General features: G+C 62.8%; 56 protein-coding genes (2 of these 56 running past the window's edge). 18 read left to right on the forward strand and 38 right to left on the reverse strand.

The genetic code is table 11. The annotated features are described in order from the left end of the window. The 5 genes in view from fliF to ACGYLD_RS11545 are tightly spaced (at most 22 nt apart) and all read left to right on the forward strand, a layout consistent with a single transcriptional unit that may run on beyond the window. Nucleotides 1–956, forward strand: the 3' portion of a protein-coding gene (fliF, locus tag ACGYLD_RS11525) for a flagellar basal-body MS-ring/collar protein FliF (RefSeq protein ID WP_271692033.1). The gene continues 748 nt to the left of window position 1, outside the view; the window shows 956 of its 1,704 coding nt (coding positions 749–1,704); the start codon falls outside the window, past its left edge; its stop codon occupies nt 954–956. Next, a complete protein-coding gene (locus tag ACGYLD_RS11530; RefSeq protein WP_276153930.1) occupies nt 953–1,615 on the forward strand; it encodes a FliH/SctL family protein in 663 nt (220 codons plus the stop codon). The genes fliF and ACGYLD_RS11530 overlap by 4 nt, the downstream gene beginning before the upstream one ends. Beyond that, nucleotides 1,602–2,051, forward strand: coding sequence for a FliM/FliN family flagellar motor switch protein (locus tag ACGYLD_RS11535; protein ID WP_271692036.1), 450 nt, complete (start codon nt 1,602–1,604; stop codon nt 2,049–2,051). The genes ACGYLD_RS11530 and ACGYLD_RS11535 overlap by 14 nt, the downstream gene beginning before the upstream one ends. Next, nucleotides 2,038–2,874, forward strand: coding sequence for a flagellar type III secretion system pore protein FliP (gene fliP / locus ACGYLD_RS11540; protein WP_271692038.1), 837 nt, complete (start codon nt 2,038–2,040; stop codon nt 2,872–2,874). The genes ACGYLD_RS11535 and fliP overlap by 14 nt, the downstream gene beginning before the upstream one ends. Nucleotides 2,875–2,896: 22 nt before the next feature. Continuing rightward, a complete protein-coding gene (locus tag ACGYLD_RS11545) occupies nt 2,897–3,946 on the forward strand; it encodes a flagellar motor switch protein FliG (protein WP_394402623.1) in 1,050 nt (349 codons plus the stop codon). 6 nt (nt 3,947–3,952) lie between these two features. On the opposite strand, the gene ACGYLD_RS11550 is transcribed toward ACGYLD_RS11545, so the two are convergent. The 11 genes from ACGYLD_RS11550 to ACGYLD_RS11600 all read right to left on the reverse strand — a co-directional run bounded on the left by ACGYLD_RS11550 (nt 3,953) and on the right by ACGYLD_RS11600 (nt 14,187). Further along, complete coding sequence (locus ACGYLD_RS11550) at nt 3,953–4,786, reverse strand: DUF1217 domain-containing protein (RefSeq protein ID WP_394402625.1); 834 nt, start codon at nt 4,784–4,786, stop codon at nt 3,953–3,955. Next, nucleotides 4,783–5,208, reverse strand: a complete 426-nt coding sequence (locus ACGYLD_RS11555) for a flagellar biosynthesis repressor FlbT (RefSeq protein WP_322329176.1) — start codon at nt 5,206–5,208, stop codon at nt 4,783–4,785. The genes ACGYLD_RS11550 and ACGYLD_RS11555 overlap by 4 nt, the downstream gene beginning before the upstream one ends. 1 nt (nt 5,209) lies before the next feature. Beyond that, a complete protein-coding gene (flaF, locus tag ACGYLD_RS11560) occupies nt 5,210–5,614 on the reverse strand; it encodes a flagellar biosynthesis regulator FlaF (RefSeq protein WP_394402627.1) in 405 nt (134 codons plus the stop codon). 105 nt (nt 5,615–5,719) lie between these two features. Beyond that, a complete protein-coding gene (locus ACGYLD_RS11565) occupies nt 5,720–6,655 on the reverse strand; it encodes a flagellin (RefSeq protein WP_394402629.1) in 936 nt (311 codons plus the stop codon). A 107-nt stretch (nt 6,656–6,762) separates the two neighbouring features. After that, on the reverse strand, nt 6,763–7,140 hold the full coding sequence (locus ACGYLD_RS11570) for a hypothetical protein (protein WP_394402631.1): 378 nt from the start codon (nt 7,138–7,140) through the stop codon (nt 6,763–6,765). After that, nucleotides 7,137–7,439, reverse strand: coding sequence for a rod-binding protein (locus tag ACGYLD_RS11575; protein ID WP_394402633.1), 303 nt, complete (start codon nt 7,437–7,439; stop codon nt 7,137–7,139). Before ACGYLD_RS11575 ends, ACGYLD_RS11570 begins: the two co-directional genes overlap by 4 nt. A 9-nt stretch (nt 7,440–7,448) precedes the next feature. Beyond that, nucleotides 7,449–8,549 (reverse strand): flagellar basal body P-ring protein FlgI, encoded by a 1,101-nt coding sequence (locus ACGYLD_RS11580; RefSeq protein WP_168612836.1) that lies wholly within the window; start codon nt 8,547–8,549, stop codon nt 7,449–7,451. Nucleotides 8,550–8,562: 13 nt separating this feature from the next. Then, nucleotides 8,563–9,624, reverse strand: coding sequence for a flagellin (locus ACGYLD_RS11585; RefSeq protein ID WP_271692048.1), 1,062 nt, complete (start codon nt 9,622–9,624; stop codon nt 8,563–8,565). Between the two features lie 7 nt (nt 9,625–9,631). Next, entirely contained in the window at nt 9,632–11,047 is a 1,416-nt protein-coding gene (flgK, locus tag ACGYLD_RS11590; RefSeq protein ID WP_271692050.1) for a flagellar hook-associated protein FlgK, read from the reverse strand. 12 nt (nt 11,048–11,059) lie between these two features. After that, nucleotides 11,060–12,328, reverse strand: coding sequence for a flagellar hook protein FlgE (locus ACGYLD_RS11595; protein WP_271692052.1), 1,269 nt, complete (start codon nt 12,326–12,328; stop codon nt 11,060–11,062). 98 nt (nt 12,329–12,426) lie between these two features. After that, a complete protein-coding gene (locus ACGYLD_RS11600) occupies nt 12,427–14,187 on the reverse strand; it encodes a hypothetical protein (RefSeq protein WP_271692054.1) in 1,761 nt (586 codons plus the stop codon). Nucleotides 14,188–14,285: 98 nt separating this feature from the next. Between ACGYLD_RS11600 and flgF the strand changes: the two genes are divergently transcribed. The 5 genes from flgF to ACGYLD_RS11625 all read left to right on the forward strand — a co-directional run bounded on the left by flgF (nt 14,286) and on the right by ACGYLD_RS11625 (nt 17,932). Beyond that, nucleotides 14,286–15,029 carry a flagellar basal-body rod protein FlgF gene (gene flgF, locus ACGYLD_RS11605; protein ID WP_394402636.1) on the forward strand — a complete coding sequence of 248 codons (744 nt, stop codon included), beginning with the start codon at nt 14,286–14,288 and terminating at the stop codon, nt 15,027–15,029. Between the two features lie 32 nt (nt 15,030–15,061). Then, a complete protein-coding gene (gene flgG, locus ACGYLD_RS11610) occupies nt 15,062–15,847 on the forward strand; it encodes a flagellar basal-body rod protein FlgG (RefSeq protein ID WP_394402638.1) in 786 nt (261 codons plus the stop codon). After that, entirely contained in the window at nt 15,847–16,506 is a 660-nt protein-coding gene (gene flgA / locus ACGYLD_RS11615) for a flagellar basal body P-ring formation chaperone FlgA (protein ID WP_271692058.1), read from the forward strand. Before flgG ends, flgA begins: the two co-directional genes overlap by 1 nt. Beyond that, nucleotides 16,503–17,273, forward strand: a complete 771-nt coding sequence (locus tag ACGYLD_RS11620; protein WP_120350413.1) for a flagellar basal body L-ring protein FlgH — start codon at nt 16,503–16,505, stop codon at nt 17,271–17,273. Before flgA ends, ACGYLD_RS11620 begins: the two co-directional genes overlap by 4 nt. Before the next feature lie 125 nt (nt 17,274–17,398). Further along, complete coding sequence (locus tag ACGYLD_RS11625) at nt 17,399–17,932, forward strand: hypothetical protein (protein WP_271692059.1); 534 nt, start codon at nt 17,399–17,401, stop codon at nt 17,930–17,932. 19 nt (nt 17,933–17,951) lie between these two features. Here the strand turns inward: ACGYLD_RS11625 and ACGYLD_RS11630 are convergent, their stop codons facing one another. The 6 genes from ACGYLD_RS11630 to ACGYLD_RS11655 all read right to left on the reverse strand — a co-directional run bounded on the left by ACGYLD_RS11630 (nt 17,952) and on the right by ACGYLD_RS11655 (nt 23,662). Next, nucleotides 17,952–18,620, reverse strand: a complete 669-nt coding sequence (locus ACGYLD_RS11630; protein ID WP_271692060.1) for a flagellar hook assembly protein FlgD — start codon at nt 18,618–18,620, stop codon at nt 17,952–17,954. Between the two features lie 11 nt (nt 18,621–18,631). Then, nucleotides 18,632–19,972 (reverse strand): flagellar hook-length control protein FliK, encoded by a 1,341-nt coding sequence (locus tag ACGYLD_RS11635; RefSeq protein ID WP_271692062.1) that lies wholly within the window; start codon nt 19,970–19,972, stop codon nt 18,632–18,634. A 53-nt stretch (nt 19,973–20,025) separates the two neighbouring features. Continuing rightward, nucleotides 20,026–20,655 (reverse strand): hypothetical protein, encoded by a 630-nt coding sequence (locus ACGYLD_RS11640; protein ID WP_394402642.1) that lies wholly within the window; start codon nt 20,653–20,655, stop codon nt 20,026–20,028. A 276-nt stretch (nt 20,656–20,931) separates the two neighbouring features. Next, a complete protein-coding gene (locus ACGYLD_RS11645; protein ID WP_271692063.1) occupies nt 20,932–21,861 on the reverse strand; it encodes a flagellar motor protein MotB in 930 nt (309 codons plus the stop codon). 43 nt (nt 21,862–21,904) lie between these two features. Continuing rightward, entirely contained in the window at nt 21,905–22,375 is a 471-nt protein-coding gene (locus ACGYLD_RS11650) for a MucR family transcriptional regulator (RefSeq protein ID WP_271692064.1), read from the reverse strand. 186 nt (nt 22,376–22,561) lie between these two features. Beyond that, nucleotides 22,562–23,662, reverse strand: a complete 1,101-nt coding sequence (locus tag ACGYLD_RS11655) for a hypothetical protein (RefSeq protein ID WP_271692065.1) — start codon at nt 23,660–23,662, stop codon at nt 22,562–22,564. Nucleotides 23,663–23,755: 93 nt separating this feature from the next. Between ACGYLD_RS11655 and motA the strand changes: the two genes are divergently transcribed. The 4 genes from motA to ACGYLD_RS11675 all read left to right on the forward strand — a co-directional run bounded on the left by motA (nt 23,756) and on the right by ACGYLD_RS11675 (nt 25,821). Further along, on the forward strand, nt 23,756–24,622 hold the full coding sequence (motA, locus tag ACGYLD_RS11660; RefSeq protein WP_271692066.1) for a flagellar motor stator protein MotA: 867 nt from the start codon (nt 23,756–23,758) through the stop codon (nt 24,620–24,622). Then, nucleotides 24,622–24,876 (forward strand): hypothetical protein, encoded by a 255-nt coding sequence (locus ACGYLD_RS11665; protein ID WP_276155511.1) that lies wholly within the window; start codon nt 24,622–24,624, stop codon nt 24,874–24,876. Before motA ends, ACGYLD_RS11665 begins: the two co-directional genes overlap by 1 nt. Next, entirely contained in the window at nt 24,873–25,298 is a 426-nt protein-coding gene (locus ACGYLD_RS11670) for a hypothetical protein (RefSeq protein WP_209217524.1), read from the forward strand. The genes ACGYLD_RS11665 and ACGYLD_RS11670 overlap by 4 nt, the downstream gene beginning before the upstream one ends. A 184-nt stretch (nt 25,299–25,482) precedes the next feature. After that, on the forward strand, nt 25,483–25,821 hold the full coding sequence (locus ACGYLD_RS11675; RefSeq protein WP_067262423.1) for a peptidoglycan-binding protein: 339 nt from the start codon (nt 25,483–25,485) through the stop codon (nt 25,819–25,821). Nucleotides 25,822–25,851: 30 nt separating this feature from the next. Here ACGYLD_RS11675 and ACGYLD_RS11680 read toward each other — a convergent pair whose 3' ends face one another. From ACGYLD_RS11680 to ACGYLD_RS11690, 3 genes are all read right to left on the reverse strand, one after another. Further along, nucleotides 25,852–26,769, reverse strand: coding sequence for an MYG1 family protein (locus ACGYLD_RS11680; RefSeq protein ID WP_394402645.1), 918 nt, complete (start codon nt 26,767–26,769; stop codon nt 25,852–25,854). 90 nt (nt 26,770–26,859) lie between these two features. Further along, nucleotides 26,860–27,942 carry an alpha/beta hydrolase gene (locus ACGYLD_RS11685; protein WP_271692069.1) on the reverse strand — a complete coding sequence of 361 codons (1,083 nt, stop codon included), beginning with the start codon at nt 27,940–27,942 and terminating at the stop codon, nt 26,860–26,862. Between the two features lie 104 nt (nt 27,943–28,046). Next, nucleotides 28,047–28,763: a GntR family transcriptional regulator gene (locus ACGYLD_RS11690; protein WP_271692070.1), complete on the reverse strand. Its 717-nt coding sequence runs from the start codon at nt 28,761–28,763 to the stop codon at nt 28,047–28,049. Nucleotides 28,764–28,887: 124 nt separating this feature from the next. Here ACGYLD_RS11690 and ACGYLD_RS11695 point away from each other — a divergent pair, with 124 nt between their 5' ends. From ACGYLD_RS11695 to ACGYLD_RS11705, 3 genes are all read left to right on the forward strand, one after another. Then, the gene (locus tag ACGYLD_RS11695; RefSeq protein ID WP_067262431.1) at nt 28,888–30,237 is read left to right on the forward strand and encodes a glutamine synthetase family protein; all 1,350 of its coding nucleotides are present in this window, start codon (nt 28,888–28,890) and stop codon (nt 30,235–30,237) included. After that, nucleotides 30,237–31,541, forward strand: coding sequence for an NAD(P)/FAD-dependent oxidoreductase (locus ACGYLD_RS11700; RefSeq protein ID WP_394402647.1), 1,305 nt, complete (start codon nt 30,237–30,239; stop codon nt 31,539–31,541). Before ACGYLD_RS11695 ends, ACGYLD_RS11700 begins: the two co-directional genes overlap by 1 nt. 71 nt (nt 31,542–31,612) lie before the next feature. After that, the gene (locus tag ACGYLD_RS11705; RefSeq protein WP_394402649.1) at nt 31,613–32,308 is read left to right on the forward strand and encodes a haloacid dehalogenase type II; all 696 of its coding nucleotides are present in this window, start codon (nt 31,613–31,615) and stop codon (nt 32,306–32,308) included. A gap of 3 nt (nt 32,309–32,311) precedes the next feature. Here ACGYLD_RS11705 and ACGYLD_RS11710 read toward each other — a convergent pair whose 3' ends face one another. From ACGYLD_RS11710 to ACGYLD_RS11760, 11 genes are all read right to left on the reverse strand, one after another. Next, nucleotides 32,312–33,046 (reverse strand): ABC transporter permease, encoded by a 735-nt coding sequence (locus ACGYLD_RS11710; RefSeq protein WP_394402651.1) that lies wholly within the window; start codon nt 33,044–33,046, stop codon nt 32,312–32,314. Further along, nucleotides 33,043–33,978, reverse strand: a complete 936-nt coding sequence (locus ACGYLD_RS11715; RefSeq protein ID WP_394402653.1) for an ABC transporter ATP-binding protein — start codon at nt 33,976–33,978, stop codon at nt 33,043–33,045. The genes ACGYLD_RS11710 and ACGYLD_RS11715 overlap by 4 nt, the downstream gene beginning before the upstream one ends. Then, nucleotides 33,975–35,060, reverse strand: coding sequence for an ABC transporter permease (locus ACGYLD_RS11720; protein WP_276154005.1), 1,086 nt, complete (start codon nt 35,058–35,060; stop codon nt 33,975–33,977). Before ACGYLD_RS11720 ends, ACGYLD_RS11715 begins: the two co-directional genes overlap by 4 nt. 98 nt (nt 35,061–35,158) lie before the next feature. Next, a complete protein-coding gene (locus tag ACGYLD_RS11725) occupies nt 35,159–36,073 on the reverse strand; it encodes an ABC transporter substrate-binding protein (protein ID WP_271692077.1) in 915 nt (304 codons plus the stop codon). 186 nt (nt 36,074–36,259) lie between these two features. Further along, the gene (locus ACGYLD_RS11730; protein WP_271692079.1) at nt 36,260–39,310 is read right to left on the reverse strand and encodes an efflux RND transporter permease subunit; all 3,051 of its coding nucleotides are present in this window, start codon (nt 39,308–39,310) and stop codon (nt 36,260–36,262) included. Nucleotides 39,311–39,314: 4 nt separating this feature from the next. Continuing rightward, complete coding sequence (locus ACGYLD_RS11735; RefSeq protein WP_271692080.1) at nt 39,315–40,394, reverse strand: efflux RND transporter periplasmic adaptor subunit; 1,080 nt, start codon at nt 40,392–40,394, stop codon at nt 39,315–39,317. A 2-nt stretch (nt 40,395–40,396) separates the two neighbouring features. Continuing rightward, the gene (locus ACGYLD_RS11740) at nt 40,397–40,987 is read right to left on the reverse strand and encodes a TetR/AcrR family transcriptional regulator (RefSeq protein ID WP_271692081.1); all 591 of its coding nucleotides are present in this window, start codon (nt 40,985–40,987) and stop codon (nt 40,397–40,399) included. Between the two features lie 120 nt (nt 40,988–41,107). Beyond that, nucleotides 41,108–42,019 (reverse strand): AEC family transporter, encoded by a 912-nt coding sequence (locus ACGYLD_RS11745; protein WP_271692082.1) that lies wholly within the window; start codon nt 42,017–42,019, stop codon nt 41,108–41,110. Nucleotides 42,020–42,139: 120 nt separating this feature from the next. Continuing rightward, the gene (locus tag ACGYLD_RS11750; protein ID WP_067268059.1) at nt 42,140–44,383 is read right to left on the reverse strand and encodes a TRAP transporter permease; all 2,244 of its coding nucleotides are present in this window, start codon (nt 44,381–44,383) and stop codon (nt 42,140–42,142) included. A 111-nt stretch (nt 44,384–44,494) separates the two neighbouring features. Continuing rightward, nucleotides 44,495–45,475 (reverse strand): TAXI family TRAP transporter solute-binding subunit, encoded by a 981-nt coding sequence (locus tag ACGYLD_RS11755; RefSeq protein ID WP_271692083.1) that lies wholly within the window; start codon nt 45,473–45,475, stop codon nt 44,495–44,497. Between the two features lie 288 nt (nt 45,476–45,763). Continuing rightward, nucleotides 45,764–46,750: a zinc-dependent alcohol dehydrogenase family protein gene (locus tag ACGYLD_RS11760; protein WP_271692084.1), complete on the reverse strand. Its 987-nt coding sequence runs from the start codon at nt 46,748–46,750 to the stop codon at nt 45,764–45,766. Nucleotides 46,751–46,906: 156 nt separating this feature from the next. Between ACGYLD_RS11760 and ACGYLD_RS11765 the strand changes: the two genes are divergently transcribed. After that, the gene (locus tag ACGYLD_RS11765; protein WP_394402657.1) at nt 46,907–47,812 is read left to right on the forward strand and encodes a LysR family transcriptional regulator; all 906 of its coding nucleotides are present in this window, start codon (nt 46,907–46,909) and stop codon (nt 47,810–47,812) included. 16 nt (nt 47,813–47,828) lie between these two features. On the opposite strand, the gene ACGYLD_RS11770 is transcribed toward ACGYLD_RS11765, so the two are convergent. From ACGYLD_RS11770 to ACGYLD_RS11800, 7 genes are all read right to left on the reverse strand, one after another. After that, nucleotides 47,829–48,524: a hypothetical protein gene (locus tag ACGYLD_RS11770; protein WP_271692086.1), complete on the reverse strand. Its 696-nt coding sequence runs from the start codon at nt 48,522–48,524 to the stop codon at nt 47,829–47,831. 65 nt (nt 48,525–48,589) lie between these two features. Next, a complete protein-coding gene (locus ACGYLD_RS11775; protein ID WP_271692087.1) occupies nt 48,590–48,949 on the reverse strand; it encodes a response regulator in 360 nt (119 codons plus the stop codon). Next, nucleotides 48,946–50,949, reverse strand: a complete 2,004-nt coding sequence (locus ACGYLD_RS11780; RefSeq protein ID WP_271692088.1) for an ATP-binding protein — start codon at nt 50,947–50,949, stop codon at nt 48,946–48,948. Before ACGYLD_RS11780 ends, ACGYLD_RS11775 begins: the two co-directional genes overlap by 4 nt. Then, nucleotides 50,936–51,901 carry a PleD family two-component system response regulator gene (locus ACGYLD_RS11785; protein ID WP_271692089.1) on the reverse strand — a complete coding sequence of 322 codons (966 nt, stop codon included), beginning with the start codon at nt 51,899–51,901 and terminating at the stop codon, nt 50,936–50,938. The genes ACGYLD_RS11780 and ACGYLD_RS11785 overlap by 14 nt, the downstream gene beginning before the upstream one ends. A gap of 4 nt (nt 51,902–51,905) precedes the next feature. Next, nucleotides 51,906–53,321, reverse strand: coding sequence for a hypothetical protein (locus ACGYLD_RS11790; protein WP_271692090.1), 1,416 nt, complete (start codon nt 53,319–53,321; stop codon nt 51,906–51,908). Continuing rightward, nucleotides 53,318–55,210, reverse strand: coding sequence for a glycosyltransferase family 2 protein (locus ACGYLD_RS11795; RefSeq protein WP_271692092.1), 1,893 nt, complete (start codon nt 55,208–55,210; stop codon nt 53,318–53,320). The genes ACGYLD_RS11790 and ACGYLD_RS11795 overlap by 4 nt, the downstream gene beginning before the upstream one ends. A gap of 6 nt (nt 55,211–55,216) precedes the next feature. Then, a protein-coding gene (locus ACGYLD_RS11800; RefSeq protein WP_271692093.1) for a cellulose biosynthesis cyclic di-GMP-binding regulatory protein BcsB crosses the window boundary here: on the reverse strand, nt 55,217–55,570 show its final stretch. The gene runs 1,590 nt beyond the window's last position; 354 of the gene's 1,944 nt are visible here — the last part of the coding sequence; the start codon falls outside the window, past its right edge; it ends in the stop codon at nt 55,217–55,219.

Consider the following 55,570-nt stretch of genomic DNA (forward strand, 5'->3'; position numbering starts at 1 on the left):
CGGGCAATGCCCGCGTGCGGGTCAGCGTCGATCTGACGACCGAGCGCGAAGTGCGTGTTTCGCGCACATTCGACCCCGCCCAGCAGGTCGCCCGGTCGATTGAGACCCGCGTGCGCAACTCGAACGAGACCGACCCGGCGGCGGCCACGGTGGATGTGGCCAACAACATCCCCGATGAGCTGCGCGACGATGCGGGCGGGGCCGCAGGCCAGTCCACCCGCTCGGAAAACGATGAGATCATCAACTACGAGATCGGCTCGGTTCAGAGCGAATTGGTGCGCGAGCCGGGCGATATCGAGCGTATCTCGGTCGCGGTTCTGGTCAACGGCAGCTATGGCACCCTGCCCGATGGCTCCGAAGGCTATATCGAGCGCAGCTCCGAGGAGATGGCGCGTCTGACGCAGCTGGTCAGCACGGCCATCGGCTTTGATCAGGCCCGGGGCGATCAAGTGCAGGTCGACAGTCTGCAATTCCTCGATTTCGATTCCGAGTTCAGCAACCCCGCCAGCCGTGGCTTGGGCGCGGTGCTCGCGGACAACGCCATGACCATCCTGCGCTCGCTCTTTGCCTTGGCGCTGGTGGCGATCATCATGGTGCTGGGCGCGCGCCCCCTGCGCATGGTGCTGGACGCCACCCTGCCCCAGCCCGCACTGGCCGGTGCCGGAGCCGATGCGGCGCTGCTGGACGGCCCTGAGGAAGACAACGCGCCCAAGGCGCTGACCGGCGGCACCCAGAAAGAGACGCCGCAACACCGTCTGCCCACCCCGGCGGGGGCGCAGACCGGTGCGGTGCTTGGCCCAATGGATGAAATGCCCCGCGACATGGTGCATCTCGCCTCGGTCGAGGGGGCGGTTCAGCACAGCCAATTGCGCGCCGTGGCCGAACTGGCCGAGGACAACACCGATGACGCCCTGCGCGTTCTGGGCGAATGGCTGTCGGAAGGGGATGATCTGTGATCACGAGCCTCAAGCTTCAGAACTTCGACGAAGACGGCAAGAGCAAGCCGCAAGACCCGGCGCTGCCCACCCCCGAAGAGATCGAAGCGAAAATCAAGAAGGCCCATAAGCAGGGCCATATCGAAGGCTATCTGGCCGGGGCCGATGCTGGCCGGGCCGAGATGCACCAGACCATGCAGGCCGAACATGCCGCCATGGCCGAGAAGCTGGCGCAGGAACTGGGGCGGCTGGCACAGGCGATGCAGGCCCATCAAGAAGCGCTGATGGCGCAGATCGTGGGCTTTACCCTACAAACCTGCGAGATCGTCCTGCCCGAGGTGATCGAACGGCTCTCGACCGCGCGGGTGAAAAAGACCGTGACCCAATCGCTGAAAATGGCCATCGGGTCGAGCCATATCAAAGTGCGCCTGTCGCCCGCCACGCTGGATCAGATCGGCCCCGAGTTGCGGCAACGGGCGGTCTATTACAAATGCGACAGAATGCTGGACCTGCGGGCCGATCCCGAACTGCCCGATGGCGATGCGCGCATGGAATGGGACCACGGCAGCCTTGATTACGGGTTCAAAAAGATTTGCGACCGCCTGCTTGCCGAATTGCGCGACACCCATGCGCGGGCGCTGAAAGCACAAAAGGAGAAGGACGGAAATGGACAAGCCTGACCTGCAATCCCCCCAAGACGACAACAAGGCCACAGACGGCAAAGCGCCTGACGTCACGCCAGAGCAGCCGCGCGCCGATGCCTTTGGCAACGCCGCCAGCACGGGCGGCGATGATGCGGGCGTCTTCCCGCAGCTCGACACCGAAGACTCGCGCAACGCGCTGGCCCCCCGCCCCGAGGCGGGCGGCGCGGGCATCAACGCGATGCTGAACGTCGGCCTCGACGTGCAGATCGTGCTGGGCCAAGCCCGCATGCCGATCTCGCGCCTGCTGGAACTCACCCGCGGCTCTATCGTGGAGTTGAACCGCAAGATCGGTGCACCGGTGGACCTTATGGTCTCGGACCGTCTGGTGGCGCGCGGTGATCTCGTAAAGGTCGGCGAAGACCGGCTGGGCGTGTCCCTGACCCAGATCGTCAAGGACTATGTCCCTGACTGACCTCCCCTCTCTGCGCGCATATGCGTCAGGCCGCATGGGCCTTGCCCTGCTGGTGCTTCTCGCCAGCGGCGGCATGGCCGTGGCCCAAGATGGCGGATTTCTCAGCACGCTTTCGGATGTGATTGGCGACACCGCGCCGGGCAGTGATGAGAACGCCAACCTTTCAGGGCGGATCGTCCAGTTCATCGCGCTGGTCACCGTGCTCAGCATCGCGCCGGGGCTGTTGGTGGTGATGACCAGCTTCACGCGCTTTGTCATCGTCCTGTCGATGCTGCGCTCGGCCCTTGGCCTGAACCAGACCCCGCCCAATATCGTGCTGACCTCGCTGGCGCTCTTCATGACCTTCTTCGTCATGCAGCCGGTGTTCGAGGACGCCTATGAGGCCGGAGTCGAGCCGCTGTTGGAAAACGCCATCGCCGAGGAACAGGCGCTGGAGCGGATCGCCGCGCCCTTTAAGACCTTCATGTACGTCAACACGCGGCCCGAAGACTACGCCCTGTTCCTGCGCATCGCGCCCGCGGATGAAGAGGCCGAAGAAAGCCCCCTGCCCGCCTCGGCAGAAGAGGCCACCTTCCGCCATCTGGTGCCCGCCTTCATGATCTCGGAACTGCGCCGCGCCTTTACCATCGGTTTTCTGATCTACCTGCCCTTCGTCGCCATCGACCTTATCGTCGCCTCGGTTTTGATGAGCGCGGGGATGATGATGCTGCCCCCGGTACTCATCTCCTTGCCGTTCAAGGTGATCTTCTTTGTGCTGATCGACGGTTGGTACATGCTGGCGGGATCGCTGATTGAAAGCTATGTGCCGCTTGCCGGTGGCTGACCTGCACTGAAAGGATCTCTCCATGTCGACCAATGCCCTTTCCAAATCCCGCAGAAAGCCCATCACGGTGGAGGATCTGAACGGTCCGACCAAAGCCGCCATCACCTTTCTCTGCCTTGGCGAGCAGACTGGATCGGAACTCATGCAAAAGCTCGGCACTGCCGAGATCGAGCGTATCACCAGCGCCATGAGCCACCTTGGCCCGATCCCGGCAGAGGTGGTGGAACATGTGCTCAAAGAGTTCACCCAAAAGGTCGTCAGCGGCACCGGTTCGGTCGTGGGGTCGCTGTCGACGGCGGAATCCATGCTGCGCAAATTCATGCCCGAAGAGCAGGTGAGCAACATCATGGAGGGGCTCAAGAACAGCGAGCGCGAAAGCGCCATGTGGCGCGGCTTTGGGGCGCTGGATGAGACGGTGATCGCCAATTACCTCAAGGGCGAGCATGACCAGACCGCCGCGGCGATCCTCAACAACGTGGACACCGGCGTGGCCGCCAAGGTGCTGCCGCTGCTGGGCCCTGAGCGGATGCAGGACATCGCCGAGCGCATGATCGCGATGGAGGCCGTACCGCTGCATATGATGCAGCAGATCGAAGAGACATTGAAACAAGACATCCTGTCGAATGCGATGCACACCAATTCGGTCGAGACCCATCAGCGCATGGCGGATCTGTTCAACCAGTTGGATGTGCAGGCCTTTGAGGAGCTTTCCGGCGCGCTGGACGCGCGTATTCCGGACGCTTTCCAAGCCATCAAACAGCGCATGTTCGTCTTTGATGACCTGTTCAAACTGCCGATGCAGGACTTGGCGCAGGTCATGCGCGGACTGGATGGGGCGACCCTTCCGATGGCGATGCGCGGCGCCAAGAAAGAGCAGCGCGATCACCTGATGGAATGCTTGCCGCAACGCTCGCGTCAGATGCTGATGGACGAGATGGCCGCCACCGGCCCGGTCCGGGGCCGCGACGTGCGCGCGGCACAGGCCGCCATGGTGGAATATGCTAAGAGCCTTGCCGATCAAGGGGTGATCGAACTGCCCTCGGCCGCCGATGACGACGAATTCATCGAATAGGGTGGATCAGCGGTAGACGCTTGACGCGCTATAGCCGCCGGTGATCGTGGGGATGTCGATGGTCGCGGCCGTAAAGCTGCCGCCCTGCCCGATCGAGACGGCCCCCTGCATCAGCGAAAGCACCGTGCTCGACGACGAAGAGACACCTTCGACCGCATCGTAAATCGCCGAGAACCGCGAGACGAGCTTGTCGACCTCCGCCGGGTCTTGCAGCTTTTCGATGTCGAGCTTCTGCTCGAAAAGTGCGATCTGACGGTCGAGATCGACTTGGATCGCCTCATCCGGCACACCAAGCGCGCGGCGCATGAATTTGCCGAGGTCTTCGTCCTTCAGCACGTCGAGCCAAGAGTCGATCTCAGCGGCTTTGGATTTGAACTCCAAGGCGATGCGCGCGCCTTCGTTGTCCTCTCCGGCCTCGTTCAGCACGAAACGTTCCTTGAAACGGTCGATCATCTCGGCCTGCCAATCGACCTTATCAAGGTTCGCGCTGCTCCCCCCTCCGGGCGTGAAGCCCAAAGTCAGATACATCTCGCGAATCTTGGGGTCGCTGAGGCGGTTCACCAGTGCGGAACTGTCGGTGATATCGCTCTCCAACGTCTTGCGGATCATCGCCTTGCCAAAGATCTGATCTTCAAGGTCGAAGGCCCGCATGACGAAAGTATAGACTTCCGTATCGGCAATCAGTTCCTCCGGGGAAGAGATGCTGCCGATACGCTCTTCAAAGGCTTCGATCTGCCGGGCGTTCAGGGCGTTGCTGGCGGCAAGGTCGAGCTGTTTGTCGCGCGTTGCGTCAAACAGTTTGACCGCCACCTGCGTGCCCATGCCGCCCAGCGAAATCATGCGTGCGCGGCCTCATGGCTAGAGGCGGGCGGCACCGGGCGAAGCTGCATGAGCTCGGTCTCGTATTTGAGCACCGCGCGCAGCTCGCTCATCGCCTTGTAGAAATCGGCCATGGAGACGAAATTCGCCGCTTCCATGATCCGGGCGCGCATGTCTGCGCCAAAGCAACAGGCCAGATCGGCCAAGCCCTGCTGGATCATCGGCAGGATTTGATCGCGTGTATCGGGACGGATCAGCGCAGTCTGCACCAAGAAGTAGACCTTGGAGACGGGCGTGGATTCCGCATCTGGCTTCAACAGATCGGACTCGCGCACGATGTCGGCGCGGTTCTCGACCGTCAGCGCTTGGCGGCGGTCGCCGTTGCGGATGACGCAGCCGTTTACAACAACGCGTTCGCGGGGGCGGAGGGTGAGTTTCAGCATCTTACACCTCCTGCATCTGCGGCGCGGCCTGCCCGGCCAGACCGGCGGCGATATTGCCGTTGATCTCGACGAGACCCGCCAAGCGGCCTTCGCCAGCCATCAGCGCGGTGCTGTGACGGTCTACCCAAAGCGCGATGGAAATGAGCGAGGCTTTCAACCCGTCGGGCATCTTGTTTTCCGGCTCGGACAGGTCAAAGCGCAGGGCCGACCAGAACCGTTGATTTTCGTAGATCGCATCGCGCAGACCGGAGGCGAGGATGTTCAACCGCTCGCTCTTGTCGTCTGTCGTATCGAAGCCTTGGCCCTTTTCGGCAAGGTCATGTGTGACGCGGCTCAGGATGCGGCGCTCGATCTGCCGCGGGGTTTCGCTTTCGCGAATTGTTCGTTTGTATGCTGCCAGCCCCATAGGAATTCTTCCTTGTTTTTATCGTTTGCTGCCTGCCAACCGCAAATTCTGAGGCGGTTGGATCGGGGCCAGAGCACTAGGCCCCGGCCCCGAAAACCCTAATCCTTAACGGAACAGGCTCAGGATGTTCTGCGGTGCCTGGTTGGCGATCGACAGGGACTGCGATGCCAGCTGCTGCTGAACCTGAAGCGCCTGAAGACGGGCGGCTTCTTCTTCCATGTTGGCGTCAACCATCGCGCCAACGCCTGAGTCGAGGTTGTCGGAGAGCTTGGTCAGGAATTCCTGCTGGTTCTCGATAGATTTTTCAGCAACGCCCAGTGTGGTTTCTGCCGAAACAGAACGTTCCAACAAACCCTGAGCAGTCGTAAGGGTATTCTTGAGGTAGGTCTCTTTCGCAGTATCCGTTGTCAAAGCGTTGTAGTTTGTTGTCAGGTTATCTGAGATGATCTTAAACTCGTTGTGGATCTCTTTCAGATCGACGCCATTGACGGTCATATCCGTAGTGGCAAAAGTGTCGTTCAGACGACTGATGCCGGTCACGACAGTCAACGTACGCTCGCCAGTGCTCGTTGCAGCATTTGTCGTAATTAGACCACTCGTACCGTCTACGACTGCGTCGGTGACAGTATCGCCAGCTGCCACGAGGTCATCCCCGTTAAAGGTCGACTGACTGATCGATGTGCCCATTTGCTTAACGATCTCTGCCAACTCCGTCGCAATATCGTCAATTGTAGCATCGCCACTCTGTGCGAATGCCACACGTTCAGAGAATTGGTTGGCCAAATCTTTTACGCTTTCCGCGCCCACTCGGGCCGTGGCAAGCGAATTCTTAGTCAGAGTCAGGCTTTCGTTCACAGCCTTAGTCATTCCGCTGTCACCCTTCATCGTTTCGGAGATAGCGAAATATGCAGCATTATCCTTTGCCGACCCAACCTTCAAACCGGTCGAGATACGGTCCTGCGTTTGGTTCAGGTTCGAGTTGACGTTCCGCAGGGTCGACAGGGCGTTCATTGCGGATGTGTTTGTGTTGATCGAAGACATATTCTTATTCCAGACTATTCTAGTTCGTTATGTCGTCTTTCTGACAACTGCGGGGCGAACCCGCTTGATTACGTTTTTACGCGAAAAACTGGCAACATTGAGGCAATTCAGAAACTTTTGTCCACGGTTGTCATCAGTGTTGCGCGGTTGTCACGTTTCGCACCGCTTCGGCCGTAAATGCCTGCAATGCTGTGCTTTTCCCGGATTTGGGAAACCTGTGAGATCATCTCTGACGTGGCTTGGCGGGCCAATTGCAGGTGGTGATGATCCCGCGCGATCAGATCTTTCAGATCGCGCAATTTATCTGTGCTGACCGCCTCGGGATCTTGGCTGAGTTGCTCTTCCAGCACGGCGGTGAGTCGGGCTTTTTCGCTGGCAAATTCGACCAGTTGGTTGAACGCCCCGCCCTCGACCGCGGCGATTTCGCGGCGCAGCAGATTGCCCAATGCGTCAACGGCGGCGAGTGCTTTGCGCGGATCACTCATCGGTCGGCCCCCGTTTGATAGCGCTGCATGGCGGTTTCAATTGTACGGGCGATTCCGGTGCTGTTCTGCTCGGCGATGCTTTCGCCAATCGCGTTGGACAGAAAGCTGCGCCAAGTCTCTTCGGCATGCCCCCCGCCGAAGCTGCCGATGTCCACGGTCGAGAGCATTTCATCGACCATCTGGCCGAGGAACATGGCCTCGAACTCCTGCGCCTTTTCGGCGGTGACGGCATCGGCCTGCGGGGCTGCCGGTTTGGCCGCCGGGGTCGGCGCGGGGATTGGGAGAGATGCGAATTCCATGACCTGCCCCTAGATGATCTCAAGGTCGGCATGCAGAGCGCCCGCCGCCTTGATGGCTTGAAGGATTGAAATCGTCTCGGTCGCGCCGACGCCGATGGCGTTCAGCCCGTCGACGAGCCGTTGCAGGCTGACCGATCCATCAATGACGGCGAATTTCGCGTCTTTCTCTTCCACGCCGACCGAGGAATTCGGCACCACCACGGTCGTCCCGCCAATCGACAGCGATTCGGGCTGGCTCACGTTGAAATCATCGCGGACGGTGACGGTCAGCCCGCCTTGGCTGACCGCGACTCGGTCGATGCGAACATTGGCCCCGATGACGATGGTGCCGGAGCGTGCGTCGATCACCACTTTGGCGACCTGATCGGGTTGGACTTGCAGCGGCTCGATCAGGGCCATCGTCTCCATCAACGATCCTTTGCCATAGGCCGACACGGTGATGGTGCGCGAATCGATGGCCTTGGCGACCGGGCCCATGGCTTGGTTGATCGCCGCCTCGACCCGCTGTGCGGTGACGAAATCGGCGTTGCGCAGGGCCAGTTTGATGCTGTTCATCTCGCTAAAGTCGAAATCGACCTCACGCTCGACGATGGCGCCATTGTCGATCCGCGCGCCTGTCGGCACCCCTTCGACGATGGAGGCGTTCAGCCCCTGTGCGGCGAAACCGGCGACGGCAATCGGGCCTTGGGCCACGGCGTAGATCTCACCATCGGCCGCGGTCAGCGGGGTGACGATCAGCGTGCCGCCGCGCAGCGATGACGCATCACCCAGCGAAGAGACCACCACGTCGATGGTGCTACCGGCCCGCGCGAAGGGCGGCAGGGAGGCGGTGACCATGACTGCGGCGGTATTGGCCGTGCGCATCTGGTCTTCGGTCAGGTTGCCGATGCCGAGCCGCTCTAGCATGCCTTCGATAGCGCGTTCGGTGAAAGGCGCGTTGCGCAGGCTGTCGCCCGTGCCGTTCAGCCCCACGACCAGCCCGTAGCCGACCAATTGGTTCGACCGCACGCCTTCGACGGTGACGATATCCTTGATCCGCACCTGTGCTGCCGCCGGCGCGGCGAGCGCGAAGGTGAGGCCGATCAGCAAGAGTTTAAACAAGGCGTTCATGGGGCGGTTCCGGTTAGAGGTAGTTCAGGAAGGACAGGCGCGAGAGCCGCGCGGTGATGGCAAAGCTGGAGTCGAGTTGGTTCTGCAATTGGGTCAGACGGGTGGCCGCGTCATATTGGTCGACCCCTTCGAGGTTCATCACCTCCCCATCCAGAAACAGCGCCCGGCTTTCTTGGGCCGCGATCGTATCGGCAAGTTGTGCGCGTTTCAGGCCGGTCTGGGTTTCCAGATCGGTCAGCCCTTCGAGCCCCGCGCCGATGGCGCTGCGCGCCTCGCTCAGCCAAGCATCGCGGGCGGTCTCGTCGGGGATGTCGCTGGGGTTCACCGCGCTCAGCATCGCCAGCCCTCGGACCAGATCGCGGATTGCCGGGTCATTGGCTTGGGCGGTTTGGGTGAGAGTTTGCGTCTCAGACGTACGCGAGGTCAGCGGCGGATTGCCCGACGGCGCGCCGTTGTAAAAGGTGTTCTCGAAATTGTGGTTGAAGAACACCGAACTGTCGCCAAAGCCCGCCTTAAGGTCATCGATGGCGCGCTGCACATCCGCCACATCGGTCAGAGGGCCGCCGATCATGTGATCCACCGCGATGGCCGGGGATTCGCCGGTGCGCGGGTTGATCTCATCCCAAGCTTGCAGCGGGTTGGTGTCGCTGCGGGTGCCCGACATCAGGAAACCGGAACTGTCGCTGACCGCCGCACGCTCCAACACCCGGTCAAGCGCCGTGCGTGCCGCCTGCGACAGGTAGGTCGTCGAAAGCCCGCCCGCGCTGTCGGTGGTGAAGGCTTGCTCAAGCACATCCTGCCCCACGTCGCGCATGGCCCCGAGCGATGTTTCCACAGCGAGAAAACGGCGGTCCAAAAGCGCATTGGAGGTCAGGAAACCATCGTTGCGGGTGATCTGCATCCTGATGGCAATAGCATCGGCAGAGCGGTGGCCCAGATCGTCATAGGGGTTGGCCTTCAGCCCGGTCGTCACCTCTTTCGACACGTCCGAGATCTCGGCGGCGAGGCGGCTGGTCTGTTCGCGCTGGCGCAGGCTTTGCAAGGCGGTGGAGACGGTGCGGGAAATCTCGGTCATCCTATCCTCACACGCTGGCCAGAAGGGTATCGAGCATATCGCTCAGGCTGGTAAGCACCTGCGAATTCGCGCCATAGGCCTGTTCGATTTCCAGAAGCTTTTGCAATTCGGTATCGACGTTCACGCCCTCGATGCTGCTGCGGTTGTCCTCGAAGGTGATGAGCCGCACGCGCGCCGTCTCGGCCTGCCCATCCGCCCCGACCCGCAGCACGTTTTGTTGGCTGACCAGATCGGCGGCGTAATCCCCCAGACGCGCATTGGTGCTGAGGCCCGTGGCCGCGTCAAAGGCCATGCCCGTTTCAAGCACGTCGACAAAGGCGTTCAACTGCGTGGTGTCGCCCGGCTCGCCGGGGAATGTGGCACCGGCACCGTCGCGCAGCCGCCAAAGCGCGCCGCCCTTGTCGGGCTGGACGCTGTCATTGAGTGCAAGCCGCCCGGCCAGCCCATCCAACTGCCCCGGATCGAAAGCGCCGCCCGCATCGGTGAAAAGCCCCGGCTGCCCGGCCCCGACGGAGGCATCTGCGGCCTCGAAACTCTGCACCAGCCCGCGGGCGAGTTCATCCAATTGCAGCTTCATCTGCGGCAGGTCATTGGCGATCAACCCGCTCAGCCCCGCAAGGCGGCCACTGTCGGACCCGCGCGCGGTGGGGCTGTTTGGCGTGATGTCGATGTCCCCTGCCATCAGCCGCCCCGTCTCGGGGTTGGCGTTCAGCCGCACGGCGGTTTCGCCATGGGCCAATTCCGTGCCGCCCGTGGTGTGCAGTGTCAGCGTTCCATCCGCTTCCCAACGGCTTTGGAAATCCATCTGACTGCCCAAAGCATCAAGGCGACGGTTCATCTCATCCATCAGCCCGCTGGTGCCGGTGGGGTCGGTTCCGGCAAGGGCCAGACGTTCGTTCAACGCAGCGATATCCGAGAGCGCCGCGTTCACCTCGGCCACGCTCGCCACAAGACTGTCACCGGCCTGTGCGCGGCTGGCCTCAAGCCCGATGGCGGCCTCGTTGATGCTGTGCACCAAGGTCTCGCTGCGCGACAAAAGGTCGTTCTGCGCGGCGGGGTCGGAGGGGTTGTTGGCCAGAAGGTCGAGCCCTGCCTGAAACTCCGCTAGACGAGCGGCGGGGGAGACTTCATCGCCCGGCTCGCCCAGAGTGATCAGATAGCTGCCGAGTATCTCACTGGTGGCAGAAGCGCGGCCCAATTCAGCCGAAGCATTCCGCGACATGCCTGCAAGGCGTTCATCCACCTGCCGCGCAATGCGCAACTCTACCGTGCCACTTTGACCGTTGGTCGTGACCTGCGCGGCCTCGCGCCGGACGTAGCCTTCGGTTTGCGCATTGGCGATATTGCCCGCAACGAGGTTGGCTCGACCCTCTGTCGTGCTCAGCCCGCTGCGGGCAATGCTAAAGGCAGATGAGATGCTCATTCATGCACCGGGTTAGCGTTTGATGCTTAGCGTTTCACTCAGCATCTCATCGCTGGTGGTGATGATCTTGGCGCTTGAGGAATAGGCCCGCTGTGTCTGGATCAGGTCGGTCAGCTCTTCCGCGATATCCACATTGGAGCCTTCGAGCGCCCCGCTGTTGATGCTGCCGAGACCGTTCAACATCGGGTTGCCGATGCTCACCGCGCCGGAATCGCGGGTCGCCACATAGGCGTTGCCGTCGACCGAGCGCATCTGGTCGGGGTTGGCGACATTGGCAAGCGGCACTTGGAACAGCGCGCGGCGCTGGCCGTTGTCGAAGACGCCGTAGAGGATACCGCTGTCGCTCATCTCGGCCCGCTCAAGGCTGCCGGTCTCAGTGCCGTCATCCGAAAAGGCCGGAGGCGTGTAGTCGCCCGAGAACTGGGTCATCCCCTCAAAGGTGCCGGGCGCGCCGAAGTCGATCTCAAGCGGTTGGGGGGTGCCGCCGTTGTTGATTTGCAGGGTCACCACGCCGGTCGCGGGATCAATCGGCAGGGTGCCGGGCGTGTAGCTCGCCGGGCTGCCTGCATTGACGCCGCTGTCGGTGAAATTCACCGTCGCTTCGCCGTAGCTGCTGCCCGCTTCATCGCTGATGCTGACAGTCCATTCGTTGGCCGTGGCCCCCGGTGTCCAAGACAGGTTCAGCGCATCGCTGCCGCCCAATTGGTTCACATAGCGCAGGGTGGATTCAAAGGCCGTGCCGGTGGTGCCAGCGCCGGTCTCCTGCGCGGGGACATTGCCCGAAACGCCAACGCGGGTGCTAGGCGTGCCTTGGACCTGATAGCTCGCCACATTGACGGTGCTGAGGTCATTGTAGCTGGTGCTGCTGACACTGCCCGTGGCGCCGCTGGCATCCGTCGGAAAGCCCGAGAGGAAATAGCCCGCCGAGTTGCGCAGGTTGCCGTCCTGATCCGGGGTGAAGGAACCGGCGCGGGTCAGGTAGTAGTTGGATTCGACAGGATCGTTGGGGTTGCGCGAGACAACGAAGAAGCCGTCACCCTGCACCGCAAGATCGGTCGAGCGCCCCGTGCCCATGATATTGCCATTGGCCGAGATATCGGCGCGCACATCCGTCAGCACCCCCGCCTGCGTCGACCCGGTGTTCTGTGTCACGAATTCCGAGAAGGTCCGCCGGTAGCCTACGGTATTGGCGTTGGCGATATTGCTAGAGATATTCTGGACGCGGGAGGAGTTGGCCTGCAACCCGCTGACCCCGATTTGAAGGGCGCTTGTAATGCTCATGACTTGATCCTGCTCGTTCTTGTTATTCTTGACTTATACATGAGAAAGCCGATTCTTCATGACTAAAGCAAGAATAAAATTTGTTTTTGATATTTATGTCACTGACTTTCCTTGACGTCCGTGACCTTGGTCACGGCATCTAGGATACGGTCCGCGCTCTCAATGCTCAGCCGCATCACGTCTGACCCCAGCGGCCCCTCTTCGGCAGGGCGCGCGCCCAGCCCGGTGGCGATCTCGGCCCAGCCGGGCAGGTCGGCCAGCGCGGGAAAGGCCGTGGCGGCTCTTGCGACCGTGGCACTGTCGCCCGCCTGATAGGCGGCGAGGGTCAGGCGGGTGGCATCGGCAAAGGCAAACTGCTGGGGGTGCGCCTCCCACATCTCAAGATAGGCGTGCCGCGCAGCGCCCCATTTGCCGGTCTCGTAGAGGGCCACCGCGCGGCTGCGGCGCAGGTCCATGTCCTGGGCGCGCAGGCGCAGGGCGGCGAGTTCATCCGACCGGCCCGCCTGCGCCAAGGCCTCGACCAAAAGCGCTTCGGCCTCGGCGCCCTGATCGTCGGCATAGCCGCTGAGCAGGTCCACTGCCGCATCCGCCTGCCCACCTGCCAAAAGCGCGCGCGCTTCGCCGCGCCGCAAGCGGGCCATAAGGCTGGCATCGGGGGCAGTCGCCCCGCCCCGCTCCAAAGTCTGGGCCATTTCGCGCAGCGCGCGATACTCCCGCGCGGCAAGGGCGGTCATCCCGGTATCCAGCAGGCGTTGCGGCGCGGCCATGGCATGGCCGACAAAGCCCGGATCGAAACGCCAGCGGGCGCTGATACGGGTGTGCCCTTCAAGAAATGGCCCAAGGTCGATCTCCCCCGCCGCCCCAGCGGCATAGAAGGCACCGTAGATCGCCCGCGCCTGTGCGCGTAGCGCCCCGGCCTCCTCTTCAGGGGCGGTGCGCAGCAAGTTATGCAGCGCCCACAAGGCGGTATCGGTGTCGCCCTGCTCTGCGGCGACCTCCGCCAAAAGCTGCGCGCCTTCGCGCCCGAGGGCATCCCCGCTCCACATCCAGCGCGCGGTTTTCAGCAAAGACAGCGCGTCTTGCCCCGGCAGGGTCTCGGTCTCGCGCCCCATCCGGACCAGCGCGAGCCGCGCCCGTTGCGCATAGGCATCGCGGCCCTGTGCGGCTTGGACATAGCCTTCTAAAGCCATCAAAAGATCGCCCGACACCTCTGAGGCGCGGGCCAGAAGGTAGCGATAGGCGGGGCCATCGCGCAGCTCGGCATGGTCGGGGAATTGCGCGGCCAAAGCCTGCGCCACGTCCCAATTCTCGGCCTCCAGCGCCGCTTCAAGCAGATCGGGCAAAATGGCGGCTTGGATGGCGGGTGACAGGTCGGCGAGGCTTTCCAAGGTGCGCGGCATCAAGCGCGCCGCCTCAGCCACCGCGCCAAGCCGGGCAAAGGCCGCCGCGCGCAGAGCTTGCCCCTGCCCCCAGCCGACGGACCATGACACCGCCTGTCCCAGATCGCTTCCCGCGCCCCCATCGAGCAGGGCGAGCGCGAGGCTCAGGGTCCGGTGCCGCCGCGCGGCATGGCCGGAGAGGGTTTCGGCGTCGAGCGCTTCCAGAAAGCCCGCCGCCTCGGGGCGCATCATCCAAGCAAGGTGCAATTCCGCCAGCCCCAGCAACACCTCGGCCCGCGCAGGATCCTCCGGCGCGGAGACCTCTGCCAGCTGCGTCATCAATGCTTCGCGCGTGGCGAGAAAGTCCTGCTCCCCCTGCTCGGCCAAGGATAGAGGCGCAAAGACAGCACCCTCCTCCGCCGTCGCGGGTGAGGCCAAGAGCAAAGACAGGCCAAGAACAATGTTGTGCAGATGCTTCATTATATGAATAGATGCACTTTATTCTTGTAAAGATCCATTCTTTATTTCACACTGATCTTCATAATGTCACGCCATCCTTGCCCAAACTGAGGCCCGTTATGACGGAAACCAGCCATATCAGCATGTCGCTGGCGACTTCCCTCCAGCGCCAGCTCGACATCACCGCCAACAATATCGCCAACGCCAGCACCGCGGGCTACAAGGGCGAACATGTGGTGTTCGAGGCGCTGTTGCAGGACAACACCGCGCTTGGCGACGATCAGGCGGCTTTTGTCAGCGATACCGGCTCCTACATCGACACCCGCCCCGGCGCGCTGTCGCAGACCGGCAACCCGCTGGACGTGGCGCTGCATGGTGAGGGGTGGTTCAGCTATCAAACCGTCGACGGGCAGCAGGCCTTTGGCCGCGATGGCAGCTTTGCGATCGACCCTGAGGGCAATCTGACGCTCCTGTCGGGGGCCAAAGTGCTCGACGCGGGCGGTGCGCCGATCCAACTGCCCCCTGCGGGCATGGGCGATATCAACATATCCGAAGACGGCACCATTTCGGGCAGTGAGACCGGCCCGCTGGGCCGGATCGGCGTTTTTAATATCCCCGAAATCCAAAGCTACAAGCGACTTGGCGGCGGCATGTTGGTCGCCCCCGAGGGCGCTGCCAATCCCGCCGTGGCCGAAGCCGTGCAGGTGCGCCAAGGCACGCTGGAGCTGAGCAACGTCAACCCGGTGCGCGAGATGACGCGGCTGATCGACGTGCAGCGCGCCTATGAGCGCACCAATACCATGATGGGCAATGCGGACGACTTGCGCCGCGACTCGCTTAAACGGATCGGACAGGCGGTCTGACCCGGCATCCGTAAAACGGAAGGAACGAGAAAATGAAGGCACTCAGCATCGCCGCGACCGGCATGATGGCGCAGCAGACCAATGTCGATGTGATCTCGAACAACATCGCCAACGCGAATACCACCGGGTTCAAGGCCAGTCGCGCCGCCTTTCAAGATCTAATCTACCAATCGATGCAGCGCGAAGGCGCCGTCACCTCTGATGCCGGATCGACCCGCCCCGTGGGCATCGACATCGGCATGGGCGTGCAGACCGCCGGCACCGTGCGGCTGAACACCCAAGGCGGCATGGTGGCCACGGAAAACCAGCTTAACGTCGCCATTGACGGGCGGGGCTATTTCTCGGTCACGCTGCCCGATGGCGGCACCGCCTATACGCGCGACGGATCGTTCCAACTCTCCCCCGAGGGTGAGATCGTGACGATGCAGGGCTACCGCGTCGAGCCCGGCATGGTCGTGCCCGAGAACACCACGGCGGTCGAGATCAACGAACAGGGCGTCGTCATGGCCTATGTTGAGAATGATCCCGTCCCGGTGGAACTGGGGCAGTTCAGCCTGACCACGTTTGTTAACGAGCCGGGGATGCGCCCGGTGGGCAACAACTTCCTACTGGCGACCGAAGCCTCGGGCGAAGCGCAGGTGGTGAACCCCGGCGATCCGGGCGCGGGGATGATCCGTCAGGGCTATCTTGAGGCGTCCAACGTGAATGTCATCCAGCAGATCACCGATCTGATCTCGGCACAGCGCGCCTATGAGATGAACTCCAAATCAATCGAGACCGCAGACCAGATGCTCTCGGCTGCGAACCAAATCCGCTAATGCGACGGCTCGCCGCCCTCTTCCTTGGCCTGATGGCGCTGACCGGCCCCGCCCTCTCGGCGCCCATCGGCGTATTGGTCGAGGAACGCGCGCGGCTGGACTACGCCGACAGCCTGCCGCAAGAGGGTGCCTTCGAGATCACGGTCAAGGACGCCCCCGCCGAAGAGGTGCTGACGCTGGCCGAGTTCTGGATGGACCCGCGCAGCGGCAAGTTTCTGGCCAATGCGGTGCTTGAGACGGGCGAGGTGCAGCGCATCGCGGGCTATGCCCTTGTTACCATGCCGGTCCCTGTGCCCATCACCCGCCTGCTGCCCGATGACATCATCATGGAAGACGACCTGACCGTGATGCGCCTGCCCGTGGGCAGGATCGGTGCCTATGTGATGACGGATATGGAAGAGGTCGTTGGCAAACAGGTGCGCCGCGTGCTGACGCCGGGGCGGCCCATTCAGACGCAGTCCATCATCCAGCCGCTGGTCATCAACCGGGGCGAGCGGGTGGAGATCTATTTCAGCGACGGGCTTCTGGCCCTCTCCTCACCCGGGCGCGCGCTTGATGACGCACATGAGGGGCAGGAAATCCGTATCGTGAACCTTGTCAGCAACAAAACGGTCACCGGCATCGCCACCGGCGAAGGGACCGTGGAGATCATTCGATGACCACCGCTTTCGCGCGCCCCTCTGTCTTGATGCTCGGCGCGGCCCTTGCCCTGACCGCCTGCGATACCGCAGATCACTTCGACCGCGATCCGCAGCCCTCGCCGATCGTGGTGGACGGCCAAACCATCCCCGAGGTCGCCCGCGTACAGGTGCCGATGCCCGCCGTCGCGATGGAGCCGCCGCGCCGTGGCAGCGCCAAGGCCTCGCTCTTTTCTGCCCGCAGCGAAGCGTTGTTTGCCGACCAGCGCGCCGATGATATTGGTGATATCGTCACCGTCGTGATCTCCATCGACGACCGCGCGCAACTGCGCAACTCGACCGACCGGGAACGTGAGGGTGCAAGCTCCATCGGTTTCCCGACATTCTTTGGCTATGGCGCGAAAATTGCCGCAATTCTGCCTGGAATCAGCGCGGCAGACCTGCCGAGCGGTGATGTGGTCGAGATCGGCTCAGCCTCCGAAGCGAGCGGCTCTGGCGCTATTTCCCGCAACGAACAGATCGAACTGAAAGTCGCCGCTTTGGTGATCGACAAACTGCCAAACGGCACGCTCGTCGTCGCGGGACGCCAAGAAATCATGGTGAATCAAGAGCTGCGCGAGCTGCGCATGGCCGGGATCGTGCGCCCTGCCGACATCCGCGATGACAACACCATTTCTTACGACAAGATCGCCGAGGCCCGCATCGCCTATGGCGGCAGAGGCACGCTGTCGCGCGCGCAAGAGCGCAGCTACGGCGAAGACGCGATGGATGTGATCCTGCCCTATTAATTCCTGACTTGGTCACAAAGTGAGACCATTGCCGTCGCAATCGACCGTTAAACCTGACGAAAGCTCAGGAAAGGTCGAACATGAAAAAGGCAGCAATCGCATTTATAGCACTCCCCTTGCTTTGCATGGGTGCAGGCTATGGCGCCGGTCTGGCCCTCGCCCCTGCCCCAGCCGAAGCGGCGGGGACAAAGAGTGATGAGAAGACCCCACATGGCGCGGAGGAGGCCGTAAAGGACGCCGCCCATACGCCCGAGAAAGACGCCCATGGTGCCGAGGGCGAAAAACCCGCCAAGGGCGATGAGCACGCGCCGATGGACAGTTATGAACTGGCCAAGGACCGCACGGTGGTGCGCCTTGGGCAGATGACGATCCCGGTGGAGAAGACCAACAGCGTCTCTTATGTGGTCGCGGATTTCGCGCTCAAGATGGGGTCACTGGAATTGGCCGAACGCTACCGCCGGGTCGAAGACGCGACGCGGATGCGCGATTCGCTCTTGCAGGCGATGAACCTAGCCGCCGAAAGCGCCGTGCTGCGCGGCGTGGCGATCGACAGCGAAGCCCTGTCGCGGCTGCTGCGGGATCTGATCAGCAAAGAGCATAAGGGCGTCGATGATGTGATGTTCGTATCGCTCTACAAACAAGATGTGGCGCGGCTCTGACACGCGCCACAGCGCAGGTTTACAGAACCGAACGCACCACGTTCGACAGCACGGATTCCCCGTTATCCAGTTCCAGCTCCGGCCCGTAGGCGGTGAAGTTCACCCGCGTCACCTCGGACCGGGTCAGCGGGGTGACGCCTACATCGTTGCCCTCGGCATCTGTCGCCGTGATCTCAACCCGGAAGGTATCGGGCGGCACCGGCAGCCCCACGGAATCGAGGCGGTTCCACTCCACGTCGATCACCTCTCCTTCGGCGGTGGAGAGGCCGGGCATCTCGCGGATCAGGGTGCCGTCTTCGGAGAAGATCCGAACGGTCACCTCCTCCGCCCCGGCGTTGAGCTGGTAGCTCAGCGGGAATTCATCTTCGGTCATGCGCACTTGGGTCGAGGGCACCAGCACGTCCCGCCCGATCAATTGCAGGTCCGACATCGCGCCCACGGTGGAAAGCATCGTGCTGATCCGCTCAAGGCTCGCGTTGGTCGCGATGCTTTGCTCGACTTGGGTCAACTGTGCCAATTGCGAGACGAACTGCGTCGAATCCACCGGGTTCAGCGGGTCTTGGTTCGAAATCTGCGCCGTCAGCAGGGTGAGAAAGCTGTTGTAGCTTTCCTGAAGCTCAGCGGATGAGGTCGCCGCCGCCGAGGTGTTGGCGGTGCTCAGGGTGCTTGCTGTGGTCGCGTCGATCATGGTCTCGCCTTTCAGGTGAGGATATCTAGCTGCCCGGCGCCGAGGCGCGGGCTGGGGGTCTGGGCCAAGGGCGCAGCGTCACCGCCCTGCGCATCATCGGCCTGTGCTGTGGTCTGGGTGAACGCCGGGCCCTGTTGCTGCCCGCCATTGCGGCCCCTGTCGCCGAAAGTCTGGAAATCGAGATCCGCATTCTCGGCGCTGATGCCGCGCGATTGCAGCGCGTCCAGCAGTTGCTCACGGTCTTGCCGCAGCATGTTCAGGACCGAGGCGCTTTCGGTGGTCATAGCGATCTGCATGCGCCCCGCCTCACTGCGCACAACCTCAATCTCGATCTCGCCCATGCCGTAGGGGGAGAGCGAGAAACGCAGCTTGTTGTCCGCCGTATCAAGGCTGCGGATCTGTTGGCTGACGTGTTGGCGAAGCTGTTCTTCCGGCGCGGCGGCTGGGTTCGGCGCGGGGGCCGGCGTGGGCTGCGGCGGGCTGAGGCGTAGCCCCTCACTCTGCGGTGCCTGCGGCGCGGTCAAAGCGGCGACCTCGCGCAGGACGGCCTCTGCTGCCGGGGCATTTGTGCCGGGCTGGGCTACCTTGGCGGCATCGACAGCGGCGCTGAAACGCTCGGCGGCGGCTGTGAGGCGCGGGTCTGCGGCTTCAATGCTCAAGTCCACCTTGGGGGCGGTCGTGCTGCCCTCGGCCTTCGCGGCGAGGGGCGGTTCTGTCGCCCCCACGGTGGCGGCTCTCGGGGCCGGTCCCTCACTCGGCAAGACCGTTTTAAACCCGCTCTGTTCGGCAGGGCCTTCGGCCTGCAACACTGGCGCGGCCCCTTCGGAGGCAATCACGCGCGCCCCCAGCTGGGCCTGCCCCATGGCCATACGTCCCACAACCGGCAGCGCGGCCGAGGCGATGCTCAATTGGCTCGCCGGGGTGGGCAGGCGCAGGGCACCGGCGATCCTCTCCTCCAACGCGGCCTCAAGGCTGGGGTCATCCAAATTCGCCACCGCCTCCAGCGCGCCGAGGTTTTCAGGCGGCGCTTCGCCCAAGGCTTCGGCAAATGCGACGAGGGCGGCTTTCGGGGTGATTTGCTGGCTGGTCTCCTCCAACCCCGCCAGGGTGTGATCCATCAGGGCCATCAGCCCCTCTGCCGTCTCAAGGTCGATGTCCTCGGGCAGCGTATCGGGTGCGGCTTCCACCTCTGGCGCGGCTTGCAGGTCTTGGCCCTGCGCCTCCGACGCGCCTCCCTGCCCGGCCAACCCCTGCATCAAGGCGGCAAAGCCTTCGGCAGCCCCCTTCCCCGAGGGCTGCCCGAGACCTGCGGCATTCGGCACCGCAGTTGCTGCCTGAAGTTGAGCGATCATCTGACGTCCTCCAACTTGGGATCCACGGCGGGATTCCGAAGGCTCTTGTAGGATCAGGAGATCCGCACGTTCCCGCGCTGATCTTCAAAGGCGCGGCGTGCGCTGCGGGCCTCGACGAGGGCTTTGAGTCGCAGGGTCCACTGGTTAAGGGTCACGGGCGTCTCTGTCCCGGTCAGCGCACGAAGCGAGATCTGCGCGCCCTCTGCGGGGGCTGCAAAGACCGAATGACTGTCGACCGGACGGCCCCAGTACTGCCCCAGAACCGCGCTGAGCCCCATGCGGAAGGCCGCAGGCTCAAGCCCCAGCTTGAGCAGCTCATCCGCCTCGGCGGCGTGATGGTAGGCCTGCCCCAAAGCGTGCAGAACGCTGTCTTCGTCCATCATCGGGAACAGGCCGCGCCCGATGATCCCGATCAGCACTTCGCCCACCAGCGCACCGGCGGCTTGGGAAATATTGGTGAAATTGTCGCTTTTGCGAATAACGACGAGCGAGCCATAAGGCACATCGGCGTCGAGTTCTTCGGCAAGGATATCGCCAAGGCAAATGCCCGGGATCGGTTCGATGCAATCTGGCATTGCCACCGGGTGACCGGCCCAATCCTGCATCTCGAAGACCAAAGCTTGAACCGGAATCAGCGCCCGGATCAGCATGTTGAAATGACGGCCATCGGCCGATGAATCCATGTGGCAGGCACCCTTCCAGATGCCACCTATAAGTGAGTTTACCTGCATTTCCGCCTCGTTCAGGACGTTCTGTCCATGGTTTATCCGGGCGATTTTTAAGAGTTTTTTAGGTGCCCGGTGCTCGATTATTACATAAGGTCTAGATCGCAAGACCTTGACCGTCAACAATTTTACAAGACCGTGCCATTTTTTTGGGAATCAGCGGCAGGGATGTCGCACTTTTGCCAAGGATGGAAATCTCGCACAACCGGGCCGATAGAGCCTTGAAAACAAGGTCTACTTGGCTTGATAGACCAAGCGAATCGAGATGCGCCGGTTTTCCGGCGCCAGGGGATCGACCGTGTTGATCGGTTGCGTGTCGGCCACACCCGACACCCGCATAAAGCGCGCGCCTGCGATGCCCGCGGCCATCAGCGTGCGGCGCGTGGCATTGGCGCGGTCTGCCGAAAGCTCCCAATTCGTGTAGCCATTGTTCGCGCCAAAAGCGGCGGCATCGGTATGGCCCACAATCTCGACCGGCTGGTTCTGTTCGGCAATCACATCGCCGATGGCCAGCAGCAACTCGCGGGTCTTCGGGGTCACCTCGGCACTGCCCCGCGCAAAGAGAGACCGCTCATCCTGATCCAGCACCTGAACCGTCAGCGCCCCGTTCGATTTCTCCAGCCGGACATTGCGCGCCAGATCATTCAGGGTGCTGTCAGAGGTGATCCGCTCGGCGATGTCCTCCGCCATGCGGTCGATCTCGGACTGGCGGCGCTCTGATTCCTCGATCGCGGCGAGAGTGGCGGGATCGGCGGGCGCTGCGGTTTCGGGCGCTTCGGCATATTCCACGACCACGGCGGCGGGTTTATCACGCAGACGGCTGTCGAAGACCATCATCGGATTGTCACGGCCAAAGGTCGGCTTTTGCACATTGCCGGTGTTGTCGACCGCGCCGGTCATCACCCCTGCGGCCATCAACGGGCGCAGGTCCGCCGCCGCATCCGAAGAGGATCCGCCGTCCGACACCGTGGGGGTAAAGTAATTTGCCAGCCCGCGCAGCTTTTCCTCATCCGAGGCGGCGAGGATCCACAGCAGCAGGAAAAACGCCATCATCGCGGTCATGAAGTCCGCATAGGCCACCTTCCAACCGCCGCCGTGGTGGGCGTGGCCGCCCTCCGCGTCGTAGCGCTTGATGATGATCATCGCGTTCTTCTTGTCAGCCATCACGCGGCCTCCCGATTACGCAAGACCGGGCACGGGGGCCAGATCAGGAAAGCTCTGCGTTGTTGTCCGATTTGTCGCGGCTGTATTTGCCCAGACCTGCGCGTTTGGCGTATTCGGCCTTGCGCTTGGAATAGCTCGGCGCGACCAGCGGCGTGTCGGCAGGCAGGTTGAACATCACGCGGTATTCCGCTTCGGTCAGCCCATGTTCGGCCCCGAGGTGACGTTTCAGCATCTTGAACCCCTTGCCGCAACATAGGCAAAAGATCGTGTCTTCGGTCATCGGCTGCTCGCCCGGTGCGGCGGTCATGCCCTGCGCCTTGGGCGCGACGGGGGCCACGGCGGCGGCTGGGATATTGGCCAATGGGGTGGCGGGGGCCTCAGCGGGGGTCGCGCGCAGACGCTCGACCAAGGTCAGGATATCGTCAATGGTCACGTCGCTGCGGCTGGCGAACCCCGAAACGATGGTCGCAATCGCGGTATCGCTCAGATTCTGCTTGGGGGGTACATTAGGCATGAAGCAACTTCCTTGTTAAGTTAATCTTGCCTTCTGCAAGGTTCGCGAAGCATTCAAAGAGCGCTTCGCAAGGGACGCAGCAAAGATAAATAATTCTTCGCCGTTTATTCTTATCACGATTCGAATTGTATTTGGAACCCGCGCAAGTATTGGCAAGCACTTTTTCGCCATATCGTGCGGAATGCATCACGGCTCCATCTGCGCGACGGTTTTGAAGATCGCGCTTTTCGGGGCCGGATCGGGGGCCACGTCATTTCCGGTGGTCTGGGCGATGATTGTGCTGAACAGACCGGTCACCCCCAGCCCTGCCACCGCGATCAGCGGCACATGCAGGGACTTCCACAGGCTCTTGCGGGGCGCGGGCGGCTGCGGTGCCAATGCGGCGGGGTCGAGCAACTCAGGCTCGGGCGCCGGGGGCACCTCGATCGGCGCGCCGAACTCGACAAAGATGCCGCGCGGCATGACGGCCACCTTCACTTCACGGCGCGCGCAGCTGTCGCTGAAGCCTGCGGGGAAGAGCTCAGCCGGGATGTCGATCACCATATCATCCTTGGGCCGCCACTCCGCCGCGAGGGTGTCACGGGGGATATAAACCGATGCGAAATCATCCCGAAACGCGATATCGCGCACCAAGGTCGGCACCATGGGCAGCGGCTGCTCCGGGTTGGAGGCGATTCGCATGCGCCCCCCGGCGAGCCACATCTCAAGCCGGACATAGAAACACTCCCCCGGCTGCACCTCGGCAGAGGGCATATAGCCTTCGGGCGGACCCGAGCGCAGCTTGCGGCGCTTGCGGTTGCCGATGGGAAAGATCTTGTTGGTGCTGACGCGTTGGAACTGGTCCAATTCGGGCCGCTGGCGCATCAACTCGTCGAAATCCAGCCCCTCTTCGCGGGCGAAATTATAGTTGATCAGATAATCCGCCGCCGTTTCCTCAAGCGTTTTGCTGTCTTGAATGGCCTTCAACAGCGCATTTTCCTCAGAAAACAACAGCCTACGGCAGGGGTGGCCCTCAACCTCGGGGCTGACGGCAAAGCTGCCCACGGGACGGTCGAGGATATCCGCTACCCGATCGAAAACTGCATGTTCTTCGTCATTGTGAAAGACCACGAACTCGCAAAGACCGGCGGCATCCATGCACAGCAGCAGCCGCATCTCTTCGGGCCAGCCCGGCACGAGCACCGAAAGCTCGGAGGGATCGACGAAATAGGCGAAGGCATCGGGCTCTTGCAGAGCGTCGACATCACCCTTCAACTCTTCTTTGACCGAAAAACCACTATTCATCATTGAAACCCAAGTTCTTTCCTAGATAATACTTGTATAGACCCATTCACTCAAGGATAAAGTAAGAATAGTTTCTTTTTGGAGGCGTGTGCAGCAATGACACTCTTGCTTGGTCTTGTAATGGTCTTCGGTCTGGTCTTTGGCGGTTTCATGCTGTCGGGGGGCAATATGGACATCGTCCTGCACGCCCTCCCCTACGAGGGCATGATGATCGGCGGTGCCTCTCTGGGGGCCTTCGTGATCGCCAACTCCTTCTCGGTGGTGAAGTCATCGCTGGCCGGGGTGATGCGGGTGATCAAGGGGCCGCGCTGGAAGGCGGCGGATTACAACGATCTGCTGGCGCTGATGTTCGAACTGGCGCGTCTTTATAAGACCAAGGGCATCGTCGCGATGGACGAACATATCGAAAACCCCGAGGCCAGCCCGATCTTTCAGCGCTACCCCAAGCTGATGAAAGACCACTTCCTGACCGACCTCATCGCCGATAGCTTTCGCATGATGTCGATGCAATTCGACGACCGCTTCCAGATGGAAGACGTGTTGAACCGCAAGATCAAAAAACACCACCACGAGGCGCTCGTCTCGGCCCGCGCGATCCAGAGCATGGCTGACGGCCTGCCCGCCATCGGCATCGTCGCGGCGGTTCTGGGGGTGATCAAAACCATGTCGTCGATCGACAAGCCGCCAGAGATCCTTGGCGCGATGATCGGCGGTGCCTTGGTCGGCACTTTCCTTGGGGTTTTCCTTGCCTATTGCATGGTGCAGCCCATCGCAGGCCGGTTGGAGCAGATCGAGGAAGAAGACGGAGCGATCTATACCGTGATCCGTGACGTCATCGTCGCCATCGTGGCGGGCCACCCGCCAAGCATCTGCATCGAACTGGGCCGCGGCAACATTCCCACGACGAAACAGCCGAACTTCTCCGCCGTGGAGGCCTCGCAGCGCGAACTGCCTGCGGTATGATGCGCCCCCTGCCCCTGATCGCGCTGATCGCGCTCCTTGCCGGGCCGGGGCTGGCGGCGGGACCGGCCAAGGAAAAGGATGCAGAAGAGGTCGACAAGACCGCCAAAGCAGAGGCCCGGCTGCCCAATTCCATGCGCCGTCACGGTGTCATCGGCCATGTCCCCCCGATGGAGGGGCTTCCGCTGCTCGACGCCGAGGTGCTGGAACGGATGCGCGAGCGGCTCATCGTTCTGTCACAGGGCGCAGAGCAGTGAAGCCAAAGCGCGGCGACGGGCTGGCTGTTTTGTCGCGGCTGAAACGCTTTGAGATGGAGAATGTCGCGCTGGAGATGGCCGAGGTGAACCGCGCGCTGACCCAGATCGAGAACGAACGCCACAGCCTGATGGAGCAGCTCAACGACCGGGGCGATCCCGATGCGGTGGAATCGACGCGGGTGGTCTCGGCCTTTATCCGCAACGTCTCGGAAACCATCCACCGCAAGGAGGCCGAGGCCGAGCGCCTGCGCGCCGACAGCGCGGGCATCCACGACAGGCTGAACGGGCTTTTCGCCGAGGCCAAGCGCATCGATCTGATCCGCAACCGCCGCGCCGAGGCCCGCAGGCAAGCCCTGCAAGAAGCCGAGACCGCCGCCCAAGCCGAAGGGTTTCTGTCGATCTGGCTGGACGATCAACGATAATTACACGGCCATATCCATTTACGGGAACTATTTACGAAAATTCCCCTAAATAGGGAATACCGGACAAGAAAAAACCGCAATTCGATTCCATCAATGCCCCATTGAAAATGTCGCCCTGGGGAGGGGGGGCGCCGAGGCCAACGCGTTTTTATTCCGGCTTCGGTATAGTTTGAGAGGATTTACGATGAAGCGAAGAGGATTTTTCACCGCCGCCGCAATCGGTGCCGCGTCTTTGAGCGTCAGCCCGCTCTGCGCGCAATCGGCGGAGGTGACCCTTGCCGAGGTGCGCGCCCTGTTCCAAAGCCGCGACCTTGGCGCGCGCCGGATGGTGCAGGACAGCCTGAAACACGAGGGCTATTACAAGGGGGCCATCGACGGCGCATGGGGGCCGGGGACCGAAGCCGCCTTTCGCGCGCTCATGGCCTCCGACCGCTACCAACGCCACGCGCCGACATGGACGTTTGCCCATGAGGTTCAGGTCAGCGAAACGATGTTCTTCCTGACCTCCGACGCCTATATGTGACTGCGCCCGGGGCCCTTTCGGGCCTCGGCCTTACCCCGCCTCCGCGACCGCCAGTTCGGCCATGCGCAGCGCCGCGTCGCGGCTTGCCGCCACGGCGATGAACCGCGCGTTGTGACAGAATTTCGCCCCCGGCACGCCGCTTGCGGCCTCCAATTCGGCATCCGTTAGCCCGGCCCAAGCCTCGGGCAGATCGGCGCGGGCCTCGAAACTATCACCGCTTTTGCGGATCGTGGTCAGGGCCCAATCCTCTCCGCGCGGATGCACGACGAAGAGCAGGTGATCCGCCCCGGCCTTTTCCACCGCCGAGCGGAAGGGCATGCCCGTGGGCAGTTCCAAGACGCGCCCGCTGCCTGCCGCCTCAATCGCCTGCATCACCATCGCCTCGGCCCGGCGTTTGGCGGCCTTGCCCTTGATCGCGGCCTCCACAAAGGCCCGCGCGACAGGCAGGGCGGCCATGAAGGCCCGGTCGTCGGCATCCTCACCCCGTTCGTCGAAAACGGGTTTCAGCGTCTCCAAGAGCACCGGCAGGGTCATGCCCGCCAGCGGCCCCGCGACCGAGGGTTCAAGCGCGCCATTGTCGACCAGGTCGACCGGCAGCACGAAGCCTTGATCGAAACTGTGGTGGATATCCTCCACATCCGCCTCGGGCACGTCGAAGCTGCGCAGATAGTCTCGGCCATAGTGCTGCCAGATCAGCCCGAAAGAGCTGTAGGGCTGGCCATCCTCGCGCAGCGGTCCCGGGCGCTGGTGGTGGTCAAAGGTCAGCGCTTCGGCGTCATAGTCGCGGCCCACGTCATAGATGATCCGCCCCGCGCCGGGGGTGATCCACGCGGCATCCCGGCTGCGCATCAGCACCGCCTCCGGGTAAAGCCGCGTCAGGATGACGGAGGACAAAAGCTCATCCGCGTGAAAGCCGCCCGAATGGGTGACGAGATGGGTGATGGTCATGTGGGTGGCTCCGCTGCGGCTGGGGAAATCGGTCAATGGTGGCTTGCGCCCCCATACTGCGCGGCGCAGGCCAAGTGCAAGCCGCCCGCCCTAGCGCGACAGCGCGACCAGCGTGGCCGAGACGGGGTCGAGGATGAAGGCCCCCACCTGCGCCCGGGCCTGCGCCAACCCATCGCGCCGCTCGGGCATCAACTGCACGAGAGAGGCAAAGCGGTTGTGATGGGTGCCGTCTACCGCGCCAATGGCCGAGATATCGACCAGCAAGACGCCATAGCGTTTGGCCAGCGCCTGCACCGCCGGGGAGCTGGCACTTGTGCGCCCGATCCGAGGCCGCGCCCCGGCAAGCCCCGCCGAAATGCGCAGCGCCCGGTCGTCCGGCGCCACAAGGATGGCCATGGGCGGATCGAGCGGCCCGATCACCTCGACCTGTTTGCGAAAGACATCCACGTCGATGTCGGGGGCCGCGAGGACCACATCGCTCAGCCGCGCGATCACCTCATCCTGCCCCGACAGGCGCAACTGCCGCAGCGCCTCCACCACCAGCCAGCCGCCCATGCTGTGGCCGAAAAGCGTGATCTCGCCCACGTCGGGGTCGGCGGCAAGGGTGCCGAGCATGGCGGCCAGTTCATCGCGCGAATAGAGCGCCGCGTCCTTATCCGCGACATAGCCCACCACCGTCCCGGCAGAGGGCCAAGCAAACAGGATCGGCTGTTCGGGCAAATGCCCATCCGCCGTCACCTGCGCCAACCGGAAGAGCGATTCCGGGAAGGTCTGGTTGTAGCCATGGACAAAGACCAGCACGTCCTGCCGCCCCCGGCCAGAGCGGTGGATATCGAGCCCCGGCAGCGGATCGCGCGCCGTCACCGCAAAGCTGCGGCTCGGGTCTGGCTTCTCGTTGGGCCATTCGATCTTGCTGGCCTCATGGTCTGGCGGGATGGCGATGGTGAACCACTCGTAATTCAGCGCCCGCGCGCGGGCGTCGGTATAGGTGCCGGTCTGCGGATCGCGCCTGCGGGTCGAGGCCACGGTGATCGCCAAACTCTGCGCAGCTTCGGCCTCGGGCACCACCGTCAAAGTCTCCCCGCCCGGGCGCGGTGCGCAGGCCGACAGCAAGACCACCGCAACCGCGCAGAGCGTCTGTAGCCCCCGGCCCCCAATCCCATGTCCCTGCATAACGCCCCCCCGGCCCTTCGTTCGGCGCAGTTCTAGCCCAATTGGCCCATAAAGTCATAGACGAAAGGCCCCTGCGACTGCGACGAAACAGCCCCGCTTTAGACTTACGGCAGCCCCCTCTCTCTGCCCGCCTCTGCCGCCAACAGCTTGCGGCCCGTGTCGAGCACGCCGTCGACGATGTCATTGGCAATCGCCGCGCTCAGCGCCGCGCCATCGCGGGCAGTGAGGGCGGCCAGCACCTCTTTGTGGCGGTCGATCTGATAGTATTCCGCCACCTCGGTGATGACCTGCCGCTGGAAAGGGCCGAGTTGCAGCCAGATGCTTTCGATCATCGGCAGGGACGCCTGCGCGGGGTTCACGGAGTAAAGCATCCGGTGGAAGGCTTGGTTCAGCAGCGTCAGTTGATCCGCGTTCCGCGCGGCCACGAAACGGTCCATACTGCCGTCGATCTCGGTCAGCCGGTCGATCACGATGTCCGAGATATAGGGCAAGGCGCGCAGGGCGGCGTGGGTCTCAACCGCGATGCGCAGGGCGACCAGCTCCTCAAACCGCTCGGGGGTCATCAGCGGCACGGTCAAGCGGCGGTTGTCCTTGATCTGGATGGCATGTTCCGAACTCAGCCGCCGCACCGCCTCGCGCACCGGAGTCGGGCTGAGGCCGAGCCGCTCCGCAATGCCGCGCATGGTCAGCGAGGTGCCCGGAGTGATCGCGCCCAGCATGATCGCATTGCGCAGCCGCTCGTAAACATATTCTTGCGTCGTCCCGCCCGGAATTTCGGGGATCTCGGGAATGTTGAGCGCATCGGTATCGGTGTCGATCATTTGGCCGCCTTTGGTCTTTCGCCGCTGACCATACGCGCGGGGGCAATTGACAGACAAGCGGATAGTGATATGACATTACAACAAATGGTATCACATTTTTAGGTTCGATATCGAAAGGAACCCCATGTCCGAGAGCAAAGCCGAAGCGTGGCTGGCGCAACATCCCGAGATCGAATCGATCTTTGCCTGCGTTTGTGACCTCAACGGCACCATGCGCGGCAAACGGGTGCCCGCCGATCAGGTGTCCAAAGTCGTCGAAGGTGGGCTCCGCCTGCCGCTGTCCATCGTCGGCATGGATATCTGGGGCGAGGATGTTGAAAACAGCGAGCTGGTGTTCGAGACCGGGGATTCCGACGGGCTTTGCGATTTCACCGGGCGGCCCCTGATGCCGATCACATGGACCACGCGCCCCACGGCGCTGGCCATGCTTTGGATGCGTCAGGAAAACGGCAAGCCCTTCCCCGGCGATCCGCGCCGCGCGCTGGCCGAGGTGGCCGCGCGGTTCAAGGCGCGCGGGTTGACCCCCGTGGTCGCCACGGAACTGGAGTTCTACCTCTTCGACCCGACCGAGGATCACCCGCAGGCCCCCTGCTCTCCGGTCACGGGCAAACGGCTGGATTCCGACGGTGCGCTGTCGCTGGACGAGTTGCAGCATTTCGATGAGTTCCTGAACGAGGTCTATGACGCCTGCGAATTGCAGGGCATCCCGGCTGATGCCGCCATTTCGGAAAACGGGGCGGGGCAGTTCGAGATCAACATGCGCCATGTGGACGATCCGCTGCGCGCCGCAGATGACGCGGTGCTGTTCAAACGTTTGGTCCGCGGCATCGCCCGCAAACACGGCTTCGCCGCCACCTTCATGGCCAAACCCTATGGCGATCTGGCGGGCAGCGGCTTTCACGTTCACTTTTCCTTGGTGGATGAAAACGGCGTCAATGTCTTCGACAACGGCGGGGAGGAAGGCACAGCTCTGATGCTCAACGCCGTCGCCGGACTGCTGGCCACGATGCAGCAAAATACGCTGACCTTCGCGCCGCATGAAAACTCCTACCGCCGCCTGCTGCCGGGCGCCCATGCGCCGACCAATGTCGCTTGGGGCTATGAGAACCGCACCGCCGCAATCCGCATCCCGGGCGGCGACCCCAAGGCCCGCCGCATCGAGCATCGCGTCGCCGGGGCCGACGCCAACCCCTATCTGGTGCTGACCAGCATCTTGGGCGGCGCGCTGTTGGGGATCGAGCAGGACATGCAGCCCGTGGCCCCGATCACCGGCGACGCCTATACAATGAAGCTCGACAACCTGCCGCTCGACTGGGCCACGGCCATCGACGCCTTCCGCAAGGGGCCGGATGTGCCCGGCCTGTTCTCTGCCCGGTTGCAGACGATGATGGTCGAATGCAAGACGCAGGAGTTGCGCAAATTCGCGCGGCAAGTGACCCATTTCGAATATGACACCTATCTGGAGATCGTCTGATGTCGCGCCATCCCTACGCCGGAGACGGCAGCCATACGTCAAGCTACTACGCCGCCTCGGCCAACCCCGCCCCCGCGCGCCCCGAATTGCAGGGCGATCACGAGATCGATGTTTGCATTGTCGGCGCGGGCTACAGCGGGCTGTCGACCGGTCTGCATCTGGCCGAAAAGGGCTATAAGGTCGCCATCATCGAAGGCGCGCGCGTGGGCTGGGGCGCCTCGGGGCGCAACGGCGGGCAGATCGTTAACGGGCTGAACGCGAGCCTGCAAACCATCAAGCGCCGCTACGGTCAGGACACCGCCACTTTCGTCGCCGGTCTGGTGCAAGAGGGCGGCGAGATCATTCGCGAGCGGGTCCGCACCTATGACATTCAATGCGACCTCAAGGACAAGAACATCTTCACCGGCCTCACCACGGCGCATATGCGCGAGTTGGAGGAGCGGCAGAAGCTCTGGCAAAGCTACGGCATCGACAATCAAGAGATGCTGGACAAGGACCAGCTCCGCGCCCACGTCAATTCCGACCTCTACGAAGGCGGGCTGATCGACCATTCGGGCGGCCATATGCACCCGTTAAACCTCGCCCTCGGCGAAGCGGCGGCCTTTGAGAAGAACGGCGGCACTATCTATGAGATGTCCCCCGTCACGGATGTCGATCACGAGGCGGCCCGCCCCGTGGTCCGAACGGCCAAGGGAACGATGACCTGCAAGACGCTGGTTCTCTGCGGCAATGCCTATCTGGGCCATGTGGTGCCCACGCTGGCGCCGCGTGTGATGCCAGTTTCGACCCAAGTCATGGCGACAGAACCGCTGAGCGAGGCACAGGCTCATACGCTGCTACCCACCGATGCCTGCGTCGAAGACATTCGCTATATCCTCGACTACTACCGCCTGTCGGGTGACAAACGGATGCTCTTTGGCGGCGGCACCGTCTATGGCGGCGCGGACCCGCGCGACATCAAGGCCAAGCTCATACGCAATATGGACAAGGTCTTCCCCCAGTTGAAAGACGTGAAGATCGACTATGCCTGGAGCGGGAATTTCGCACTTTCCTTCAGCCGCGTGCCGCAGATGGGCCGGATCGGTGACAACACCTATTTCGCGCATGGCTACAGCGGCCACGGCGTGACCGGTTCGCATACCTTCGGGCGCATCCTGTCCGAGGCGATCGACGGCGACCTCACCCGCTTTGACGTCTTCGCCAATGTGCCATGGTTCCCCTTCCCCGGCGGGCGCATGTTCCGCGTGCCCTATTCGGTCGTGGGGTCGTGGTGGTACGGGCTGCGCGACCGTTTGGGTGTCTGAAACCTTTTGACAGGGCTGGGGGTTTCTTCACAGTGGCGGGCATGGCGCACGTCATGAGTGGAAGGACCCCCATGCCCGATCAAAAGCCCGCCTCCGTGATCGTCTTCGACGTCAACGAGACCCTGCTGGACATTACCACGTTGGAGCCGCTCTTCACGCGCCTCTTCGGCGACGCTTCGGTGATGCGCGAATGGTTTGCCGAGCTGATCCTCTATTCCCAGACCATGACCCTCTCGGGCCGCTACGCGCCCTTTGGCGCACTGGCGGGTGGCGTCTTGCGGATGGTCGGTGCGAATAAGGACGTGACGGTGACGGATGATGATGTGGCCGAGCTGAAATCCCTCATCGGCTCCATGCCCGCCCACCCGGATGTCGCCCCTGCCCTGCGCAGGCTGCAAAAGGCGGGGTTTCGGCTGGTCACGCTGACCAATTCGCCCCCTTCCCCGGCCCCGACCCCGCTGGAGAAAGCCGGGATCGCCGATTTCTTCGAGCGGAGCTTTAGCATCGACGCGGTCGCAAAATTCAAACCTCATCCCGCGACCTATCAGATGGTGGCCGAGGCGCTTGATCTGCAAACCGATGATCTCTGCATGGTGGCTTGCCATCTGTGGGACACCATCGGCGCGCAGGCGGCGGGCTGTCAGGGGGCTTTCCTCACGCGGCCCAACAACAACCTGATCGAGGTGCAAGAGGTGCCGCAGCCGCATTACCTTTCGGACAATCTGGAGGATTTGGCCGAGCAGATCATCGCCGCGAACGGGCGCTGATCCTCAGCCGCCCATGCGCCGTGCCAGCCGCGTTTCAAGCTGCACCATGGCGTCATAGATCAGCACCGCAAACAGGCCGACCGCCAGCCCGCCCTGCACCACAAAGGCGGTGTTATTGGTCAAAAGCCCCGCGATAATCACCTCCCCCAAGGTCCGTGCTGCTACGGTCGAGCCGATGGTCGCCGTGCCAAGCGCGATGACCACCGACAGCCGAATGCCCGTCAGCGTCACCGGCAGGGCCAGCGGCAGTTCCACCCGCCAGAGCCTTTGCCAACGGCTCAGCCCGATGCCGCGGGCGGCCTCCATCGTGGCGGGCGGCAGGTTGGTGAGGCCGGTAACCGCATTCTCGAAGATCGGCAGTAGGCCATAGAGAAACAGCGCCACCAGCGTCGGCCCGGCCCCAAAGCCCAACGCCGGAACGGCCAGCGCCAGCACCGCCACGGGCGGGAAGGTTTGGCCCATATTGGTAATAGTGCGCGACAGCGGGCGAAAGGCCCCGCCCGCCGGGCGGGTCACGAGGACCGCCAGCGTCACCGCCACCACCGTCGCTGCAGCCGAGGCCATGGCCACCAGCGCCAGATGGCTCAGCGACAGCGACAAGAGCGAGGCGCGGGTGTAGATCACCGGACCATTCTCCGGAGCCAAGGGCGCCAGCAGCGGCGTGAACCACTCAGGCCGCAGGACCAACGCCAGCAGCACCGCCACCATAAGCGGCCGCAGGAACCAGCCGATCCTCATGCGTGCTGCCCGGCCCGGGCGCGGATTGCATCAAGGGTCACCCGGCCCATCGGCACCCCGTCTTTCGCCACCGGCACCGCCGCGCGCCCCGTCCACAGGCAGGCCGACAGCGCGTCGCGCAGGCTGGCATTGGCGGGCAGCGTTTCGCCTTCGGCGCAGCCCTCTTCCACCAATTCCGCGACGGGGATCAGTGAAAGAAGCCGCAGGGGCCGCTCTACATCGCCGACCATATTTGCCACGAAATCCGTCGCGGGTGCGGCGATGATCTCGGCCGGCGTGCCGTGCTGCACCAGATGCCCCCCGTCCATGACCGCCACCCGGTCGCCCAGCCGGATCGCCTCTTCCATGTCGTGGGTCACCAGCATGATGGTCGACCCCAGCCGCTGCTGGATGTGCCGCAGGTCTTCCTGCGCGCGGGTGCGAATGATTGGGTCGAGCGCGCCAAAGGGTTCGTCCATCAGCAACAGATCGGGCCTTGAGGCCAAGGCTCGCGCCACGCCGACCCGCTGCTGCTGCCCGCCCGAAAGCTCCGCCGGATAACGGTCGCGGAATTGCGCGGGATCCATCGAGAAAAGCGCGAGCAGCTCATCCACCCGCGCCGCGATCTTCTCGCGCGGCCAGCCCAGCAATTGCGGCACCGCGCCGATGTTGCGCCCCACCTTATGATGCGGGAACAGCCCGTGGCCCTGAATGGCATAGCCGATGCGCCGCCGCAGGATATGCGGCTTGACCGAAAGGGTGGAGTCGCCGTTGATCCGCACCTCGCCCGAGGTCGGTTCCTCCAACCGGTTGATCATCCGCAACAGCGTGGTTTTGCCTGAACCGGAGGTGCCGACGATCACCGTGATCGTGCCCGTCTCAACCGTCATCGACACGGAATCCACCGCGCGGATGTCGCCATAGGTCTTGGTAATGCGGTCGATCTCGATCATGCGCTGTCCTTTGGGATCTTGCGGGTCAGTTCGACCAATATGTCCATCACGATGGCGGCCGTGAGCGCCAGCACCACGGTCGGCAACGCGCCCAGCAGGATCAGGTCTGTCGCGGTTTGGTTCAGCCCTTGAAAAACGAAGGTCCCGAAGCCGCCGCCGCCGATCAGCCCGGCGATGACGGCCAGCCCGATGTTCTGCACCAAGACGATGCGCAGCCCGGTGAGGATGATCGGCAGGCCCAGCGGCAGTTCCACCCGCAGCAGCCGTTGCAGCGGCGTCATCCCCATGCCGCGCGCGGCCTCAAGCGCCGCCGGCGGGGCAGAGGCCAGCCCCGCCACGGTATTGCCGACCACGGGCAGCAGCGAATAGAGCACCAGCGCCAGAAAGGCGGGCGCAAAGCCGATGCCCGCGATGCCAAGCGCCCGCGCGCCGGGCAGATTGGCCCCCACCCAGCCGAGGATCGGGATCATCAGCCCGAACATGGCCAGCGAGGGAATGGTTTGCAAAAAGCTCAGCACCGGCAAGGTAGCCCCGCGCAGCCCGGCAAGACGGTGACAGAGCACGCCAAGCGGGAATCCAATCACCGCCGCCGCGGCGAGAGAGCCGAAGGCCAGCCCGAGATGGCGCAGGAACTCCCGGCCAAAGGCATCGACCCGGCTGGCGTATTCCTGCATCACCGAAAGCTCCGACAGCGCCCCCGACCACAGGATCGCGCCAAGCACCGCAAGCACGCCCGCCAGCACGGCCCCGCGCATCAGCGGCCCCGGTGCCATCGCGGCGAGCGCATCTGCCATGAGCAACATGAAGACAACCAGCAGACACCAGAAGCCTACTGAGGGCGAGACACGGGCATAATCACCCGCTTCGGCCAGCAGGCCGGAGGCGCCTTGGGTCAGCAGCCACAACAGCCCGCCCAAGCCCAAAGCCGCCCCGGCAATACGCAGACCATTACGGCCCGCAGGCAGCCCCATCAGCAGCCCCGCCCCGATCGCCGCAAGCCCCGGCAGCACCACCGGCAGGCTGACCACGCCCCATGCCATCACCCCTTCGCCCGCCACGATCCGGTTGGCGGCAAGGGTCATGAAAGGCACGCAAAGCGCTGCCGCGCCCAGCACAGCGAACAAAAGCCCCGGCGCAGAAATCCCTGCGCCGGGGCCAGTTATTGTGCGGGCGGCGGAGATCAGTCCAGCACCCCGGTCTCGGTCAGATAGGAGCGTGCCACGGCTTCCGCCGGCTCCCCGCCGACTTGAATCCGACCGTTCAGCTTTTGCAGCGTCGCCATGTCGAGCCCGGAGAAGATCGGGTTCAGCACTTCGGCGATCTGGGGGTATTCCTCCAACACTTCGGCGCGGACGATGGGGGCGGGTTCATAGACCGGCTGCACGCCCTTGTCGTCTTCCATCACCACCAGCCCCGTGGCCCCCACGCCGCCATCGGTGCCGTAAACCATCGCCGCGTTCACGCCCGATGTGCCACGCGCCGCCGCCTGAATGGTCGCCGCCGTGTCACCGCCCGACAGGATCACGGTCTGATCTTGGCTCAGCTCGAAGCCATAGGTCTCTTGCATCGCGGGCAAGACAGCCGGAGAGGACACGAATTCGGTCGAGGCCGCGAGCTTCACCTCACCGCCCTCGGCCACCCATGCGCCGAAATCTGACATGGTGGTGAGGTCATTTTCCTCGGCCACCGGGCCGGTCACGGCGATGGCCCAAGTGTTGTTGGCCGGTGCGGAGTCGAGCCATGTGACGTTATTCTCACCGCCGTCCAATTCCTTGGCACGGGCATGGGCCTTGGCCGCGTCTTTCCAGACATCGCTTTCCGCTTCGTTAAAGAAGAAGGCCGCGTTGCCGGTGTATTCGGGGTAAATGTCGATCTGGTCCGACAGGATCGCTTCGCGCACAACCTGCGTACCGCCCAGTTGCAGACGGCGTTCAACCGGCAGACCCGCATCTTCGAGCGCCAGCGCGATGACGTTACCCAACAGGCCGCCTTCGGTGTCGATTTTCGACGAAACGGTGATCTCTGCCGAGGCGGCAGAGGCCAGAGTGGCGGCAAGGCCAGCGGCGGCGGCAGTGGAAAGAATGCGGGGACCCATGGGCGAGAACTCCTTGAAACAATGGCCTGACACGGCGACATGCCGTTTGAAAACGGTAAGGTAGCTGGCAATTTCGCGAAACCAAGGCGGGATTGCAGGGCGGCGCGAAATTTTTACCGCCCGGATACGACAAAGGGCGCGCCCGGAGTGACCGGACGCGCCCATTGCCTTGCCGGCACACACCGATCAGGCGGCGCGGGCGGGCTCTGCCTCACGCGCGGCGCTGCGCTTGAAGAAGAGGAAGTAGAGCACCGGTGCCGCGATCAGCGTCAGGACCGAGGCAAAGGCCAGCCCGCCCATGATCGTCGCCGCCATCGACTGGAAGAAGGCATCCGACAACAGCGGCAACATCCCCAGAATGGTCGTCGCGGCGGCAAGGAAGACCGGGCGCAAACGCGAGGTCGAGGCGGTGACGATAGCCTCTTTCAGGTCCAGCGTCGGATCGGCGGCGCGGGTGAGGTCGATTTCTTCCACCAGCACGATGCCGTTCTTGATCAACATCCCCGAGAGCGACAAGAGCCCCAGAAGCGCGGTGAAGGTGAAGGGCAGCCCCGTCCCCAAAAGCGCCAGACTGACACCGTTCACCGCCATCGGCACCAAGAGCCAGATGATGATCGGCTGTTTCAGCGCGTTGAACAGCAGGACCGAGATCAGAACCATGATGATGAGGCTGAGCGGCAATTGCTTGCCCAAGGCGGCCTGCGCCTCGCCCGCGCTTTCCAACTCGCCCCCCCATTCCATGGCATAGCCTTCGGGGATTTCCATCGCCTCGATGGTTTCCTGCACCTCGGCCTGCACCTGCGCCGCCGTGACGCCGCGCGGGATATCGGCACCCACGGTGATCACATCGGCCCGATCGCGACGGTAGAGCAGCGTGTCCTGCGGCTCGAACCGGAAACCGTCGATCACCTGCTCCATCGGGACCAGCGCATTGGTGTTCTGGGCATAGATCACATGATCCGTCAGCGCCAGATCGGCATCCTGCGGGGCGCGGATCACGATGGGGATCTGACGATCCCGCTCGCGGAAGGTGCCGCCGCTGGTGCCTTCGGTGGCGAATTTGAGGGTCTCGGTGATTTCGGTCCGCGAGATGCCAGCGTCCTGCGCGCGTTCTTCGGCATAGATCGGACGCAGCACCAATTCACGCTCGCGCCAGTCCTGACGCGGGGTGATGATATTGTCCGACGCCGCCTGCATCCGGTCCATCGCCTCATCCGCGAGATCGCGCAGCACATTGGGATCGCGGCCCGAGAAGCGCACCTCGATCGGGGCACCGCCGCCGGGGCCAAAGGCCAAGCGCTTGGCCCGGAACTCCCCTTGCGGCACCGCATCGGCAGCGAAAGCCTCAAGCGCGTTCATCTCGTCTTGGATCACCTCAAGCGAAGACACCCGGACGATCAGATGCCCATAGCTGGGGTTAGGGTCTTCGGCCTGATAGGTCAGCATGAAACGCGCAGCCCCCTGCCCCGCGTAGGAGGTCACGTCTTCGACATTGTCCCGCGCCACCAGCCAGTCTTCGAGCACGGCCAGATCGTTGGAGGTCTGATGGATCGACGACCCTTGCGGCAGTTTGTAATGCACGAAGTAAAGCGGCGTGTTGCTGTCGGGGAAGAACTGCTGCTTGATCTGACCAAAGAGGGCATAGCACACCGCCGTCCCGGCAATCAGCGCCACGATCACCAGCCAGCGGAGCTTGAGCGAGGCACGCAGCACGGCGGCATAGCCCTTGAAGATCGCCCCATCATAGCCGCCAGCCCCGCCTTCGACGCCGCGTTTGAAAAAGTAGTGCCCCAAAAGCGGCGTGGCGGTGATGGCCAGCACCCAAGAGAGCAGCAGCGAAATCGCGATCACGGCAAAGAGCGAGAAGAGGAATTCACCCGTGGCATCGGGGCTCAGCCCGATCCCGGCGAAAGCCATGATGCCGATAACGGTCGCCCCCAAAAGCGGGATCTGCGTCTTGCTCGCCGCCTCGGTCGCCGCTTCGCGCGAGCTCTTGCCCTGCTGCATGGAGATCTGCATCCCCTCGGCCACAACGATGGCGTTATCGACCAGCATCCCCATCGCGATGATCAACGCCCCGAGTGAGATACGCTCCATCTCAATCGCGCCGAGCGCCATGAAAAAGAGCGTGCCCACCACCGTCAGCAACAGGGTGGAACCCACGACCACCGCCGCGCGCCAGCCCATGAAGACGGCCAGCACAGCCACAACGATGGCGACGGACATGGCGAGGTTCAGCAAAAAGGCGTTCGACGCCTCTTCGACCACCGCGTGCTGGCGGTAGATGGACTCGATCGAGATGCCCAAGGGCAGCGTTTCGCGCAGCTGCGCAAGCTTGTCGTCCACCCGCTTGCCGATATCGACGATATTCTCGGTCGCGATCCCGGCCACCCCGAGGGTAAAGGCCTCCTGCCCGTTGTGACGGATCACCAGATCGGGGTTGGCCTCGCGGGTGCGGTAGATGTTGGTCACATCGGCAAGGTTGATCACCTGACCGCCAACCCCCACCGACAAGGCGGCGATCTCGGACACGCTGTCAGAGCCTTCGGGCCGCTGGATCAGGGTGCGCCCGTCCGCGTCTTGAATGGCGCCGCCGTCAACAATTTCATTCGCGCTCGATACCGCGCCGACAATGGCCGAGGGCGGAATGCCGAGCGTGGTGCTCAGCGCAAGCTGCGGTTCGACATAGATGACCTCGTTGGGCAAGCCCGAGAGCGCCACATCCGACACGCCATCCACCAGCAGCAATTCCCGCCGCAGATAGCTGGAGAGTTCATTGACCTCGGCATCGGAATAGCCATCTGCGGTGACGGCGTAGTAAAGCCCGTAAACATCGCCGAAACCGTCGTTCACATAGGGCTGTGTCGCCCCGCTCGGCAATGCTGCCTCATTCACGCGGTTGCGCAGTTTGGTCCAAATTTCCGGCAGTTCCGACCCATCGAAGGTGTCCTGCATATTGACCGTGATCCACGACAGACCGGGCTGGTTCATGGATTCGATGTCCTTGATCTCGGACATCTTCTGGATTTGCGATTCAAGCGGTTCGGTGACCTCAAGCGCGACCTCTTCGGCAGAGGCACCGGGGTATTGGGTCACCACCACCGCCGTTTTGATGGTAAAGGCCGGGTCTTCCAGACGGCCAAGGGTGGCAAACCCCCAGATGCCGCCCAAAAGACAGGTTAGCATGATGATCCAAGTATAGATCGGGCGGTTGATCGACAGACGTGCGATATCCATGTGCTCAGTCTCCGAAACCGACGAAGCGGCGCACGACGGCACCGTCTTCAAGCTGGTTTGCGCCGCTCACGACGATCTCTTGACCATCCGACAGCCCCGCTTCGACTTTGACATCGCCGCGCGCGGTTGGGGTGATCTCGACCGCGGTGCGGGTCACCGTGCCTTCGCGTGCGCCGGTGGGGTCAAAGACCATGACATAGGTGCCGCGGTCATTGCCGACCACGATGGCGGTGTCGGGCACGATGATGCTCGAACCGCCGATGTTCAGCGTGGCGCGCACCTCGACCGAGGCGCCGGGCAGCGGCACGAAATCTTCGGGCAATTCCGCCCCAAGGGTGATGCTATAGGTCTGGCCGACATCCGCCGTCTCGGCGTTGTATTCGCGTATTTGCATCGGGTAGGTATTGGCGTTGGCCGGAAACTTGGCCATGAAGCGCACGCTGGGGTCGCGGCCTGCGCGCAGGAACAGGGTTTCGGGCACGTCGATCTCGACCCGCAACTCGGACATGTCATGCAGACGCACCACCGGGGTGCCCGCGCTGACGGTCGAGTAATTGGGCACCAGCCGCGAGGCGACAATCGCATCGAAGGGCGCATGGAGGGTCGCGTTCTCAAGATCACGTTCGGCATTGCGCACCGCGATATCGTTGACCGTCACGGCGGTTTCCGCGTCTTGCAGATTGACCTCGGCCACCGAAGACCCGGCGAGCTTTTGATAACGCTCCATCGTCCGGCGCGCCTGCGCGTCATTGGCCTGCGCCTGCTCTAGCGCCAGTTGAAATGGCTCCAGATCCATCCGAGCGACGACCGTGTCTTCACTGACCGTGGCCCCCTCTTCGACGGGGAATTCCTCGATCTGACCGCCGACTTGAAAGGCAAGGTCCACGGTTTCACGTGCAACCACCTTGCCAAAGAACACGCGCTCAACCTCGGCGTCGCTGACCTTAACCGTTTGCAGCTTTACCACCGGCATTTCGGCGGCAGCCACCATTGGCGCGGCGACACCGGCGGCCAAGGCCAGCGCAAATCCCAACACCCGCCCCGCGCCGGTCCCGCGCGTCGTCTCAACAAGCCACTTGGCCATAGTCAGTCTTCCTTATGAATAGCATCCGGCACGGGCCCAAGGGCGGCGGTCAGACTAAGTTGTTTGAGGGTGCGCAGCTGCGCGAGAAAATGGTCACGGTCCAGCGCATGCATGCCAGCGGCCTTGGCGGAACGTTGGATGAAATCGGCCAGCGCCTCGACACTCAGGCCATTGCGGGTGATCGACGCCTCATAGGGCATCAGCACCTTAGCGATCACGTCGCGAAAGCGCCCGGCGGAACATTGCAGCGCCTCTTGGCTGACGGCATTGGCCCCGGCGATGAAATCCTGCGCATTGGGCATCGCCTGCATCGTGTCATAGCCGCGCACCACCATCCGATCAAAGATCAGATCAAGCTGCGCCGCCAGATCGGGCGCATTGGGCATCTCTTCGGCAATCTCTTCCAGCGCCAATTCGGTGTAGCGCCCGATCAGCCCGCGCAGAATGTCGTCCTTGTTGCGAAACCGATTGTAGAGGGTCTGGCGCGAGACACCCGCCTCTTCGCACAGATCACCCATGCTGGTGCGCTTGACCCCATAGCGGGAAAAGACATGCAGCGCAGCGTCAAGCACGGTCTTTTCGAGTTCGGTCATGCAGGCTCCTTGACATTGGTCAAGGCGCAATTGGACATTCGAACCAAATATGTCAACCTGTAAATCAGCCGCCATGCGGCCTGCGCAGATCACAATCGCGTTTTGCACATGGAACGGGGTTTAGGGCGCGGAAATCAGGCTGCCGAGGTACAGCGTAAGCGGCAGGGTGAAAAAGCTGAGCAGCGTCTGCGTGGTGATGATCGCCGCCATCAAAGGCGCATCGCCGCGCATCTCACGCGCCAGTGTATAGCTGGCCACGCCGGTCGGCAGAGCTGCAAAGATCAGCGCGATTTGCAGCGTCAGCGGCGCGGGGTTCAGCATCAGCGCAGCCAGCAGAACCGCCAGCGGGTTCACCAGATGTTTGCCGATGATCGACAGCCCGATGACCGAGACGGAGCCGGACAGCCCGCGCAGCCGCAGGTTGGCGCCGACGCAAAGCAGCATGATCGGCAGCGCCGCATCCCCCAAGATGCGCGCGCTTTCGTGCAAGACCGGCACTTCGTGCAGCCCCGCGAAGTTGAACAGCACGCCTGCAAGAATGCCGAGGATCAGTGGGTTCTTCACCAAGCCTTTGAGGATGGATTTCCCGCCCCCGCCCAATTGCCGGGTCATCAGCGTCACCACAGTCACATTCACCACCGGCACCAGCAGGGCCGAACCGAGAACGGCGATCTGTAGCCCCGCCGTGCCAAAAACGGCTTCGGCAATCGCGAGGCCGATGAATGTGTTGAACCGCGCACTGCCCTGCATCAGCGAACTGCCCTGCGGCGCGGCATAGGCCCGACCGAACAGCCAGCCACAAAAGATCGCTGCAAAGAACCCAGCGTAGAGCAGCAGGGCATAGTCGCCCAAGCCACCGCTGAGGTCCGCTGCCGAGATCTTGGCAAAGAACAGCGCAGGCATCAGCACCCAATAGACCAGCCGGTCATTCAGGTTCCAGAACTTGGTCGAAGGGATGCCGCCCCGGCGCAGGCCATAGCCCATGAGGATCAGCGCGAAGACCGGCGCGATGGCCAGAAAGATAGTGAACATATTAACCGCCCGGAAGGATCGCGCGGACCCTAGGCGCGGCTTGGCCCAGATGCAACAGGGAGCGATGCCTCAAACGGGCGGCCCCGGCCCCAAAGGGCCGGGACATGGATCAATCACGGATCAATCGCTGCCGTGTACCGCGATTTGGGCGTCGGGTGCGGGGCGGAACTTCCACTGTACGGCAAAGATCACCGCCGCCACTGCGATGCCGATGAGGTCGGTCATCAGACCACCCGCGATCATGCAAAGCGCCGCGAGGATCAGGCCCAGCCGGATGAACCAAGCCGCACCGCTGCCCGCGAACCAGCCCTGCATACCCGAAGACAGCAGATAGACCCCGAAGATCGCCGTGACGCCCGCGCGGATCACCTCGAACCACGTGCCGTCCATTAGGATCGCGCCGTTGTAGAAGAACATGAAGGGCACGATGAAGGCCGAGATGCCGATCTTGAAGGAGGCCACCGAAGTCTCCATCGGGTTGGCGCCCGAAATCCCCGCCGCGGCATAGCTCGCCAGCGCCACGGGGGGCGTGATGGCCGAGACGACGGCGAAGTAGAAGACAAAGAAATGCGCCGTCAGCAGCGGAATGCCCAGTTGCACCAGACCGGGCGCCACGACCGAAGCCGCCACCGCATAGGCCGCCGTGGTGGGCATGCCCATGCCGAGCAGAATGGCGATACACATGGCAAAGAACAGGGCGAGGAATTGGCTCGCCTCCGCCAGCCCCAACAGCACGGAAGAGAAACGCGCGCCGACACCGGTCAGGCTGATGACACCCACGATGATGCCCGCACAGGCGCAGACCGCAATGATCTGGATCGACATGATCCCGGCCAGGTCAAAGGCTTTGACAATGCTGCGCGGCCCCATGCGGAAGGGCGTGAACCACGACACCACTGCCGCCGCCGCCGTCGCCAGCGTGCCCGCGCGGATGATCGAATAGCCCATGAACAGCGCATAGATCAGGATGATGATCGGAATGAACAGAAACACCCGGCGCAGCATGTCCTTGAGCTTGGGCAGTTCCTCGGAACGCATCCCGCGCATGCCCAGCTTGGCTGCTTCGAAATCCACCATGAAGTAGATCGACACGAAATAGAGCACCGCCGGGATGATCGCCGCCACGGCAATATCGGTGTAGGGGATGCCCGTGATCTCGGCCATGATGAAGGCGCCCGCCCCCATGATCGGCGGCATGATTTGCCCCCCGGTCGAGGCGGCGGCTTCGACCGCGCCTGCGGTCCGGGCCGGGTAGCCCACCTTTTTCATCAGCGGAATGGTCAGCGAGCCTGTCGCCACCACATTGCCCGCCGAGGTGCCGTTGATCATCCCCATAAGACCCGAGGCAAAGATCGCGACCTTGGCCGGGCCCCCGCGGGAGCGGCCCGCGGCGGCAAAGGCGAAATTGACGAAATAGTCCCCCACCTTCGATGCCTGAAGGAAGGCTGCGAAGATGATGAAGAGGATGATATAGGTCGACGACACCGCCGTGGTCGGCCCCAGAATACCCGCATCGGTGTAGACTTGGCTAAAGAAGCGGGTCCACTGGATGTTGGGCGCGTTCAGGAAGCCCGGCAGCATGTCCCCGACGAAGACATAGACCAGAAAGACACCCGAGATCACGATGAGCGCAAGCCCCGCCACGCGGCGCGTCAGCTCCATGATCAGCGCGGTGCCTGCAACTGCGGCGATGGAGATGCCGATGGGCGCAAAGGGCGTGCCCGTCGAGTTGCGCATCAAGGTGCCGTACATGGTGATCAGGTAAATCGCCACGGCCACACCGCAGATGGACAGCAACAGGTCCGCAGGCGAAACCTGCCCCCGCTCGCGTCCGCGCAGCCACCCCACGACGATGCCGATGGCCGTCGCCGCCACCAGCGGCAGGCCATAATGATAGATTTCGAGGGTCTTGAACTCGGGGCTCATGCCGTTCCACTGGGTGCCGCCAGCGATCTGGCTGGCGATGCTCCACGCGGTCCAAATCGAATAAAGCGCCGGGATCATCGCAGCCCATGCCACGAAATCCAGCGGATGACGGCCCTGCCCCTTGCCCTCATCCACAAAGGCGCGGGCGGAATAGAGGGTAAAGCCAAGGATCAGCGCACCCGCGATGTGCACGATGCGGAAATTCCACGTCTCCATCGGGAAGGTCGGCAAAAGCGGGATGCGGATGCCGGTCAGCTCTCCGATCGACATGCCGTTGAGTGCCGCCATGTGAAAGAAGGCATAGATCGCCGACATGGCCGCAACGACCAGATAGGTGCGCCCGGTGAATATGCGGCGATTGCTTTCTACCGGTTCGTCATCGACCCCTTCGGCGACAATCGGGCCCTGCGGGTCGGCGGCGCTATGCTGGTCTGTCATGGAGGCTTCCTTTCCCGATATCTGCGCGGGATCTGTCCCGACAATCAGGCGGGATGATGGCAAGATGCCGCCCCGATTAGGGACGGCATGCAAGTTTGTCTAGGCGTTCGCTTAGTTGCCGTAGATCATATCGTCGGAAATATCGGCATCCGCGTTCTCTTTGAACCAAGCTGCCGCACCGGGATGCCATTTCAGAACGGTGTTCTTCTCCCAGTTCTCAGGCAGGGTCGAAGCCGCCGCCTTGTGAATGCCTTTCATCCGCTCATTGTCGGACATGACGACATCCACAGCCGCTTTGACGAAGGATTCCGGCAGATCGCAGTTGGCAATCGCGAAGTTCCACATGGAGACCGAGCGCGCGCCCTCTTCCAGCGTGGTGTAGGTGCTGGCGTCGATGGTGAACTCGGACACCGGGAACTCTTCGAGCAGTTTGGCCTGCTCTTCCTCGGTGAACTCGATGATGTTCACATCCGTCTGCACCTCAAGCTGGCTGACCGCAGGCACCGGCACACCGGCAGCAAAGGCGATCACGTCCAGCAGACCGTCCTGCAACTGGCCGCCCAGATCGGTCCAACCGCCGTTGCGGCGCTCATACTCGACGCCGAGCGTGTCCATCATGCGCGGGAAATAGGTGTCTGAGGTGGAACCCGCCGGGCCAAAGCCGATCTTGGCACCCGCCGGAATATCAGCGACCGAGGAGATGCCCGAGGACGACAGCGCGGTCACGGAGAAGGGTGTCTGATACATCGGGAACATCGCGCAGGCTTGGGTCATTTCCAAACCGGGGGCGATGGGGTTGGTGCCAGCCAGCGATTCCGCCGCCGGGCCCATTGTGGTCATGCCGAAGGCCGCCTCGCCGGTGTGGACCAGCGCCATGTTCTGCATCGGGCCGCCGGTGACTTCGCCACCGCCGGTCAGGCCCAGTTCTTTGGCCACAAGGTTTGCCCAGCCCGAGCCATAGGCGAAGTAGGTGCCGCCTTGGCTGGCCGTGCCCACGGTGAAGCTGCTCGGCCAGTCGGATTTATCCGTGTCCTGAGCGACGGCAGCGCCTGCCAGAATGGTGCTTGCGGCGAGGATTGCGGTGAATTTCATGTCTCTCTCCCTTGGTTGCTCTTAACGGGCGTCGGCACAGGGTGCCGCGCGCCGCCGCTGTATTCAGCTTGTCCGGCCAATTAACTGTACACTGACAGGCAGAGGCAAGTCCGAATTTGCCGTGAAACCAGGGATGAGAGAGAAAGAGGCAGCCTACCGTTGGGTCAATGGCGCATTCTTTGGCAGTTGCGCGCCAGCGGCAGTGATCGAGGGAAGGGGCAGGCCGCTAAAAGCCCCGCCGCGCGGGAGGCGCAGCGGAGCGTGATATCAATCAGTGTTCGGCCTGACTTAGACGTCGACCACAACCTTGCCGATCGCCTGTCCGCTTTGCAGCCGCGCATAGGCATCGCCAACCGCGCTCAGATCAAAGGTCTTTTCGTCGAGCAGCGGCTTCACCGCCCCCTCGTCGACCAGCGTGGCGAGATTGCTAAGGATTTCCCCATGCACCGCGCGGTTCACGTCATGCAGCATCGGCAAAAGCATGAAGACCACATGCAAGGACAGCCCGCTGAAATGCGCCGGGGTCAGGTCGATCGCCGACAGGGCCACGGTCGTGACCACATGGCCGTTCAGCGCAGCGGCGGCGAAAGAGTTCGGCAGATTGTCCCCGCCCACGGTGTCGAAAACAGCATCGAAACCGCGGCCTGCGGTATGGGCGGCGACATAGTTTTCGATTTTCTCGGCTTTGAAGTCGATGGCCCGCGCGCCATAGCCCTCGATCACCGCCATCTGGTCATCCCCGGTGCCGGTCGAGGAGACCTCGGCCCCCATGTGCTTTGCCAGTTGCACCGCGAGATGGCCGACCCCGCCCGCGCCGCCTTGGACCAGCACCTTCTGCCCGGCTGCGACGCCTGCGCGGTGCAACCCTTCCCAAGCGGTGATGCCGACCAACGGAAGGGCCGCGGCCTCGCGCATCGATAGGGATTTGGGTTTATGGGCGATGAGCCGCGTGTCGGCGCGCATGAATTCGGCCAGCGTCCCTTGCAGATCGGCCAAGCCACCGGCGCAGCCATAGACCTCGTCACCCACGGCGAAACCGGTGACACCTTCGCCAATCTCTTCGATCACCCCGGCGAAATCCATGCCCAGAACGGCAGGCAGGTCAGGCGACAGAGGCAGGTCCTTGCCCGCGTTCTTGATCATCGTGTCGATGGTGTTCACGCTGGTCGCCTTGACGCGCAGCACCACATGGCCGGGGGTGGCCAAGGGGCGTGGCAAATCGGCTTCGACAAAAGGCGCCTCTGCGCCATAGCTGGTGAGGGTCATGGATTTCATCGGTCTATCTCCCGTTACATTGCGTTGAGACAGAGATAGGCCAACATGGCGCGCCAGATAATCGGATGAAACTTGAGTTCAGTTTCTTGTTATTGAATATAATACCAAGCACTATATGCTGACCCGGCGGATGATCCGCAGCAAGGACCGCGGCCCATGGATATCGACAACCTTCGCCTTTTCGTCATGGCTGCCGAACGGCTGAACATCTCAGCCGCCGGGCGCGCTTTGGGGATGGCCCCGGCCGTCGCCAGCGCGCGTTTGGCCAAGCTGGAACAAGAACTCGGGGTTGAGCTTTTGCGGCGCACGACGCGGAAGGTCTCGCTATCGCTCGATGGGTCGGACTTTCTGCCCTATGCGCGCGAGATATTGGCCCAAGCCGATGCCGCGCGGGCCATTCTGGGCGGGACCAAGGCGGGGCCCAAGGGCATCCTGCGCTTCGCCGCCCCCAGCAGCTTTGCGCAGCGTCACATCATGCCGCTGCTGCCGGAATTCCACGAGACCTGCCCGGAACTGACCCTCGATCTGCGCCTCTCCGATACCCGGTTCGACGCGATCGAAGGCAGTTTCGACCTCGCCCTGCGCAGCGCACCCTTGACCGACAGCAGCCTGCGGGGGCGCAAACTGGCCGATGACACCCGCGTTCTTTGCGCCGCGCCGTCTTATGTGGCGGCCCACGGTTTGCCCCAGACCCCCGCCGCGCTGCGGGATCATCACCTGATCGCTTGGGGTGATCTTGAGCCCCGCGCGCTGATCGGGCCGGAGGGCGAAGCCGCCACGCTCAACCCGCATGAGATGACCTGCCGCGTGATCATGGACGATGGCGATGCGCAGCGCGAAGCGACCCTCGCGGGGGCTGGCATCTCGATCAACTCGCTTTGGAGCGTGTCGGACGAGCTTGCCTCGGGCCGATTGCTGCGGCTGTTGCCGGGCTGGCGGATGAACGACCGGTCGGTGCTTTGGCTGGTCTATCCGCGCTCAAACGTGCTGACACCCAAGACGCGATATTTCATCGACTTTCTGATTGCCCACCTCGGCAACCGCCCCGATTGGCGGGATTGAGCAGACCCGAAGCGCGTCAGAAGCTGTGCCAGACCCCGACTTTGACCTTGGTCACAGCGTCGGTGAATTCATGCGACAGACCCAGTTCCAGAAAGCTGTTTTCCGAGACCTTGATCACATGCGACGGCGCAAAGGCCAATGTCTCATCCCCGTCTGACGGGGCCGCGAACTCCAGCTTGAAAATCGACAGGTTGCCACTCTCGTGGTTGATGCCGAAGGTGCTGTCGATCTTGCCCAGTGTTTCGCCGTCCTCGTAAATGGCAAAGGTGCTTTCCACCCCCAGCCAGCCGCTGCCCCAAGCCCCCGATACCGGACGCCCCCAAGACAGGCCAGGCCGCAGGGCCGCCACCGCGCTGCCATCCCGTTCGGCCCAGCCAAGACCGACTTCGGCGGCGAAAACATTGTCCCCGCCCGAGAGCTCAAGCGGATAGCGCAGAAAGGCGATGGCGCTGACCTGCCCCCCCCTCTGGCTCTTGCCGATGTCGAGGCCGAAGGTCAGTTTCTCGGTCACCCCGTATTCGTAGTAAAACGCACCGAAATCGCCAAAGTCGGGGCCATCTGCGGTGGTCTCATAGGACAGGGTGACAAAGCTTTTGTCTTCGCCCCGCGGCCACGCCGCCGATGCCACCTCACTTGCCGGGAGGGCGATGGTACCGATGGCCGAGAGGACAACAAGGCGGGGCAAGAATCGCCGCGCGAGGTCAGAAGGCATTTTCGCTGTTTTGCGCATGGTAAGTTCCGCGTGTTCAGAGCCGCGAGAGGCTGAGCGATGAGGTATTATACGATCGACCGAATGAAATCCGCGAGCTTCAGCGGTTTGAACGGTTTGTGCAGAATGTGATCTGCCCCGAGGTCGCGAAACTTCTTCTCCGACTCGGGCGAGGTTTTGGCGGTGCACATGACGATCTTCGTGTCGTCCAAATCCGCATTGGCCCGCGCACAGCGCAGCACCTCCATACCATCGGGGGGCGGCATCATCACATCCAGCATGATCACGTCAAAAGACTGCGTCTCCATCGTGGCAATCGCGTCGAGCCCGGTCGCCGCGAAGGTCGGTTCGATGTCATCTTCGGTCATGATCGCAAACTCGATCAACTCGCGGATGTCATCCTCGTCATCGACGAACAACACTCTCATGCCGATGCCCCCTGCTTGGGCGCGGCGCCTGTATCCCGGGCGAAACGCACATAGAACGTGGTGCCGGGGTTCTCATCACCGTCTTCTTCCGAGCGTGTCTCAAAGCTCACATCGCCATCTTGTCGCAACACCAACTCCCGCGTGATGGCCAGCCCCAGCCCCGTCCCATTCGCTTGGTTTTCGCGAGAGTGCACAGGGTCAGCGAACCTTTTGAACATACGATCATGGGCGGCTCTTGGGATGCCCGGCCCCGCATCGCAGACATAGAACGTGACCCATTGGTCGTCCACCTCGGCACCGATTTTTACCGTGCCGCCGCGCGGGGTATATTTCACCGCGTTGGAAATGAGGTTGGAGAAGATTTGCTGCATGCGCACGGTATCGACCCGCACATAGGCTTCCTGCGCCGCGTCGGGGCCTGTGTGAATGTCAAGTTGCACGTCGCGGTTCACCCCATAGCCGGTGTTGGCCGCGATGGCTTCCGACAGCACTTCCGACACCGCGACCCGCTCAGTCTGGATGCTGAGTTGGCGCTGGTCGATCGCCTGAAGGGTCAAGATATCGTTGACCAGTACCAACAGCCGGTCGGCATTGCGGGTGGCCATCGACAACAGCTTGCCCGCATTCTTTGGCATGCTGTCGCCAAAGCGGTCATGCAGGATTTCGAGCGACCCGGCGAGGGACGTGAGCGGCGTGCGCAGTTCATGATTGACCGAGGTGACAAAGGCCGTGCGCGCTGCCACGAGACGTTCTTCGGCAGAGATGTCCTGAAGCACGTTATAGGAGATGTAATCCCCATGCAGATGCAGCTTCATCACCCGGCATTGCACCGCAACGCTCTCGTTCTCGGCGGTGGTGATCTGAATGCGGTGAACGGCAACGTCTTCGTCCATCTGCGAAAAGGGCGGGACCATGCCGCGCAGCTTTTGCACGGCTTCGATATCTGAGGACACGCCCATCAACTCACGCGCCTTGCGGTTGGAGCGGTGCAGCTTGTTATTGTCGTTATAGACGATCAGCCCGTCGCCGACATTCTCAAAGATCGCGTCAAATTCGCTCTGCGCCACGCGGATCCGTTCGCGGTGCCGTTCGGAAGTGCGCAGGGCCTGCGCCAATTGGGTCGACTGCCGCCGTGCGCGGATCGCCGCGTTGATCACCGTCAGGAACAGGATCGTGGCAAGCCCCACGAAAACCAAGGTGCGCTGCCAGTAATTTTGCAGCACCGCCGGCTTGCTGCGCGTCACGTCGATATAGAGGTCCAGCGCCGGGATTTCTTTGCGGGCGCGAAACACGGGCGTATCGGGGTCGCGTGGAGGCCGCCCCGAAACAAAGGCCCGCTCTCCGTTGGAGGTTACCACCTCGACATACATGTCCTGTTGCAACCCATCTATTGCCAGCAATTGCGAGTAGTAATCCTCGCCCAGCGAAGACGCCAAGACCCCGCGCGACCGGCCATCCATGCCGATCAAGGGCCATGCAATCGGGGTCAGCCGCCGCCCTGTTGCCCGCGACACGATGGGCACCCCGACCGTATATTCATCCACATCAAGGCCAATCGCCGCCTGAAAATAGGCCCGGTCCCCAAGGTACTGGCCCATAAGCGGCTTCACCGTGGCCCAAAGCACAACCCCATCGGCGCCGATCAGCACAAGCGCATCGACCTGCTCGGTCTCCTGCACGGCGGCATTCATCAGATCACCGTATTGCGCCTCGAACTGCGCGGGGTTGCTCAGACGCGCGGTCGACAGCTCATCGATCAGCCCCCACATCCGCACATTCGCAACCGAGAGTGAGGCATCGACCGCCTGCTCGTAAAGCTCCGCGAAATGCTCAAGCTCCACCTCTGCCCGGGTCGTGGCGCGTTTGTAGTCCGACCAGGTCAGGACCGCGAGCCCCACGAAATAGATCAGAACGGCAGCCGAAATCAGCGCCCAGAACAGGGTCTGCGCGCGCGAAGACGGTTCCGCATCAGCTTTATTAGTGGGCTCAGTGCTGACCATTCTCGGCTTGGTGTCCTATGTCATTGGCGGCAAGGCAGATGCTGCCCGGCGCGCTTGTTATTCCAGCACTTTCGACGCCTTGAATGCCCCGTGCAAGCGAGGTGGCGACAGCCGCATCCGAGGGCGGCACGACACAAGCGCTGACGCTCAAGGGCCGCGAGGTCCAGCCTTCTTTCACGGTGGCCGAGGCCTCAGCCACGGCTGAGATAAACTGATGCGCCCGCGCTTCAAGCTGGGCGCGATCCGCGTGGAGCGCGCCATAGACGAAAAGATCATCCTCCCAATGGGCGAACCCGTCTTGCGCGGGGATTTCGACCTTGCCGAAAAGCCCGGCCACGCGGCGCTGAAGCTCTTGCCGCTGCGCGCGCGCCGCATCGGATTGGTCACGGTCGCCATCGATGCGGAAGACGATCAGGCCAAGGTCTTTTTGCATCGCGGGCGACAGCGACATGAGATGCCCCTGAAACCCGGATTTACTGCCCAAAAGGCTGGGCACCGTGGCCTCTGACACGCTCGGCGCGGCACGGCGGCGCGCGCTGCGGTTTTCGCCCGAACGGCGGCGGTCCAACTCGGATTTCAGCCGCAGGCAACTGCGCATACGGGCCTGAAGCTCAATCCGGTTGAAGGGTTTTGTGACATAGTCGTTGGCCCCCGCCATGAAGGCTTCGGAGAGAGACCCCATATCTGTTCGGCTGGTCAGCATAATGATCGGCACATCGCTCCATCTGTCCAAGGCACGGATACGGGCGCAAAGCTCGATACCATCGATATCGGGCATCATTATGTCCATCAGGATCAGGTCCGCCGTGGCCTCATCGCTTTCGATCGCGTCGAGTGCACTGCGCGGATCGATGAAACTGACGACATCGTCAAAGCCAAGCTCAGAAAGCGTCGCGCTGATGAAATCCTGCGCGATATCCGAGTCGTCGACTGCGATAATTCGTGGGCTCATGATTTTAATTCCACTCGTTAACTCTTTCAAAAACACGCCATCGGCTGTTTTGAAAAACCTCCTCATACCCCGGCATCTGCGATTGCTTCAGCTGCGGGAACCTGCGCAGAATTCTGTCTGCTGTGGCCTGCCCTTCCGCCTGTTGCGGGACCACGATGTACCTTGTGCGCGGCACGCCCCCCTCAAGCGCCCAGTCGTAGGCAGGCTCTCCGGCGATCACCAGCCGGTCGATATTCCCCAGACCGACGACGATCTCGGGGTTTCTCTCAACATCTACCATAATATCAGACTTGTCGCGCAAGAATGAAACGACCTCTCGCGCGGGGCGGGACGCTGCGTTTTCCGCGCCGAGCATCGCGTTGGTCCAAGCGCGGGTTTCGTCATGGGCGACATGGCGCATCACAACCGCCGAGGTCAGCAGCGACAGCGCCAACAGCGCGATGGCAATCGGCTCACGCAAGGACAGGTTCGGCCAAAAGCGGATCGCGGCGACCAAGACCCCCAGCATGGGCGCCAGCGCCATGGCCGGGTCGCCTTCGACATGGAAAAAGACGTTAAGCGTATAGCCGCCCAGCACCGCCCCGACCGCTGCCAAGAGCGGCATGAACAGACGCGGGACCATGATATTGCGCAGGATCGCGATAAGGGCCGCCGGGCCCAGCCCGGCCAGAATGACCAGATGCTCCCCCAAGGTCAGCGGCGTGGCACTTTCCGACAAAAGCGGGATCAGGCGGCTGTCGAAGATCATGCTGACGAACATCAGCGCCCCCACGGCGGCAGCCACGGGATAGAACATTGCCACCAGATAGCCCGTCGACGACACCGCGATCATGCTGGGCCGTGCCGCGACGATCATAAAGGGCATCGCGCCCAGACAAAGCATAAGGCCATAGCTGTCAGACAGGGCCACCACCAAAAGCCCGACGGCCACTTTCATCATATCCGGCGCATTGCCCGTCAGCCGCAGATTGACGATCCCGCGCGCGAAGAGCCATGTGCCCAAGATGCAAAACATCGTCTCAGGCCCATCGGCCAAGGCGCGCAGGAAAAAGGGGTTCAGCGCCAAAAACAACACCACCAGCGCCGAGGTCACGCCCGAAAACCCGCCCGTGTCGCGCAGGTTGAGAAACCACAGGACCAGCAGCCCCGCCCCCACCAGCGCGGAAAGCACGAAGGGCACCGGCACCTGCGTATCGGGCAAGACCGCCTGCCCCAAAAGCGACAGCGCATAGGGCACGGGCGGGTAGAAAGCATCGCTTGCCTTGAACTGCGCCGGCCCCTCGATCTGTACGATTGATTTGGCCCAGAGGTCGGTCACGTCCATCGACAGGAAGCCATGCGCCTCAGTCCAGCCGAGGGTGAGCAAAAGCAGCAGCGCCAGCGCGACAAAGCCGAAAGACCATGAGGCGGCGCGGATCATTGCGCGGCCTCCGTCGCTTCGGCACTGGCTTCGGCCACCTCATTGGCGGTGTGTTTGGACAGGCCGTGCTGGGTCTTTTCCCAATAGAACGGGTTAAAGATCAACTGCGACAGCGCCTTGTAAGAGGCCACGGTCATCAGCACCCAATAGCCTACCACGGTGATCCCCCAAGGGGCCAGATCGGTCCACCTGCGCCGGAAGGGTGCCACCATCGTGAGATAGATCAGCAAGCCATTGCCCGCCAAGAGGTTCACCAACGACAGATAGAGCACCGGCAGCGGGAAATAGGGGGTGATCACCTCGGTCCCGAAGATCAGCCAGATGGCAAAGATCGACCAGAAGACCGGGTTCAACAGGCCCGAGAGCACCGTGCCCCCGATGAAGAAGACAAAGCCAAAGACGCCCGCCGCCCCGACCGATTGCCACAGGTGAATGGGTCTGCGGCTGTGGACGAGGAAGGTCTGCATATAGCCCTTGATCCAGCGCGAGCGCTGGCGCACCCAGTTCGGGATCGAGACATTGGCCTCTTCAAAGGTCGTGGAATCGATGACGCCCACGCGGTAGCCCTTCTGCGTCAGACGAATGCCCAGATCGGCGTCCTCGGTCACGTTGAAGGGATCCCACGCGTTCAACTCGCGCAGCACGTCCATGCGGAAGTGGTTCGAGGTGCCGCCCAGCGGGATCGGCACGCCCAAACGCTCCAACCCCGGCAGCATCAGGTCGAACCACAGCGAATAGTCCAGCGTGAACATCCGCGTCAGCCAGTTCTCCCGCGCGTTGTAATAGTTCAAACGGCATTGGATGCAGGCGGTATTGGGCGCGGATTGGTTGAAGGCAGCGATGACCTTTTTCAACTGATCCGGTTCGGGCTTATCCTCGGCGTCGAAGATCACGAGGAAATCACCCTGCGCATAGCGCAGCGCAAAGTTGCAGGCCTTGGGTTTGGTCTGCGGGTGGGAGGCCGGGACGCGGATGATCTCGAACACGCCTTCAAGGTCGAGCTTGCGCGCCGCGTCGATGGTCTCGTGGTCGCCCTCTTCCAGCACGATCTTGATGTCGAGCTTGGCCAACGGATAGTCGAGGTTGCGCAGCGCTTGGGCAAGGATCGGCAGCACCTCGGGCTCGCGGAACATCGGCACCAGCACGGTATAGATCGGCAGGTCTTCGTCGCGCAGCAGCGATGCCTCGGCCGCGATGGCCCGCGATGAAGTCTCTTGTGCAGCACCGCCGAGCCAGACCAGCAGCGCTTTGAACAGGAAGTTGCCGGTGTAGAACACCGTCAGCAGGACGTTCAGCACGATCAGCGTGACCACGGGGGCAAAGGCCAGCCCCAGCAGAAGCGCCGAGATCATGAGGTAAATCACCAAGATCTGTGGCGGGGTCACGACGTTCTGCGCCGACATGTCGGGGTCAAGCTCGGCCAGCGCAAAGACAGCCTCATGCGAATGTTTCTCGCGGAAGGCGCGCTGCAACTGCCATGACACATCGAAATGCGAGGCCACGACGATGGTCACGCCAGAGCCGTAAACCTCGCGGATATGCAGCAGCGTGCGCGGGCCGGGGCGCGAGGTGGCCACCGTCAGCGTGCCATCCTCTGCCCGGGCAATCGGCACCGTCATGAATTGGTTCATCACCACCGGATCATACTGGCGGATCAGATCGTCATCGGCGCGGTCCTCGATCAGATCGACCAGCGCGAGCCCGTGGTAAAAGGCGATCTCGCGGTAGAGGGTCTGCGTGGTCAGCCAGCGCCGCGACAGAAGAACCTTGACCAGAGAGACATTCCACTCCTCGGCCAGCTCCTCTGCCGCGTCGAGCTGTTCCGCCGTCAGCGCGCCACGGTCAAGCAGCAGCGAACCAATGGCTTCGCTTTCGGCATCCAACGGCACGGTGGCTTACGTCTCGTCTTTGCCGCGACGGGCGCGGTAGACGCGCTGGAACACGATCAGCACAAGCAGCGTCACCAGCACCCAGATGGCCCCCACGATCCAGGGTCGGTACTTGGCCAACATCTGTGCAAGGCTGGTGCGGTCGGGGTAGACGACATCAACGAGCGGGCTGCGGTCGGTGGCGGTGGCAAGGATCACCCCCTCCTGCCCGATCAGCGCCAGATCGCCGCGGTCCAACATCATGGGGCGTTCGGGCGTCAGCTCTGGTGCAGGGCCATTGCCCGGACGCAGCCACAGGCCACGGGTGTCGCCCCGGGTGACGATCTGCACAACGCCAAGCCGCGACAGGTCTTCGCCCGA

Source organism: Sulfitobacter sp. 1A12056 (assembly GCF_043558125.1).
Classification (GTDB): Bacteria; Pseudomonadota; Alphaproteobacteria; order Rhodobacterales; family Rhodobacteraceae; genus Sulfitobacter; species Sulfitobacter faviae.

What these genes read in the sequence shown, in the direction of transcription:
- ACGYLD_RS11535 (WP_271692036.1), top strand. Translation starts at nt 1,602, where the DNA reads ATGGACAAGCCTGACCTGCAATCCCCCCAAGACGACAACAAGGCCACA.
- flgK (WP_271692050.1), bottom strand. Translation starts at nt 11,047, where the DNA reads ATGAGCATCTCATCTGCCTTTAGCATTGCCCGCAGCGGGCTGAGCACG.
- ACGYLD_RS11625 (WP_271692059.1), top strand. Translation starts at nt 17,399, where the DNA reads ATGGGTGCAGGCTATGGCGCCGGTCTGGCCCTCGCCCCTGCCCCAGCC.
- ACGYLD_RS11695 (WP_067262431.1), top strand. Translation starts at nt 28,888, where the DNA reads ATGTCCGAGAGCAAAGCCGAAGCGTGGCTGGCGCAACATCCCGAGATC.
- ACGYLD_RS11780 (WP_271692088.1), bottom strand. Translation starts at nt 50,949, where the DNA reads ATGGTCAGCACTGAGCCCACTAATAAAGCTGATGCGGAACCGTCTTCG.
- ACGYLD_RS11680 (WP_394402645.1), bottom strand. Translation starts at nt 26,769, where the DNA reads ATGACCATCACCCATCTCGTCACCCATTCGGGCGGCTTTCACGCGGAT.
- ACGYLD_RS11655 (WP_271692065.1), bottom strand. Translation starts at nt 23,662, where the DNA reads ATGATGAATAGTGGTTTTTCGGTCAAAGAAGAGTTGAAGGGTGATGTC.
- flgF (WP_394402636.1), top strand. Translation starts at nt 14,286, where the DNA reads ATGACGGAAACCAGCCATATCAGCATGTCGCTGGCGACTTCCCTCCAG.
- ACGYLD_RS11750 (WP_067268059.1), bottom strand. Translation starts at nt 44,383, where the DNA reads ATGACAGACCAGCATAGCGCCGCCGACCCGCAGGGCCCGATTGTCGCC.
- ACGYLD_RS11575 (WP_394402633.1), bottom strand. Translation starts at nt 7,439, where the DNA reads ATGGAATTCGCATCTCTCCCAATCCCCGCGCCGACCCCGGCGGCCAAA.
- ACGYLD_RS11735 (WP_271692080.1), bottom strand. Translation starts at nt 40,394, where the DNA reads ATGGCCAAGTGGCTTGTTGAGACGACGCGCGGGACCGGCGCGGGGCGG.
- ACGYLD_RS11785 (WP_271692089.1), bottom strand. Translation starts at nt 51,901, where the DNA reads ATGAGCCCACGAATTATCGCAGTCGACGACTCGGATATCGCGCAGGAT.
- ACGYLD_RS11765 (WP_394402657.1), top strand. Translation starts at nt 46,907, where the DNA reads ATGGATATCGACAACCTTCGCCTTTTCGTCATGGCTGCCGAACGGCTG.
- ACGYLD_RS11770 (WP_271692086.1), bottom strand. Translation starts at nt 48,524, where the DNA reads ATGCCTTCTGACCTCGCGCGGCGATTCTTGCCCCGCCTTGTTGTCCTC.
- ACGYLD_RS11790 (WP_271692090.1), bottom strand. Translation starts at nt 53,321, where the DNA reads ATGATCCGCGCCGCCTCATGGTCTTTCGGCTTTGTCGCGCTGGCGCTG.
- ACGYLD_RS11690 (WP_271692070.1), bottom strand. Translation starts at nt 28,763, where the DNA reads ATGATCGACACCGATACCGATGCGCTCAACATTCCCGAGATCCCCGAA.
- ACGYLD_RS11700 (WP_394402647.1), top strand. Translation starts at nt 30,237, where the DNA reads ATGTCGCGCCATCCCTACGCCGGAGACGGCAGCCATACGTCAAGCTAC.
- ACGYLD_RS11705 (WP_394402649.1), top strand. Translation starts at nt 31,613, where the DNA reads ATGCCCGATCAAAAGCCCGCCTCCGTGATCGTCTTCGACGTCAACGAG.
- ACGYLD_RS11715 (WP_394402653.1), bottom strand. Translation starts at nt 33,978, where the DNA reads ATGATCGAGATCGACCGCATTACCAAGACCTATGGCGACATCCGCGCG.
- ACGYLD_RS11740 (WP_271692081.1), bottom strand. Translation starts at nt 40,987, where the DNA reads ATGACCGAACTCGAAAAGACCGTGCTTGACGCTGCGCTGCATGTCTTT.
- motA (WP_271692066.1), top strand. Translation starts at nt 23,756, where the DNA reads ATGACACTCTTGCTTGGTCTTGTAATGGTCTTCGGTCTGGTCTTTGGC.
- ACGYLD_RS11550 (WP_394402625.1), bottom strand. Translation starts at nt 4,786, where the DNA reads ATGATTTCGCTGGGCGGCATGGGCACGCAGGTGGCGGTCAAACTGTTT.
- ACGYLD_RS11685 (WP_271692069.1), bottom strand. Translation starts at nt 27,942, where the DNA reads ATGCAGGGACATGGGATTGGGGGCCGGGGGCTACAGACGCTCTGCGCG.
- flaF (WP_394402627.1), bottom strand. Translation starts at nt 5,614, where the DNA reads ATGGGGCTGGCAGCATACAAACGAACAATTCGCGAAAGCGAAACCCCG.
- flgA (WP_271692058.1), top strand. Translation starts at nt 15,847, where the DNA reads ATGCGACGGCTCGCCGCCCTCTTCCTTGGCCTGATGGCGCTGACCGGC.
- ACGYLD_RS11595 (WP_271692052.1), bottom strand. Translation starts at nt 12,328, where the DNA reads ATGAGCATTACAAGCGCCCTTCAAATCGGGGTCAGCGGGTTGCAGGCC.
- ACGYLD_RS11555 (WP_322329176.1), bottom strand. Translation starts at nt 5,208, where the DNA reads ATGCTGAAACTCACCCTCCGCCCCCGCGAACGCGTTGTTGTAAACGGC.
- ACGYLD_RS11720 (WP_276154005.1), bottom strand. Translation starts at nt 35,060, where the DNA reads ATGACCCTTGCCGCCAACCGGATCGTGGCGGGCGAAGGGGTGATGGCA.
- ACGYLD_RS11650 (WP_271692064.1), bottom strand. Translation starts at nt 22,375, where the DNA reads ATGCCTAATGTACCCCCCAAGCAGAATCTGAGCGATACCGCGATTGCG.
- ACGYLD_RS11640 (WP_394402642.1), bottom strand. Translation starts at nt 20,655, where the DNA reads ATGGATTCATCGGCCGATGGCCGTCATTTCAACATGCTGATCCGGGCG.
- ACGYLD_RS11775 (WP_271692087.1), bottom strand. Translation starts at nt 48,949, where the DNA reads ATGAGAGTGTTGTTCGTCGATGACGAGGATGACATCCGCGAGTTGATC.
- ACGYLD_RS11665 (WP_276155511.1), top strand. Translation starts at nt 24,622, where the DNA reads ATGCGCCCCCTGCCCCTGATCGCGCTGATCGCGCTCCTTGCCGGGCCG.
- ACGYLD_RS11545 (WP_394402623.1), top strand. Translation starts at nt 2,897, where the DNA reads ATGTCGACCAATGCCCTTTCCAAATCCCGCAGAAAGCCCATCACGGTG.
- ACGYLD_RS11635 (WP_271692062.1), bottom strand. Translation starts at nt 19,972, where the DNA reads ATGATCGCTCAACTTCAGGCAGCAACTGCGGTGCCGAATGCCGCAGGT.
- ACGYLD_RS11675 (WP_067262423.1), top strand. Translation starts at nt 25,483, where the DNA reads ATGAAGCGAAGAGGATTTTTCACCGCCGCCGCAATCGGTGCCGCGTCT.
- ACGYLD_RS11725 (WP_271692077.1), bottom strand. Translation starts at nt 36,073, where the DNA reads ATGGGTCCCCGCATTCTTTCCACTGCCGCCGCCGCTGGCCTTGCCGCC.
- ACGYLD_RS11755 (WP_271692083.1), bottom strand. Translation starts at nt 45,475, where the DNA reads ATGAAATTCACCGCAATCCTCGCCGCAAGCACCATTCTGGCAGGCGCT.
- ACGYLD_RS11565 (WP_394402629.1), bottom strand. Translation starts at nt 6,655, where the DNA reads ATGTCTTCGATCAACACAAACACATCCGCAATGAACGCCCTGTCGACC.
- fliP (WP_271692038.1), top strand. Translation starts at nt 2,038, where the DNA reads ATGTCCCTGACTGACCTCCCCTCTCTGCGCGCATATGCGTCAGGCCGC.
- ACGYLD_RS11570 (WP_394402631.1), bottom strand. Translation starts at nt 7,140, where the DNA reads ATGAGTGATCCGCGCAAAGCACTCGCCGCCGTTGACGCATTGGGCAAT.
- ACGYLD_RS11630 (WP_271692060.1), bottom strand. Translation starts at nt 18,620, where the DNA reads ATGATCGACGCGACCACAGCAAGCACCCTGAGCACCGCCAACACCTCG.
- ACGYLD_RS11710 (WP_394402651.1), bottom strand. Translation starts at nt 33,046, where the DNA reads ATGAGGATCGGCTGGTTCCTGCGGCCGCTTATGGTGGCGGTGCTGCTG.
- ACGYLD_RS11585 (WP_271692048.1), bottom strand. Translation starts at nt 9,624, where the DNA reads ATGACCGAGATTTCCCGCACCGTCTCCACCGCCTTGCAAAGCCTGCGC.
- ACGYLD_RS11760 (WP_271692084.1), bottom strand. Translation starts at nt 46,750, where the DNA reads ATGAAATCCATGACCCTCACCAGCTATGGCGCAGAGGCGCCTTTTGTC.
- ACGYLD_RS11580 (WP_168612836.1), bottom strand. Translation starts at nt 8,549, where the DNA reads ATGAACGCCTTGTTTAAACTCTTGCTGATCGGCCTCACCTTCGCGCTC.
- ACGYLD_RS11645 (WP_271692063.1), bottom strand. Translation starts at nt 21,861, where the DNA reads ATGGCTGACAAGAAGAACGCGATGATCATCATCAAGCGCTACGACGCG.
- ACGYLD_RS11600 (WP_271692054.1), bottom strand. Translation starts at nt 14,187, where the DNA reads ATGAAGCATCTGCACAACATTGTTCTTGGCCTGTCTTTGCTCTTGGCC.
- ACGYLD_RS11745 (WP_271692082.1), bottom strand. Translation starts at nt 42,019, where the DNA reads ATGTTCACTATCTTTCTGGCCATCGCGCCGGTCTTCGCGCTGATCCTC.
- ACGYLD_RS11620 (WP_120350413.1), top strand. Translation starts at nt 16,503, where the DNA reads ATGACCACCGCTTTCGCGCGCCCCTCTGTCTTGATGCTCGGCGCGGCC.
- ACGYLD_RS11730 (WP_271692079.1), bottom strand. Translation starts at nt 39,310, where the DNA reads ATGGATATCGCACGTCTGTCGATCAACCGCCCGATCTATACTTGGATC.
- flgG (WP_394402638.1), top strand. Translation starts at nt 15,062, where the DNA reads ATGAAGGCACTCAGCATCGCCGCGACCGGCATGATGGCGCAGCAGACC.